We start from the raw sequence: 57671 nt of genomic DNA, 5'->3' as shown, positions 1-57671 counted from the left end.
TCTTCCCGTTCATATCGGAGAGTGACAATTCGGGAGATGGATTTGTGGATTTTGATATTCAGCGATGCCTGAATCCCTCCAGCCTCCGCGATTATCTGGGTGGAGCCTGGTGTTAAAGCTCGCACAATTCCTGCTGTACTGACAGCTGCATGATCCAGATGAGACGAGCTCCACCGTATCTTCATCCCTTGCAAGGGCTGGCCGAATTGATCCAGAACCAAGGCTCGGAATCGATTGACACGTGTCGTATACATCACAGACTCCCCTACAATTTCAATTCGTTCCGGATGGAGTTGATCCACCTGCAACGTACACTCTGCGGTAATCGTGCCACAATGGACGCTAATGGTCGCTTCTCCGGTCTCCCCTGTATGAATGGTCCCATCGGATTGAATCGCAATAATGTCCGGGTTCGAAGAGCTCCAGGTCACCGATGCGTTCTCCACCACATTACCAAAACGGTCTCTGACCGATGCTCGCAAGCCAGCAATCTCTCCGACACTGTACACAAGACGCGGCGAATGAATCTCAATCACAGCGGGTTCAGCACCGCCGCCATACTCCGTATCATACAGTACCATCAATGACCACCGTTCTACCACTACGGTTCCGCTCACCGTCTCAATGCGATCTGTACCTGCCTGATGATCATTCACCACGATATGCCAGTCGCCCTCCGGAAGACTCACTTGCTGCTGCTGACCTGTTCCGTTGTAGATCACCACGATCTGATTCCAGGTATCCTGATTGGCTCCGCCCTCCAGTGTAAATGCAACCACATTTCCTTCTGCACGCATCAAGCGAAGATGATGTCGTACCTGCTCGGCATTCATCATGCGAAAAGCCGGATGTGTGCGGCGCAGATGGATCAGGCCCCGATAATAGTCAAAAACAGGTCTGAAGCGAGATTTATTCGCCCAAGTGATCGTATTCACGGCGTCCCCGCTGCGATAACTGTTGTGATCTCCTGCTTTGGATCTCAATATCTCATCCCCTGCATGGAGGAATGGAATACCCTGTGAGGTGAGTAAAATCCCTGTCGAGAGCAAGGAACGGCGGACCATCTCATGGTCAAGCACATCATCTGCATTAACATACCTATAAGGGTCTGCCGCCTTAACCGCCGATTCCGCACTGCCTCCTTCCACAGGCTGACCATCCCTCCATACCGGAAACCCGAGATCATGTCTGAGGTACATCGTTGTGGCGATTTTGTCCCACAGATTGAGATTATCATGCGCTGTCACATAATTGACGGATTCCACAGGTGAAGACGTAAAATCATCCAGCGCTCCGGCAACACCCTGGACAATTTCGTACTCCTTACCGTCTGCTCCGGTAACAAAGCCTTTGCCGATGCCATCACTATCCCCTTTGATGGCACTGCGGAAATGATCGTTAAATACAGCAAATCCCTGACCGCGCTGTGTTCCTTTTAACGTTTTCCGCTCCAGTGGCGAATCTCCGCCTGTCCACGGCTCCCCGTAGATCAGAAAAGCCGGATCAATCTGTTCTCTCAGCTCGCGGGTCACTTCGTTCATTGTGTCTGTATCAATCAGACCCATCAGGTCGAAGCGAAACCCGTCCACATGATATTCCTCTGCCCAGTACAGGAGAGAGTCCAAAATATATTTTCGCACCATGGGCCGTTCTGTAGCCAGTTCATTGCCTACACCTGAGCCATTGCTCAATGTGCCGTCCTCACGATAACGATAATAGTAACCCGGTACAATTCGTTCAAAAGGTCCCTCATCCACGCTATACGTATGGTTGTAGACCACATCAAGCACGACACGAATGCCTTGTCGGTGCAGGGAATGAATGAGCGCCTTGAACTCCCGGATCCGAACCGCAGGATCACGAGGATCGGTGGCATAGGAACCTTCCGGCACATTGTAGTGCTGAGGATCATACCCCCAGTTGTATGGCAACTTGGCATTCGAGCTGGTATCCGTTGCTGCCAGTTCATCCACCGTCTGATAATCCGCTACAGGCAGAAGATGCACATGCGTAATGCCAAGTTCGACAAGATGATCTACACCGATGGAGTTGCCGCCTCTGTCCGTTAACCCGGAGGATGTAAATGCCAAATATTTCCCCTTATAAGGAATATCGGCATGAGGGTCGGAGGAGAAGTCACGCACATGTAATTCATATAAAACAGCATCTGCCGGACGCAGAAATACAGGCTTCACATCCTCTTCCCAATCCACTGGATCGGTTGTATCCAGGTCAATTATGGCCGTTCGCTGCCCGTTCGCGGATACAGCACGAGCGTAAGGATCGGGTGCCACGGCAATATGCTGATCATCATGCGTAATGGAATACATATAATAATGTCCAGCCCAATCCCCTTCAAGCTGTACACTCCATATTCCGTCCGGGTCACGGGTCATCGACCGCTTCTGTCCATCATCATGTTCAGTTACTTTTCCACTTGCATCATATCGTCCCTCATCATCAAAAATGAGTAGGGAAACCTGCTGTGCTGTAGGTGCCCACAGCTTGAATGTGCTTGCCGCACGAGTATATGTTAAGCCAAGATCGTTGCCTTCATATCGAAAAGCTGTCCATTCCGGCATCGTTCCCACCGCCTTTATATCCATTGATTTCGTGTTGTCCCGATGTTACGGAGCAGGACGTCATTTGTCAACCCGGGGTTGTCTGTACTCAACATATCGGTTGAACAGAGGCTTTCAATTAGCATGGTAAAAGTGATGCATATCCTGATAGCAATCGCTTTCAAGATATAGCATATGTAAACAAGCGCCATAGATTGACAGCATTTGTACCTGTCCTGATGAAAAAAGAAGAGAGCACACCAAATGGGGTGTCCCAAGTCATCAGCATGATGACAGGAACACCCCTTTGTAGCTTTATTCCATTCTAACGAATCGAGGACACGCTATTATGATTTTGTACCGGCAGCTTCTCGCGGAGCCGACATGAAACACGGATGTCAATCTGAGCCACCTTTAGACCAAGGGAAAAGGTTCACTCGTTTGAATACATAACCATCATAGATATCGCGGGGACGCTGACCTGACCGTCCTTGACCGTGCGCAGCACATCGGTGCCGGCTTGCCCCTGCTCTACAACCACATACCATATACCTGAAGGGACGGAGGTTGTACGGGTTTCTTTGGAAGCATTATAGATAATGATCATCCGTCCCCATGAATCTCCGACAGCCGTTCCTGCCAGTTCATAGGCCAACATTCCTTCTCCTTTTTCAAGCAATCGAATATGCGACTCAATCTCTCCCCGGGTGCGAAGACGAAACGCAGGATGCTCGCGCCGAAGATGAATCAGGCCACGATAATAATCATAAACAGGCTTAAATGCTTGCTTTTGCTCCCACCGAATGGCATTAATTGAATCCCCACTCTTGTGGCTGTTGGCATCGCCATACTTGCTACGCAGAAATTCATCTCCAGCCGCAATCAATGGAACCCCTTGGGAAGTCAGCACGATGCCACTAGCAAGCAGACAGCGCCGGACCGTCTCGTTCTCCAGTATGCAATCCGGGTCAACGTGTAAGTAGGGCTTCGCATGCTTTACAGCCTCTTCCACGCTGTCGCTGCCTTTCACACGACCATCCTCGCTATATGTGATAAATCCCAGCGTATCGTGCAATCCTTGTGTCCGTGCGACTTTGTCCCACAGGTTGAGATTATCATGTACAGTTACATAATTAATCGTTTCCGATGGGCTGGCCGTAAAATCGGTAATGGCTCCCCGCACGCCTGTCCATATATCATCTTCCTTTCCCTCCGCTCCTGTAGCAAATCCGGTTCCCGTTCCATCGCTATCGCCTTTGATTGTTCCACGGAAGTTATCGTTAAATACAGCAAATCCGGCTTCACGCTGTGATCCCTTTAGGGTCATTTGATCCCCAAGTGGTGATTCCAGTGCTCCCCAGGGTTCGCCGTACAAGAGGATGGACGGTGAGACCTCTGCATGCAGTTCTGCTGTGAGCTCTTTCATCGTTGCCATGTCAATCAGACCCATCAGGTCAAAACGGAACCCGTCCACATGGTACTCCTCTGCCCAGTAGCGTACGGAATCGATGATGAACTTCCTCACCATAGGGCGCTCTGTAGCCACTTCATTGCCTGTACCCGATCCATTGCTGTACGTGCCATCCGGATTCTGACGGTAGTAATACCCTGGGACAAGCTTCTCAAATGAACTGGCTGCGGTGTCAAATGTATGATTGTACACCACATCCATAATGACTCCGATTCCCTTCTCATGAAGGGCAAGCACCATCGATTTGAACTCACGAATTCTGGTCTCGGGCTCATCTGCACGTGAAGCATAGGAACCTTCTGGGACGTTGTAATGAAGTGGATCATATCCCCAGTTATAGCGTGAGTCATCGGAAGTCCTGTCATCTGGCTTGGATTCATCTACGGTCGCAAAATCAAATACCGGAAGCAGGTGTACATGAGTGATGCCCAGCTCAGCCAAATGATCGATCCCCAGCGTATTCCCGTTTGAATCGCGTAGGTCCGTCTCGGTAAAAGCCAGGTACTTTCCTTTGTGTCTCATGCCGGATGACTCATGGATCGAGAAATCGCGCACATGCAGCTCATATAAGACCGCATCTACCGGGCTCACCAGTTCTGGACGGATATCCTCATTCCATCCATTCGGATCGGTCTGTTCCAGTCTGACAATTACACCCATTTCTCCATTCATGGTCACAGCCCGTGCATAAGGATCAACCGCAACCTCCTGACGTCCGTCTTCAAAGGTAATGCGGTACATATAACGATATCCTTGCCACTCGCCTTCGAGCTTCAGGGACCAGATACCCTGATCCTGTTTGTGCATCGGTATTTCTTTTTGTATTGCCTGATTCTTCGGCTCATTGGGAGTCCCCCCTGTTGAAGGCGGATATATTAGTACATCCACCTGTTTTGCAACAGGCGTCCACACTTTGAAACTACAGGCTTGTGGTTCCATCGTTACACCCAGATCTCTACCCCGGTATGTATCCACTACATTCAATCCTTCTAGCTTCTGATGATCATCAATCATGTTGTGTATTCCCCTTTCAATGACAATAAAATAATTGTGGAACGAATGCTCCTTACTTTTTATACCCCTTCTGTCACTTAACCATAATCTTGGGGATGAAAAAGACCAAAAAAAAAACAAGCCATGCTTCACGTCATTTCACGTAAAACACAGCTTGTTCCGCTACTACTTCCCATTCAGCTCCACATAGGAAGCTTCCAGCTCCTTGATAAGCTGGTCTCCGCCGGATTTTCTCCAGTTCGCCACTTCCTGCTCCCAAGCAGCATCATCGATTTTGCCCATAATGTACTTGGTCTGTGCATCCCAGATCATCTGATCCAGCTCCTGGCCGCGCTCCGTATAGATGGCAGAGGACAGGGTCAGCGCCGGATTCGGAATGGCGTACTGCTCATTCTCACGCGCCATCTTCGTGCCCTTCATACCGATCGGTACATCGACAAACTCAGCCACGTTATATCCTTCAACGCTTAGCAGATTGTCACGATACGGCTTCACTTCGCGCTGATACCCGTCGAAGTCCTTGAACTCGGTTTTGCCATCCGAAGTCTTCGTATAGTGTACATCCTCAAGACCCCGCAGCTGGAGCGTACTCAGCGGTTCGTCCATCAGTTGATCCAGGAACGTCAGCACCTGTTTTAACTGTTCTTCGTCCGATACGGAAGCTTTGGGAATGACAAGCATGCCATAATTCCCCGGTTCCCCGGCAATTCGAATGCCATCCGGTCCCTGGAACGGGGCCACATCAATCTCGCCATCCGGCACGTTTGGTGTCAGCCGCTGCTGGAATGACTTTCCGTTCTGAGCAACACCGTTCAGCTTCATGGCTACCAGACCGGAGTCAATTTTTTTGTCCGCATCGGATGGGTCCAGAGCAGGAAAGTCACTGTTGATCAATCCTTCACTGAACAGACGCTTGAACAGCTTCATCGTGTCCACATATTCTGTGGTCAGGAATTCGGGCGTAAGTTTGCCCGCGTCGTCCAAACCCCACTTGTTCACCCCACCGATACTTACAGCGATCCGTGTGAGTGGAGAGGATACACCTTCGTTGTACTTTTTGAACAGCACCGTTCCATACGTATCTTCCTTGCCGTTACCATCAGGATCATCCTTGCGAATGGAACGCATCACTTCGTACCAGTCATCCAGCGTTTTCGGTACATCCAGCTTCAGCTTGTCAAACCAGTCCTTGCGGTACACGATGGCTGTACGCCCGATATCGCGGAAGTTGGGTACCCCGTAGATCTTGCCTTCGATCTTGATATTGTCAAAATAAGCCTCGGATTGAGCTGACAGGTTTTTATAATCCTTTAGGTAAGGTCCAATTTCCCAGAACAGCCCCGTTTTGGCTGCGTTAAATGTTGTGGGTACATAATTCACCCGCATAATGGTCGGCATCTCGCCTGAAGCTACCATGACGTTCACTTTATCATCAAAAGCAGACTGCGGAATCCACTGTACATTGACATCTGTATTGGTATATTCCTCAATCTTCTGTTCGATCCCATTCTCCTTGGCTGGTACATCACCTACCTGCATCAAAGAAATCGAAATGGGAAGCTTGCCCTCCCCTGCCGCAGGCGCTTTTTCTCCCCCACAGCCTGCAAGCAGTCCAGCGGACATTGCACCAACCACAACTAATCCGCCTAAACGGGACATCCGACCTTTTGGACTCATGAACCATCTCTCCTTTGGATAACGAAATTGTTCAGGGTACGCACAATGAATGCGCTATCATAAATGAGTCTGAAGAAAAGAACTAGCGTGTCGCCAGTTCCATCTCCACTCCTGCCAAAATAAACGGAGCAACCGATTTCGGATCATTAATCCGAATGGATTCAGTCACATAATACTCGTACGACCCGTCACGATACGGGGTACCGCCCAGACCTGCCCCTCCGTTACACTGCGTCAGGGACAATACACCTTCGCGATCCGTTTGCAGCAGATGCTGCAGCAGACCCTGATACCCCTTTTCTGCGATCACTTTGAACTTGCCACTCAGGTAACCCTTCCGTACCCCCTTAGCCAGTGCGTAAACAAACATGGACGTTCCCGAAGCCTCCAGATAGTTGCGCTCACGCCCCGGCTGATCGAGCAGATGAGGCCATAGCCCGGACTGTTGGTCCTGTACATGTACAAGCGCATTCGCTACGCGTTCGAAGATCCCCACAATCTGACCGCGCTGCTCATGATCTACAGGCAGATGATCCAGTGTATCCACCACCGCCATCACATACCAGCCCATCGCCCGGCTCCAAACATGCGGAGAACATCCAGTTTCTCCCGAGCTCCAGCGCTGTTCCTTGCTCTCATCCCAGGCATGGTACAGCAGACCGCTGCGTGGATCCCGTGTACGCTTCTCCACCAGCAGCAGCTGTAATGCCGCCTTGTCAAACCACTTCTCCTCGTCTGTAGCGGCACCATACTGTGTTAGGAACGGAGTAGCCATATACAGTCCATCCAGCCACATCTGGAACGGATAGACCTTCTTATGCCAGAATCCGCCTTCACTCGTACGGGGCTGCCCCTTAAGCTGGACCATAAGCAAATCTGCGGCTTTACGGTACTTCTCTTCACCGGTTTTGTCCAGCAACAGGAACAGTGATTTCCCCTGGTTAATCTGGTCCAGGTTATACTCCTCGACTGTATAGGAGCGAATTGAGCCATCTTTCTGAATGAAGTTGTCCATCAGTTCACGGATGTAATCGAAATATTTCTGTTCACCGGTATGGGTGTACAGCTCTTCCAGCGCTTTCAGCAGACAACCATTTTCATAATGCCAAGTCGGATACAGCTCATGATTACGATAACTTTCCATGAACTGTTCAGCCATCCGTACCGGTGTGAATTGCATTGTTTCTTTCATGGAATCCCTCCGCTTCCGGCTTTTTATTTAGCCTGTTTTTTGTAGTCTTCGGCATATTCCTCACGAATTTTGGTACCGCCCGCATTGCCCCAATTCTCAATTTCCTGTTTCCAGCCATTTTCATCGATTTTACCCATAATATATTTGGTCTGTGCATCTGCAATCATCTGATCCAGATCTGCCCCACGATCGCCATACGTAGACGAATACAAGGTTAATGCAGGGTTTGGCACAGCATGTTCCGCCAGCTCTTTGGCAAGTTCCGTACCCTTCTCACCCAGTTCAGTGTCTTTCAATTTCGGCACATTGTATCCTTCTACGTAAGGCAAGTTATCACGATATGGCTTCACTTCACGCTGGAATGCATCGAAATCACTCATCTCCACTTGGTCTTCGCCAGCCTTCTTGTAATGTTTGTCTTCAATACCACGCATCAGCAGCGTCGCCATCTCGGGGTCCATCAATTTATCCAGGAAAGATAACAGGTTTTTCAGCTCTTCCTCCGATTTCACCGTTGCTTTCGGGAAAGCCAAAATACCGGAGTTACCCGTCTGCCCCGCCACTCGGTCGCCACTCACACCAAGCAAACCGGCAATGTCTACCACCCCATCCGGGTCGTTCTTGGACAGACGCTCTTGCTGGCTCTTTCCGTTCTGGGCAACACCGATACGCATGCCGACAACGCCTGTATCATATTTCTTCTCCGCTTCTGTGGAGTCAAATACGGCAAAGTCCTGATTCAGCAGCTTCTCGCTATACAAACGCTTCAGCAGATCCAGCACCTGCATATATTCCGGTGTCATGAATTCCGGTGTAAAGCTGCCGTCATCCTCTACTTTCCACTTGTTTGGAGCACCAAAGCTTACGCCAAGGCGCGTAGTAAAGGAGTATTGATCCTCGTTATATTTTTTGAAAAGCATCAATCCAAACGTATTATCCTGACCGTCTCCATCCGGATCGGAGGTCGCCAGCGTCTTGATCGTTTCATACCATTCATCCGGTGTCGTTGGCACCTTGAGATTCAGTTTATCGAACCAGTCTTTACGGTAAATCACCGTTGCACGGGCAATATCAGAGAATACGGGTACCCCGTAGATTTTGCCTTCTACCTTGATATTGTCAAAGAAACGCTCGTTCTGAGCAGACAGATTTTTATAATCCTTCAGTAAAGGTCCAACTTCCCAGAATACATCGTTACGCATCGCACTGGTCACCGTTGGGTTATACTGTACTTTTACAATTTTGGGCATATCACTGGATGCAATCATGACATTTATTTTGTCATTGTAAGCCGAGGCCGGAATCCACTGAATATCCAGCTTGGTATTGGTATACGCCTCAATCTTTTGCTGGACCTCATTGCCTTTGCTCGGTACGTCGCCCACCTGTGCTATTGCAATGGACACGTTCTGCACGCCGCCCTCGGCAGCCTGACCTTGATCCGATCCGCATCCTGCCAGCAGACCTGTCACCAGTGCCAATGTGCTCAAGACAGCTACGGCTTTCTTTTTTGTTGCTTTCATCAAACGAAAACCTCCCCTTTTTATACAGTCATGAAGCAGTTCTGATATCCAAACGTATGCGATTTCAACCTTTTACCGATCCCAGCATCACTCCCTTGGCAAAGTGCTTTTGCAGGAACGGATAGACCAGCATGATTGGAATCGTGGAGAACACGATAACGGCCATGCGAATGGTAAGCGGCTGAATCTCGGTCTCTTCGATACTCGTGTCCCCGATCCGGCTCTGAGCCAGGATGACAATCTCTCGCAGCCACACTTGTACGGGCCACTTTTCACTATCGTTGATATAAATGACAGCGTTGAAGAAGCTGTTCCAGTGAGCCACCGCGTAAAAGAGTGAGAATGTAGCCATTGCCGGCATCGACAAAGGCAGCACAATTCGGAACAATACCCCCACATCGTTACATCCATCGATTTTGGCGGCATCCTCCAGTTCGTCCGGAATGGCCTGGAAGAAGTTTTTAAGTACGATCAGGTTGAACGCACTAATCGCGGTTGGCAGCATCAGAGACCATAACGTATCGGTCAGGTGCAATGATTTTACGACAAAGTAGGTTGGGATCATCCCACCGCTGAACAGCATCGTGAACAGTACACCCAGCAAGATGGGCTGACGTCCACGTAAGTATCTTCTGGAGAGCGGATACGCCATAAGCGACGTAAACAACAAATTAAGCAGCGTACCAATTACGGTGATATAGATCGATACGCCCAGACTGCGAATCAATGTGTCTGTAGAGAAGATGTAGCGATAAGCGGCGAGGGAAAATTCTTTCGGAAAAAGAATGAATCCTCCTTTGGCCACTTCATGCGGGCTGGTAAACGAGACGGCCAAAATATAAATGAACGGGATAACGGTCACGATTCCGATTAATAGCAGAAAGCCATGATTGAGGATATCAAAGATCCGGTTGCCCCACGTTTTATCCTGTTGCATCTTAATGCTCACTCCTGTCTGGTGAAGAACGTCTGCTGCCAAGCGTTAGTAGACGCCTTCCTCCCCGAATTTTTTGGCCATCGTGTTGGCACCTAGTACAAGCGCAAGTCCAACCACCGACTTGAACAAACCGACAGCAGCACTATAACTGTACTGTGCCTGTGTGAGACCTTTGGTGTAGACATAGGTATCGAATACCTCACCCACATCCCGGTTCGTCGGCGTCAGCATCAGGAAAATCTGTTCAAAGCCTGTATCCAGGAAGTTACCCAGACGCAGAATGAGCAAAATAATGATCGTGCTGCGGATAGCAGGCAGCGTAATATGCCATGTCTGACGCCAGCGATTGGCACCATCCATCCGTGCAGCCTCATAGAGCTGTGTATCTACACCAGAGAGTGCCGCCAGGAAAATAATCGTGCCCCAACCGACCTCTTTCCAAATGGATTGTCCAACAATCATCGTTCGAAACCAGCCGGGCTCCAGCAGGAAAGCCACTTTTTGTCCTGTCAGGTTATAAAGTAATTCGTTAATGGCGCCGCCCTCGGTTGTGAACAGCATGTAGAACACACCAACCACCACAACCCAGGAAACAAAGTGCGGAACATATACCAGCGTCTGTACAAATCGTTTGAACCGTTCACGGCGAACTTCATTCATCATAAGCGCCAATACAATGGGCAGCGGGAAGAAGAACACCATATTATAAATCGCTAGCAAAAACGTATTTCGGAACAAAGTCCAGAACTGCGGCTCCCCGAAGAAACGCTGGAAGTGCTTGAATCCTACCCAGTCACTGCCCAGAATGCCCTTGTAAGGCGTGTAATCCTGAAAAGCCATCGTAATGCCGTACATGGGTATGTATTTGAAAATAACAAAGTAGAGCACGCCCGGAATCAACATGATATAGAGCCACCGGTTTTTGATGATGTCCCTCCACAGCAGGTTTTTGTCACTGCGGGTAGCGGACCGTGTCCGAGCCGCCGTTTCGGCTTTCATAGTGTGTTCCTCCCCACATTGGAAACGATTACAAAATATCACTTCCTGAATTCATGTCTTCATTGTGGAGGATAATCGGGTAACTGGCTATCGTCTCGTTTTAGCTTCTTGTTTTCCCTTATGTATCAAGGGTTTAGGACGTTTATATCCCTGGGCTGCTCCCCTCAATGAACCCCATTTAACCTCCGATATTCCTGTCTTAACTCTGCTCCAATCACAGAAAAAAGGCTGACTCTGAAACAAAGAAAAACCTGCCTGCCATGGCAGGCAGAGCAGGTGGCTATTATCGCTGCTGCTCCCGGTATTTTCCGGGGGTGGTTCCAGTAATTTTACGAAAGGTTCGGATAAAAGCGGTGGGATTCGTGTAATTGAGTTTCTCGGCAATCTCCGATATTTTCAGGTTGGTCGTCTGCAGCCATGTTTTGGCTTTTTCCATCCGGTATTCTGCCAGGTATTCCGTAAAATTCACACCAGCCTCCTTTTTGAACACACGGCTCAGATAAACTGGATGAAAATTCAGTTCTTCTGCGCAAGCTTCCAGTGACAATTCGCGATCATAACGCTCCTCAATCAGTCGAATCATCCGGCGGGCTATATTCAGATATTGAGACTCTTCCTGTTCGCGCCAGAATCGAATGACAGGTTGGAATAAACATTTGCGGAACCAGTTCGTCATTTCATCCAATGTGGACAACTTCAACAATCGAGCCATGGAAGCTTTTTCACCCAACACCTCCGCAACATTACCACCCTGCTCCTGCACAAGCTGGTACACACGGGACAACAGCTGAACCATGATAACGGGGTACTCGCTGAAGTGCAGCTTCTTGTCTGCAAGCAATCCGAGATACCGCTTAAAGTACACATCCGTTTTCTCCTCGTCTCCTTGCTTGAGCGCAGAAGCCAGCTGGTCTTCAATCATCCTGAGCTGTGTATACAACGCGGCCTCTGTCTGACCGCGCGGCTGAATATCCTCATAATGCAAAATAATACGGCTCCCCAGACTTACCCTGCCTTGCAGAGCCTCACGACTCTCCTGGTAAGCTCTTGGTGAATCACCTATTGCAGAATAGGAGCGACTGATACCGATACTTACGGGCAGATTCAGATAGGTTACGACCCGCTCACGAATCAATTCGGCTTGAGAATGCATCCATTCTTTGAGCTGTACTTCATCCTCCAGCACGGAGGCCAGCACCGTAACCTGGGCGTCATCAATCATGACAGGGGCAAATCGAATATCCGAAGGCAGCAGCTCACCGACCATATTGTTTAACGCAAACAACAGCAGATCCCGATCCTGCTCTTCATACCTTGTCCCTTCAAGGGTATCGATCTGAAGCGTGAGCACCCCTAGCCGTGACCAGGATGTCGGAAAATCATAGAACTGTCCCTGATATCTGAAGTCATCTTCCGATATTTTGCCTGTAAGCAGTTTGGTCATAAAAAATTCCTGCAAATGAACATGCTGGCCCTTCATTTGCTCACGCATCGTTTTCTCCGAGCTGAATAAGGTGGATAATCGCTCTTCAATGTATATAAATTCATCCTGACGGCGTCCCGATGGAGCCACTGGAGAATCCAGTCCTTTTGTAAACTGCAGAAGTCTGGAAATCGGAGAATACATCTTGCGGCTGCCGTAGATAGCTACCAGTCCCGTCACACATAACATGACCAGTGTAGCCACTCCCGTAACCAATGCAATTTTCTTCGACTGAGCGGTTATCTGACCCAGCGATACAACGGACACATACAACCAGCCATTAAGTGGGGACTGCCTGTAGCTAACCGCCACCTGGCTTCCTTCCACCTCTGCACTGAAGAAGCCCTCCGAGAGTCCCGTCGTTTGTACCTTTTCATGGATTTCCTGATTCAGCGCATCATATTTCCCGTCTTGCTGTGTATCATTGAGAAAATATTTCTGCTCCCGATCAAGGACGTACATATCTCCTGAATTTGAATTTCGACTCAGAAATGTACTTAGCTCTGTATCAGCTATGTCTATAACCAGAAATCCCTTGGGTTTCACATTGGTTGGGATCATCGGAATCTTGAATACCATGCTGACCACATTGTCGGATGAAATAAGGGTAGGCGCGGGTTCTTGTGCCACTTCACCCACTCCGGCCGATACTGGCACACTTTCTTTGGTTGAACTCACATTTTGCGTCACCCAGAAGAGGCTGTTGGTATATTTCAAATAGGAGCCAATCCGGTCCCGAATACTGAAATCATCCAACTTTCCAAAGGATCTCATCGAAACGACCCAGTCTTCATCGAGATTCACGAGATAGGCCTGATCAATATTTGTAACCGATTGCAAATTATTAAATCCGGAGGTCAGATCACGAATGTCCTGGAATTCGCTGCTGTCCAGCGGTTTTTTCATCGCTTGTAACACCAAGGGAGAATTCACATATTGGATGGACGACAATTGCAGACTGCGCAGCACTTGCTCTACCCGCATTTGGGTCTGATGCAGAATCTGCAAATTACTCTCACGTACCTTCTGCTCAATGTCACGCGAAGCAATCGAATAGGAGACTGAACCAATAACAATGACCGGAAGGGCTCCAAGAATCATGGTAAAACAGAGCAAACGCAGCAGGTATTTAGGCAAAAAGCGCATCCTCCTTTGTGTTCATTTTGCGTCATTTGAACGAGAACGCTTTCGGAATTGCTTCCCGATCTCATGCAAAACGTATATATAATATCGCTTTCATTGGATTAATTTACTATTGTTATTTTAAAACCCATTGTTATTCAAGTCCACTATTTATTATTGAAGGTTGACTTTAAGGCAATTTCCAGTTTATATTGGTTGCATATTCCTCAATCAAAGGAGAGATTTTGATGTCGGTGAGCGTTCTTAACTAACCAAGTTTCATATTCAGGAGTTTGGCCTTCGATTCGCTTGTGCCTTTTGGCATACGTGTATTTCTTGATGCGCCATTACCCTGTACTTAGTTAAGAACAGCGGATATCATAAATCGCCTCCGGGATTGTACGTGTCCGGGTCTATTTCCGCGCTGTGTTCAGCGTGGATTTTTTTGTATAGACCTATAACGGGCCCTGCTTTCCCCTACGTTAAGGGCGGAGAATGACGTTTGTTCATTCTCCGCCCTTTTTGCGTTTTCCGGGAATATGTTCCATCGCTTAAACCGAAATTCCATTTTATAACCAAGGAGAGATCAAGCATGAATGAAAACACATTAAACAGTCTGGGTTATCCCCAAATTCAAAAAAACGTTGCAGCCTGTGCCCTATCCTATTTGGGCAAACGTTATGCAAGAGACATGAAGCCCATGGTGGACGCGCCTCTGATTCAAATGCGGCTGGAAGAGACCGCTGAGGCTGCTGCTTTGATTCGTTACGGCGCAAGTGTGCCCATCCCTTCACTCGACGGGATGGAGACCATCATGGATCTGCTCGGCACCGGTTATTTGTTCACGGAGCGAGATTTCAGCCATCTCGCCCAATTTCTACGCAGCTGCGCACAGCTTATGAAATACATGGAGGGCAAATCCGAAGTGGCTCCTACAGTCAGCCGATACGCTTCATCCATGATATGGATGGAGTCCCTGCTGAGCGAGATCGAACGATGTATTCATAATGGCCGCATTCAGGATCAGGCAAGCAAGGAGCTGATAAGTATTCGTAAAAAAATGACGGTGAATGAGGAGCGCATGAAGCGCAAGCTGGATTCTCTCATAAGCAAACACCGCTCCATCATGCAGGAGAATGTCATTAGCCAGCGTGGTGGAAGAACGGTGCTGCCCATCAAGAAAGAATTCCGCAAACACGTTAAAGGCAGTGTGCTGGATGAGTCAGGCAGCGGCCAAACCATATACATTGAGCCAGCGGAATTGGTAGGTTTGCAAATGGAGCTGGCTTCACTGCAAGCGGAGGAATCACGGGAAGAGATGAAAATCCTAGGCGACTTAACCTCCATGGCAGAGTCGTATCATCGTGAAATTGCGCTAAATACGGAAACGGTAGGGGTTCTGGATTTTCTGTTCGCCAAAGCGAAATATGCAGCGACCATGGACGGACAGACTGTACGCGTCAACGCCAATGGACGGATTCGGCTTCAAGGGGCACGCCATCCATTAATGGGCGCATCCATGGTTCCCCTTGATTTTGCAATTGGTCACACGTACTCCTCACTGATCATTACAGGACCAAATACAGGAGGCAAAACGGTTGCCCTCAAGACACTAGGTCTGCTCACCCTGATGATGCAATCCGGTCTGCTTGTCCCTGTCGCTGAAGAGGGCGAGATGGCCGTATATCATGAGGTTGCCGTCGATATCGGTGATGGACAGAGCCTGGAGCAAGCACTCAGCACCTTTTCTGCACATATTCGCAACATGATTGGCATCCTGGCTCAAGCCGATTCATCGACGCTTGTGCTGATTGATGAGATGGCCTCCGGTACCGATCCTGGTGAAGGAGTGGGACTCTCGATCGCTATGCTGGAGGAGCTGCACAGCCGCGGAGCTACCGTTGTCGCCACTACCCATTTTGGGGAAATCAAACATTTTGCGGCAGCCACGCCTGGATTTGAAAATGCACGAATGGAATTTGATACAGTCTCGCTCCAGCCTCTCTATCGATTGCGGATTGGAGAAGCCGGGGAAAGCTACGCCTATTCCATAGCATTGAAGCTGGGGATGCCGCAGCGCATTATTGTGCGCTCCAAGCTCATTTCAGATCAGGGTGTCTCGCAACGTATCTCTCCAAACTTTACATCAGCTGTGCCCGACGTGAATTCTTCACCATCACCAAAAAGCAGCATGGCTGAACAAAAGCATTCAAATAAAACAAGGAACACGTTGGAACCTGTCAACGAACCTGTCAACCCGTCCGTACAAACTGGCCCTAGAAACCAGTCCAATTGGACTGGAGCATCGAAACCCACTTCCCCTGCCAAAGCATTCCGAAAAGGGGATCGTGTCTATGCAGCCTATCTGAACCAGTCAGGAATTGTCTGTGATGTAGAGGACAGTCGCGGGAATATCGGAGTCATGCTGCGTGGACGCAAAGTCAAAATTCACAAGAAACGCCTGACTTTGCATATATCTGCACAGGAACTTTATCCGGGCGACGACTATGACCTCGACATTGTGCTGGAAACCAAGGAAAACCGGAAGAAGCGCAAACTGATGGGTCGCAAGCATGTGGAAGGACTGACGATTGAATTGCCTCCTGAAGAATAACCACAGGATTGATATCATGGGTGGAGCTGATATACTTTAATAAACCTATCGATCGTTCGTGGTTAAGAAATTCAACGGGGGGAAGGAAGACTCATATGTCTGTTGAGCAGGATACAAAGAAGGTGACTGCAGATGTCCTTGTATGTCCTTTATGTGGTGAAGCCAATGGCTGTTCCTATGCAGCAGGCCGCCCTCATTCAGCATGCTGGTGTAATCAGGCCGTGTTCCCCGAAGGGGTATTTGACCCCATTCCGGAAGAACAACGCAGGAAGTCTTGTATATGCGAAGCATGTCTGGATACGTATAAAAAGAAGGCACAGCAAAATAAAGAGCCTCACAGTTAACCCTGTGAGGCTCTTCCTCTGTCGATATTACGTTATATTGTAATGAAGAATGTTACTTCTTCATTTGTTGATAATGCGCTACCGCTTGCTTCAGTACAGGATGGTTCTCGTCCATGGACGTATACTGGCTGAGTGCTGCTTCAATCCCTTTTTGCTTGATCGTAGTCTGAAGTTCCACCGCTTCCGGATCTTCGGAAATATCAAACTTGCAGGCAGCCGCCATTCCCATCGCCAGATGTGTTGTCTCCGTTCCATACTCGTAAGCCTGGAGAGCCGGGCGAACCAGACGGTCATTCGGGGACAGTTTCCGCAGCGGAGAACGTCCTACACGAGTTACCTCATCCGTCAGATGCGGGTTAACGAACCGTTCCAATATTTTGGCAATGTACAGCTGATGGTCATCCGCATTGAATCCAAAACGTTTCACCAATACTGCCCCGGTTTCCTGCAAGGCACCATATACTATAGATTTGACTTTTTCATCGGCAATAGCCTTCTGAATTGTATCAAACCCGTTCACATATCCAATATAGGCGGCAATACAGTGTCCGGTATTTACGGTAAACAGCTTCCGTTCGATATACGGCTCCAGATCATCAACATACATTACACCCTCAACGGGTTTGAACGCAGGGGCCATTTGTGAACGGTCAACAACCCATTCATAGAAAGGCTCTACCTGTACATGTAACGGATCCTCATGATGCTGAATCGGCACAATACGGTCTACGGCTGAATCCGGGAAATACACGTACTGATCCGCAAGCAGACGAGTACGCTCATCAAGCAGACCATATACATGTTCTTTCAACTGAGTGCTGGCTCCAATTGCATTTTCACAGGCAATAATGTGAAGGGGCTGGAAGACATCACCTGTTTCCAGTCTGGCTGTAAGTCCTTTGGCAATTCCGGGAGCAATATGTTTCAGTATGCCTACACCCACTGCCGTTGTGATCAGTTCCGCTTCTGCAACGTTTTGAGCAACGGTATCCAGATTAGTTCCATCGATTGCACTCACACCAGTAACGGTCTCCAGGTCCTTGGCCTCGTTAGCCAACTCAACCGTGTACTCTCCACGCTGCTCTAGAGCCTTAACCAGCTCCTGGTTAACGTCCGAGAAAACGACATTGTAGCCAGCACGGGACAGGATCAAACCGATGAAACCACGTCCAATATTCCCTGCTCCGAAGTGAAGGGCCTTCATAGTTCCATTTCACTTTCCAAAATAGTAATGACTTCTTCAGCGGTTTGAGCATGACGCAGAGCTTCCATGTTCTCTTCCTCAGCACAGATGACTGCGATGCTGGTCAGGATCTCCATATGTTCTCCGCCCTGAGCGGCGATACCAATCACCATATACGCTTTTTCTTCCCCAAAATCAACACCTTGCGGGAACTGAATAACCGATATACCTGTGGACAGGATGAATGATTTGGATTCCTTCGTGCCGTGTGGAATCGCCAGTCCGTTGCCCACATACGTGGAGACAATCTCTTCACGCTCCAGCATTTTGTCAATGTATTCTGCGGTGATATGTCCCGCGTCTTTCAAAATCTGACCTGCCATACGAATCGCTTCGTATTTGTCCTGAGCCGTTGCATTCATGATGACTTTATCTTTAGTTAACACACTCATGTTTGAATACCTCCAATTTCGGTTTTGCTGCGGTAAAATCCCGCAAGTTCTTGGGACAAGTAATGAATAAGGTCATCCCGGTTGCCTTTTTCAAGTAATGCAATCATTTCTTCCTGCAACAATAGCGCACTGATCTCACTCAGTACCTCCAAGCTTTCCTTCGATAACTGTCTCGGTCCAAGCATCAAGAGCACATGGCTGACACCTGCCGGGTCTTCCGGCGTGCGCAGAAGCGGCTCTGTCAGTTGGAAAAGCGTGATTGAAGGACTGTGAATGCCATCACTGCGTGTATGAAACAGCGCGAGGGAAGTCCCGGGAATTTTCTGGCTTCCAACCTCTTCACGCTCCTCCAGCAGTCTGGCAATCTCTTCTGGATTGTTCAACACACCAGATTGATGCAAAACGCTGCACATGGCGTAGGCCGTTTTGAAAAATCCGATCCCTTGATTATCCAGTGGGAACACCTGAAACTTGCCGATAATCTGTACAATTTCAATCAGGGTAGCTTCAAGCCCAACTGGATCGGTAAATCGTCCTGTTGCCCTTGACTCTGCTTCAGGTGGGGGACTATGTTCCCGTTGAAGCGTCGTTGTCCTGATGAAGTGCCTTAAACGTTCACTTTCTTCTGCCGTCAGTAGTGGGCTCACCTTGTAGTATTGATGTTTATCCATTGGCAGATCCACGGTAGAGAGAACCAAATCATATTCCGTCTTCGGTATACGTGCGGCTTCATACCATGACACGCTGTCCACAATCCGAATTTCGGGAATTTCCTTGGACAGACGGCTCGATAACATTCGTGAAGATCCGATTCCGCTGGTACAGACGACGACAGCCCTGATTTCTCGCTTCAGCACCCGCAGCCGTTCAATGGAAGCACCGAAGTGCATCACCAAAAATCCAATCTCCTCATCCGGCACATCCGTATTGGGCCAAGCTTCTCGCACCGCTTTCTTTACATCCTCAAATAATGATTCATAATCCTTGCGGATCTGCTGAAGTAACGGATTACGGATGAGCTGCCGTCCATCCATTCGTTCCAGCACCGGCTCCATGTGAGCAATTAGACCCTCACGCAGCAGCCGATCCTCATGGAACGAATAATGGGTATTCTCCTGCATTCGATCTGTGAGAGAACGAACCATGTCGAGTAAGACTAGGTCGTCTATAGGCAGCAGACGCGAGGAATGAATCGATTGCTCGATTTCAATCAGCAGTCTGTGAAAATAAGCCTGCTCCTCGCCCACAAAATCCATTCCAAGCTGGGCAGACAAGACACCGCACAGACGGGAAGCCAAATATTCTGGCACCTTCCCCTTGTCGCCTTGCAGCGAATTTCCAACGTCTTTTTTGTCCAGCTGAGAGCCCCGACCGATACCAAAGCCCTTACGGATACGCACAACCGCTACAGACAATTGAATCAGCAGCTTCATGTATTGACGCTCCGGAATATTTTCTAACCACTCAATATCCGGCTGCCACAACGCATTTTCGACCGTAAGTACATCCTCATGTCCAATCATTTCCAATAGTTTACTGTTTACTTTGGAGACGCTCTGCTCCGCTTGCCTACCGAACAAATCGGATTCATCCAGATATTCAAGAGCGAGCGCGGAAATAGCCATGCGATGAGCCCACTCGCTTCCATTGATCTTGACCCCATATCCGCGCCTGCGAACCAGCTTCAAGCCCGCCAGATGAATGCGTGGCTCCAGATCGTCCAGATCATTGCTCGCCGTAGACACGGTTACCTTCAGATCTGAGGCCAGCGCAAGCAGCTTCACAGGTTCGGACTCATCCAGCAAAATACAAAGCATGAAGAGTTTACGCTCTTCGGGCGTAAACTCTACATATTCGTTAAGCTCAAGTTGATGGCGCAATACGACCAAATCATCGGAACCGGGATCAATTCGAACCCCGGTTCCCGATTTTTTTTCCAATCTCATGCCAAGGGGCTCAAGCCATTGTTCAATCATCTGCAACTCCCGATGCACAGTACGGGTACTTACTTTGACCGCAACAGCTATTTCGCCAGCAGTTACCTCATGCGGATGCTCCAGCAGGAACTCCACGATCTCACGCTGTCTCCTTGTAATATTACTCATCAGGAGTCGGATTTGAGGCGCTCGACCAGTGCCTCATATTCAGGACTCTTCAGGAAATTATCGATGGAAATATGCTCTGCATTTGGAGCTACGGATTTGGCCCGGTCTGTCAATGTTTTCTGAGTGATGACGATGTCGGCATCTTGCGGAATCTCACTGATCGCCGTGTTCGTTACAGCGACATCCACACCGGCTGCCTTCATTTTCTTCCGCAGAATCGATGCACCCATGGCACTCGAACCCATTCCTGCATCACAGGAGAAGACAATTTTGTTTATGTCCGTTTTTACGGCCGCAGAAGCAATATCAGCCGCACGGTCAGCTTCCCGATTGTCTTTATCAACGGTAAGGTTACCCGTTTTGCCCTGATTTTTCATATCTTTCATACGACTGGATGCAGTATCCAGATCTTCGTCATCCTTCTGTTTACCTGTTTTGAGCAACACAGATGCCACAAGGAAGGAGATGATCGCGGCTACGGCTACCCCTGCAAACATGCCAAGATATCCACCCTTAGGTGTTAACAAAGAGTAGGCAATGATACTACCCGGTGACGGTGCTGAAACCAAACCAGCTCCTGTCAGCATAAAAGTCAATGTACCCGCTACACCACCAGCCATCGCAGCCAGAATCAGTATCGGTCTCATCAGAATGTAAGGGAAATAAATCTCGTGAATCCCGCCAAAGAAATGGATAATTACAGCACCTGGAGCGGAAGATTTAGCTGATCCCCGACCAAAGAAGCAGTAGGCCAGCAAAATGCCAAGTCCAGGACCCGGATTGGATTCAAGCATGAATAATACGGATTGTCCCAGTTCTCTTGCCTGATCCGTACCAATCGGTGTCAGAATCCCATGGTTGATGGCATTGTTCAGGAATAATACTTTTCCTGGCTCAATGATCAAGTTGACCAGCGGGAGAAGACCAGCATTCATCAAGGTTTCTACCCCAGCCGATAACACCTTGCTAATCGCTTCAACGAAAGGCCCGATGCCTTTAAGGGCTAGAAGGGCCAAAATCCCACCAATAATACCAGCGGAGAAGTTGTTAACCAGCATCTCAAACCCGGATTTGATTTTGCCATCGACAGCCTTGTCAAATTTCTTAATGACCCAGGCTCCCAATGGTCCGGCAATCATGGCACCAAGAAACATGGGGATGTCACTGCCGACAATAACCCCGATGGTCATAATCGCACCGACTACACCACCACGTTGGCCGTGTACCATGGTACCGCCTGTGTAACCGATAAGTAAAGGCAGCAAATATTTGATCATTGGATCAACTAACAATGCAAAATCTGCGTTAGGGAACCATCCTTTTGGAATGAACAATGCCGTAATTAAACCCCAGGCGATAAATGCACCCATGTTCGGCATAACCATACCGCTCAGGAAACGTCCAAACTTCTGAACGCCGACCCGTATTCCTCCGCTTTTTCCGGACTTTGCGTCCACTGAACTCATACTGAAAACCTCCTCAACATATTAAACCTTAATTCCACTGAATTTTGACACGATGATCCAGACGAACGAAGGTACAAATCTGTAATAAATCTTAATTTCACAACCATATCGTAAATGAAAACGGTATCTTCTACAACGAAATGAAAACCTACTTCCGTCATGAACGTTGATGACAAGATTTAAATTTGAAGGATTGTCCCATTTTGAACCTTGTATAAGGAATGGAACCTGTTATTCCCTTTCCTGTATCATACCCACGAATTACCCCATTTTAATGACAAATAAAATTGTAAATTTATTCAATTTTAACGAGCGGTTTCTATCTCATTCAGGATTGATGATAAAACACGTAAGAGTGATATTCATTTCATTCAAATATTCTGATAACAACGACAAAAAGCGCAATTGCTCAGCCCGTTACAGGTGAGACAATTGCGCCTAAGTATTCTCCGGATTAGCAGGATTACCATCCGGATCTATAATCAATCGATTCATTCTTTTCAAGTTAAACGGCATTTGGCCTGAGGCTGAAATTCAGTCTCCAGCGGAGAATGGAACCCTAGTTTTATTCCGTATGTTTACGATAAGCATCCGCATTCATCAATGTGGACAATGCCGCTGTCAGATCGCCCTCAACACGGATTTCGATCATCCAGCCTTCCTCATATGGAGAGTTATTAACTAACTCCGGGGAATCCTGCAATGCCTCATTTACAGCAACAATTGTTCCACTTACAGGAGAAAACAAATCCGAAACGGTTTTGACGGATTCAATTGTTCCAATGCTGTCTTCCGCCTTTACATCCGATTCAAGGTCAGGCAATTCTACAAACACAATGTCACCCAGCTGATGCTGCGCGAATTCGGTAATGCCAATACGTACGGTATCCTCCCCTACGGTCTGCACCCATTCGTGCTCTTCACTGTACAGGAAATCACTTTTCAATTCGCTCATCGATATCCGCCTCGCTTTTCATTAAATGAGTGCATGCGCTTCTTTGACCTTAACCTTTTTCCCAAAACATAGCGTATGATATTTTAGAATCAAATGTCAAGATACCTTACAATTTATTTGATTTTCTTCCTTATATGCCTGTAACTCCATTGGACTCTCTCTACATATAATGGTGAATATTAGAAAAGTAAGCGTACTCTTTAAAAATATACGAACATTATATAATTATCTTGAAATATCATTCGGATTTTTTGTTGATTTCTATGATATCGTTCTTGACATCAATAGTCGATTCAGGCTTTAATGAGAGTAGTAAATATGTTTATTGGTCTATGCAATACCCGCGGATGAATGTAAAGGGAGAGATTACCCTTGACACCCGAATCAGGGTGTACTTGCGGTAACGCCGAAGGAGTAAACCACCGACAAGCGGGAGGTGAATCTCTCAGGCAAAAGGACTTTTACGGGACGCAACTCTGGAGAGCATCTATTCGCCCTGTGTGGGCGTTATGATCACCCAAGGGGAAACCTGCTGCATCATGCGGCGGGGTAACTCTCAGGTACCAAGGACAGAGCCTAAGAATACAGCGTGCTTCTGGCATGCCGGTTCTTTGGCCTGTCCTTTTCCTTTTTCCCAAAAAAACGAAAACAGGTTATAGAGCGGCGCTGCCTAAAGCGTCCTTACCTTACTTTTATAATTAAATGTTGATGACAGATTCATTTATCCACGGTTATACACTCGGCCTGTTGACGGCCCATGACGAGGTGATTGGATGTCCGATTTGCTTAGAACCCCACTCTTTCCACTCTATCAGCAGTATGAAGGCGTACGATGCATTGATTTTGGTGGCTGGGAGCTCCCGGTACAATTCAGCGGAATTCAGAAAGAGCATGAAGCGGTGCGAGAACGTGCCGGATTATTTGATGTATCCCACATGGGTGAATTCACTGTACAAGGTGAACACGCGGAAGCTTTTTTACAGCACATGACGACCAATGATGTAACAACACTTGTTCCCGGTCAGGCTCAATACACGTTAATGTGTTATCCGGATGGCGGTGTGGTCGATGATCTGTTGATCTATAAACTGAAAGACCAACATTATTTGCTGGTGGTTAATGCCTCCAACATCGACAAGGACTGGTCATGGCTGCAGCAGCACATGTCGCCAGGCGTAACGATGACTAATGATTCCGAACAAACGGCGCTGCTTGCCCTGCAAGGTCCACTTGCTGTGGATATTCTCGCAAAGGTGACAGACACTGATGTGTCTTTGATTGAGCCTTTCCGTTTTGTACCGAATGCGAAGGTATGTGGCGTTACATTGCTGTTATCCCGCACCGGATATACGGGTGAAGACGGATTTGAGCTCTATGTTCCTGCCGAACAGGCTGCTGTGGTCTGGAACGGATTGATGCAGGCGGGAGAAGGTTACGGACTCGTTCCGACCGGACTGGGTGCCCGGGATACGCTGCGCTTTGAAGCCAAGCTTCCCCTGTATGGACAGGAACTGTCTGCAACCATCTCGCCGCTGGAGGCTGGCGTTGGCATGTTTGTGAAGCTGAATGCCGGGCCGTTTATCGGACATGAAGCCTTGTTGCAGCAAAAAAATGATGGGCCTGCCCGCAAGCTGGTCGGCATCGAAGTGCTGGAGCGCGGTATTCCCCGCCCCCATTATCCGATATACGCCGAAGGCGTACAGATTGGTGAAGTAACCACAGGCACCCAATCCCCTACGCTAAAACGCAATCTGGGGCTGGCCTTGATTGACAGCAAATATGCTGCACTGGGTACACCGCTGGAGATTGAGATTCGTGGCAAGAAACTGAAAGCCGAGGTCGTGAAGACCCCTTTTCATAAACGGACACGTGCGCCAAAGACACCTACTCAAGGAGCTGATCAAGCATGAGCAAGCACCGCTACATTCCCATGACCGAGCAGGATCAGAGTGCCATGCTGGCAACCATCGGTGTGGAAACAATTGAGGATCTGTTCCATGACATTCCACAGGAGATTCGCTATCAGGGTGAACTGCCTGTTTCCTCCAAACTGGATGAATATGCACTGACACGTCATATGTCGAAGCAAGCGGGAGCCAATGCCAACTTCGAGACACACGCCAGTTTCCTGGGTGCAGGCATTTATGATCACCACGTTCCTTCCGTCATTAATCATGTCATCTCCCGTTCCGAGTTTTATACTGCCTATACACCTTATCAACCCGAGATCAGCCAGGGAGAATTACAGGCGATTTTCGAGTTTCAATCCTACATCTGTGAGTTAACAGGCATGGCTGTAGCCAATGCCAGCATGTACGATGGTGCGACTGCATTCGCGGAAGCGGGCAATCTGGCAGCAGCAGCAACCCGTCGCAAACAGCTGATTGTGTCACGTACCGTGCATCCCGAATCCCGTCAGGTATTGCAAGCTTATGCACATGGCCTCAATCTGGAGATCGTTGAGATTGGGTATCAAAATGGTGTAACAGACTGGGATGCCCTGCAAGCCGCCGTGTCCGATGACACCGCAGCCGTCATGATCCAGAGCCCGAACTTCTTCGGCGCCGTGGAAAATGTAAAACAGGCCGCAGATCTTGCGCATGCGCACAAGAGCCTGCTCGTAGTCAGCGCCAACCCGCTATCGCTGGGTCTGCTCGAAGCCCCAGGCAAGCTGGGTGCTGACATCGTCGTAGGCGACGCACAACCCCTTGGTATCGCCGCTTCACTTGGCGGCCCTACATGCGGATATTTCGCCGTATCCCAGGCTAATATGCGCCGGATTCCTGGCCGAATTGTAGGCCAGACAACGGACCGCAACGGCAAGCGTGGTTTTGTACTCACGCTGCAAGCACGTGAACAGCATATTCGTCGTGAAAAGGCGACGTCCAACATCTGTTCCAACCAGGCTTTGCTCGCGCTGAGTGCCTCTGTCTATATGTCCATCATGGGTAAACAAGGTATGATCGATGTCGCTGATTTGAATTTGCAAAAGAGCCATTATGCCCTTAACACACTTACCGCAATTCCAGGGGTCTCTCTTACGTTTACTGCACCAACGTTCAATGAGTTTGTTATCCAACTGCCTGAAGGAACAAATGTGGATGCCCTGCAACTGAAATTACTCGATGCCGGCTTCATTGGCGGGTATGAACTTGGAAGGGATTATTCCGAGCTCGCCGGACATATGCTCATTGCCGTTACCGAACGACGCAGCAAGGAAGAGATAGACGAATTCGCACGTGTATTGGAGGGATCGCTGTGACTCAGGAAACGACAACAAAGATAACTTCAGGAACAGGACAACCGGAAACAATAACCTCAGTCTCCACTTCGGGCCAGACGGAAACAGTTACAAAAATCTCTGCCCAAGCTGCCTCTTCAGCACCGGAGCAATCGTTGATTTTTGAACTCAGCAGCCCGGGTCGGGTTGCATACTCTTTGCCAGAATGTGACGTTCCCCGGCAAGCTGCCGATTCCCTGATTCCCCGGGAAATGCTTCGATCGGAAGCTGCAGCATTGCCTGAGGTTTTTGAAGTTGACGTCATTCGCCACTACACTGCTCTGTCTCGTCGTAATTTCGGGATAGATAACGGATTCTATCCTCTGGGCTCTTGTACGATGAAATATAATCCGAAGATTAATGAGGATGTCGCCCGTTACAACGGATTTGCGAAAATCCATCCATATCAGCACGAATCCAGCATTCAAGGTGCACTTGAACTGCTCTACACGTTGCAAAATGACCTTGCTGGCCTAACCGGTATGGATGCCGTTACACTGCAACCTGCCGCTGGCGCACATGGTGAATGGACCGGGCTCATGATGATCCGTGCCTACCATGAAGGTCGTGGTGAACAGCGCACCAAAGTCATCGTACCGGATTCTTCTCACGGAACCAACCCGGCAAGTGCAACCGTAGCAGGTTTCGAAACGGTAACGATCCCTTCCCGCGCAGACGGTCTGGTAGATCTGGACGCACTCCGTGCTGCTGTAGGGTCGGATACCGCAGCGTTGATGCTGACCAACCCGAACACACTCGGACTTTTTGAAAAGGACATTCAGGAGATTGCCTCCATCGTGCATGAGGCTGGTGGCTTGCTGTACTACGATGGTGCCAACTCCAATGCTATCATGGGCATCACCCGCCCTGGCGATATGGGCTTTGACGTGGTGCATCTAAACTTGCATAAAACGATGAGCACTCCGCACGGCGGAGGTGGACCTGGTGCCGGACCGGTTGGCGTGAAGAGCCGCTTGATTCCGTTTCTGCCGAAACCGATGGTCATCAAAAATGATGAGGGCATATATACGTTGGATCGCGAAGGTGATCAATCCATTGGCCGGGTCAAAGCGTATTATGGCAACTTCGGTATTCTGGTCCGTGCCTATGCCTACATTCGCACCTATGGACCTGAAGGCTTGCGCCGGGTATCCGAATGTGCGGTGCTCAACGCCAACTACATGATGGCCCGTCTCGCACCTTACTACGAGATTCCGTATCCAGGCGTGTGCAAACATGAATTCGTGATGTCTGGCCGGGGGTTGAAGCAGTATGGGGTACGTACACTGGATGTCGCCAAACGATTGCTTGATTTTGGATATCACCCACCAACCGTGTACTTCCCACTGAACGTGGAGGAGTGCATTATGATCGAGCCGACGGAAACCGAGAGCAAAGAAACACTGGATGGGTTCATCGATACGATGATTCGCATTGCCAAGGAAGCAGAAGAGACACCTGAACTGGTACTCAATGCCCCTTATGGCACACCGGTTACCCGTCTGGATGAAACAACAGCAGCCCGTAAGCCGGTACTGAACTGCGCTTGCAGTTGAAAGCTAATCGTTATAAATGACCAAAAACAGTCGCACTTATATGCGGCTGTTTTATTTTATTCTTTTTACCTGTTAGATTTATCTCATTCTCTTCGGTCCAGTGCTTTCAATTTTGATCGTATGTCTCTTCGAAGGCTCAGCGAATGATCACCGATGTTACTTCTTACTTTGCGGTAGATAACCGCAGAATAGAAAGTTCCGCTTAAAACAAAAAAAGCCGGTATCTGCTGTAACAACAGATACCGGCAAAATCGCTGCACGACTGCAGCTCTTTTATCGGAAAAAGAAACCCTTAAAATCGGGTGGAAACCCCATAAAATTACGCTTGAATGCTTTGAACCAATTCAACGACTTGTTCAGCCGTTTGCATATCCAGTGCTTTGGCAGCAAGCTCTTGCATGTCTGCACGGGACAGCTTGGTGATCTGACTACGAGCTGGCAGAATGGATGTTGCGCTCATGCTGAACTCATCCAGTCCGAGACCGAGCAGCAATGGAATTGCTGTTTCGTCTCCAGCCATCTCTCCACACATGCCAACCCATTTACCTTCACGGTGCGCTGCATCAATTACCATTTTAACCAAACGCAAGATGGCAGGGTTGTATGGTTGATACAGATAAGCCACACGCTCGTTCATACGGTCAGCAGCCATTGTGTATTGAATCAGATCGTTTGTTCCAATACTGAAGAAGTCCACTTCTTTGGCAAATTGATCCGCCAGAACCGCAGTCGAAGGAATTTCGACCATGATTCCCAGTTGGATGCTGTCTGAAACAGCAATACCTTCAGCAACCAGCTTTTCCTTCTCTTCGAGCAGGACAGCCTTCGCTTCACGGAATTCACCCAGTGTTGCGATCATTGGGAACATGACACGCAGGTTACCATGTACGCTTGCACGCAGCAATGCACGCAATTGCGTACGGAATATATCCAGACGGTCCAGACACAGACGAACTGCGCGGAAACCGAGGAATGGATTCATTTCTTTTGGCAAATCCAGATATGGAAGCTCTTTGTCTCCACCGATGTCGAGTGTACGAACGACAACAGGTTTGCCTTCCATTTTCTCCAGTACAGCCTTGTAAGCATTATACTGAATGTCCTCGGAAGGTAGCTTGTCTCTGCCCATATACAGGAACTCGGTACGGTACAAGCCTACAGCCTCGCCGCCATTTTCCAGAACACCGGCAACATCATTCGGAGTACCAATGTTGGCTGCCAGTTCCACATGAACGTTGTCCACCGTTACCGTTGGCTCATCACGCAGTTTTCTCCACTCGGCACGTTGTGCATCGTATTGCTCCTGTTTGGAACGATACTCAGCAATAACATCATCCGTTGGATTAACCAGTACATGACCGTCCAAACCGTCAACGATAATCATATCGCCTTGTTTTGCTTGAGCCAGAATGTCCTTGGTTCCAACGACAGCCGGGATTTCAAGCGAACGAGCCATGATTGCGGAGTGCGAAGTACGTCCACCAATATTGGTTGCAAAACCTTTTACATATTGACGGTTCAGTTGAGCCGTGTCGGAAGGCGTAAGATCCTCCGCAAGCACGATCACTTCTTCACTGATCTCAGCTGGACTCATGAATTCAATACCAAGCAAGTGATTCAGCACACGTTTGGTTACATCACGCATATCTGCAGCACGTTCCTGCAGGTATGCACTCTTCATGTTTTCGAACATTTCGATAAATTGCGTTGCTGTTTCGTTCAATGCGAATTCCGCATTAACCTTATCATCTGCAATTTTCGCTTTAACCGGATCAATCAGTTCCGGGTCATTCAGAATGAGCAAATGCGAAGCAAAAATCTCAGCTTTTTTCTCGCCAAGCTCTTGTAAAGTACGCTCTTTGATCGCCTCAAGCTCAGCTTGGGACTTGCCCAGAGCTGAGTCGAGTTTCGCGATCTCTGCGTCAACGTCGTTGATTTCGCGTTTTTCTACAGAGTAATTGGGATGCTCCAAGATAAACGCCTTGGCGATAGCAATACCCGCCGAAGCCGCGATCCCAGAAACATTAAGCATTAATTTCGCCCAGCCCTTCGTTAACCATAACGTCTGTCAGAGCTTGAAGAGCTTCAGCTTCGCCTTCGCCTTCAACGATGATGTTGATGGTGTCGCCTTGTTCCAGACCGAGGGAAAGTACGCCCAGGATGGATTTCAAAGTTACTTTTTTACCGTTAGCTTCTGCAAAGGATTCTGCACCTTTGAATTTGTTTGCTGTATTAACCAGGGCTGTCGCCGGACGTGCGTGGATACCATCTTCGTCTGTAATTCTGAATGTTTGTTGCATTACAATCATCTCACTTTCAATAATTTAGTTTAGGCATTGCATCTATTTACACTTGCTTGCCATTGTCGTAACACTTCTTATTTTATCTCAATGATTGGCTGATCGCCAATTTTCAGTACGCCGCTCTTCTTAAGCGTCACTGTTGAGCCTTCTGGCAGGTTGGTGAAAATGACCGGAGAGATGATCGATGGCGCGTTGGCTTTGACATACTCCAGATCCACTTCCATAATCGGCTGTCCTGCGGATACCAGATCGCCTTCCTGTACAAGCACGTTAAAGCCTTGACCTTTCAGCTTCACCGTGTTTACACCTATATGAACAAGCACTTCCTTGCCACCGTCGGACATAATACCTACGGCATGTTTGCTTGGAAATACGTTAAACACTTTACCATACACCGGCGATGTAATGGTACCATCATGTGGCAGAACAGCGAAGCCGTCACCTGTCATTTTTTCAGCAAATACCGGATCAGGAACGTTTGTGATGTCCATCAGTTCACCATTCACTGGCATAACGATGTCCTCGGCAACAATACGTTCGCCCTCTGCCCCTTGTTCCTTCTCCTCTTCAGGAGTTGGTTTGACATCAGCTGCTGGCGTTGGTGCCGGTGTCCGTCCTGCAATGATATCCTGCATCTGGGATTTAATCGTATCTGAGCGAGTACCGAAGATGGCCTGTACATTATTACCCACCTCAAGCACGCCAGATGCACCCAATTGTTTCAAACGATCTTTATTTACACTGGATTTCTCATTTACTTCAATCCGCAAACGAGTGATACATGCATCCAGATGTTTGATATTCTGCTGTCCACCGAAGGCGGCAAGAATGTTGTGAGGCAGTTCATCCGTTGAACCTGAACCTCCGCCCGAAGCTGTTTCAGGAGTTGCGTCTTCACGTCCAGGTGTTTTCAGATTGAATTTGCGAATGATGAATCGGAATCCGAAATAATAAATCACTGCAAGAATCAAACCTACGATAATAACATCCCACCAAGCCGTGCGATTCGGGATAATCCCGAAGATCAGGAAGTCAATGAATCCACCGGAGAACGTCATCCCGATTTTGACTCCAAGAATTTGCATTGTCATGAAAGACAAACCTGCAAAGATACAGTGTACTGCAAACAGGATTGGTGCTACAAACAGGAATGAGAACTCAAGCGGCTCTGTAATCCCTGTCAGGAACGAAGTCAGCGCAGCTGATCCCATGATCCCTGCAACATACTTTTTGTGTTCCGGTCTTGCTTCATGGTACATCGCAAGTGCCGCAGCTGGCAAACCGAACATCATGAACGGGAATTTACCAACTTGGAACGTTCCTGCGGTAAGGTTCACACCATCACGCAGTTGATTGAAGAAGATTTGCTGGTCGCCACGAATGACATCTCCAGCTTTGTTCACATATTCACCGAACTCAAACCAGAATGGCGAGTAGAAAATGTGATGCAGACCGAACGGAATAAGTGACCGTTCTACGACCCCGAAAATGAACGCCGATAATGTCGGACTTGTATCTACCATGAAGTGAGATACAGCATTCAGTCCATTTTGAATCGGAGGCCAGATGACCACCAGAAGCAACCCGATCAAGAGGGAAACGACTGAAGTGATAATCGGGACAAAGCGTTTACCTGCAAAGAAACCAAGGTAAGACGGCAGTTCGATTTTGAAAAATCGATTGTAACATAGTGCGGCGGTAATACCTATGATAATACCTCCGAACACGCCGGTACTCAATGTAGGGATACCCAAGATGCTGGCATAACCTGGTACTTCACCGATCATCGCTGGCGTAACACCGACAGCCGTACCCAGAGTCACGTTCATGACCAAGTAACCGATGATGGCCGCAAGACCTGCGACACCTTCACCTCCGGCCAGCCCGACGGCTACCCCGACAGCGAACAGCAATGCCAGATTATCAAATACGATTTGTCCCGCATTCATCATAATCGTCGCGATTGAGCTCACCCATGGAGTATCTAGCACGGTAGCATACTGTAGGAAATCCGGGTTCACAAGCATATTACCGATTCCTAGCAGTAGACCTGCCGCCGGCAGGATGGCTACAGGTAGCATAAGAGCTTTACCTACTCTTTGCAACACACCAAAAAGCTTTTTAAACATTGCGTCGTATCACCCTTTCTTTTAATTTTTTATGTTGTGAAGCAAGCAAGGGAAAACAAAAAAGGCACGAGTTAATAAAGGAAATTGATCCAACCTTCGGGTATAGCATACCCGGTATAAGGTAAGAACAATCACGCTCTATATAACTCATGCCTGATCGAATCAGTAACACGTCGTTTGTGTTTATTCAGTTGCTTGATTACGGAAATCATTGTAGCACCACTTTAAAAGCGATGCAAGCCTTTACACGAAATTTGTCTAATTAGAATTCCACTAGTGGAATTATTTCACTTGTTCTCTTCTTCTTTCCTTTGATTCAAGCGTTGCAAATGAATGGTCAGATAGCCTACTTCAGCAGGATATACAGGGAGATTCAACCTTTTTTCCATCACCTTGGTTAGCTTCCATGCAAGCGAGTACATTTCAGGATACTCCAACTTCAACAGGGAATCCAATTTATGAAGTTCTTCCACTTTGTCTCCCCGACGGACACGCTCCAAGGCGAATCGAAGATGGGTCAGCAACCGGGAGTAGTCCAGTGATTCCGTCTCAAACGAATAATCCAGTTGGGTGGACACCAGGCTCACCAAATCGGTAATCAGTTGGGAATGCTCCCGAACTTGAGAAATATTTTGGTTGGTCATGGCGCTGTAAATGTGAAGCGCAATAAAGCCGATCTCATCCATTCCCAAATCTACGCCCAATTTTTCCTTAATCAAACGCACCGCATAATCACCCATGCGATATTCGTCAGGATAGATTTCACGGGTTTCATATAGAAAAGGATTTTGTATGATAATGCCTTGTTCTTTCCGTTTTAATGCAAAAGAAATATGATCGGTCAATGCGATATGAATATGTTCGTTTAAAGGAACGTCCGTATGTTCTGCAATATACGTAATGACTTCATTAATGATTTCAATCAAGGCTTCATCCACTTGTGGAAGAAGCTGTTTATACTGCTCTTGCTCCTGCTGGTTTCTCAGAATGAACATCTTCTCCACAGCCATCAGTGGAATAATATCATTTGTTTTCCGATTGAAGCCGATGCCTTTACCAATCACGACAACTTCTCCATGTTCAGGATGCTGTGCAATAATTACATTATTATTTAGAGCTTTGGCTACTTGCAGGCTACTCAATGTTTGCACCTCTTTTTCACACCATCTTAGGTGTGATTCAGTCACACCCTAGTAAGAACGAAAAGACATCCGGAAGCGGGCAAACCGCGCCGGACGTCTCGCTTAAAAAGTAACAAAAATTCGTCTTAAGGTCAATAGAGCATGAGTGCTTTACGAATCGTTGTCTTACTCATCAACACCAGCTTTTTCCACAATCTTGTCGATTATAGAGGGAGTCGTTACAGGCTCACTCTGTTGAATAGCAACCGGTGCTGCTGTTTTAGGCTTGGTGAAACCTTTAATTAACTGCTCCACATCAATGCCGGAGACACTTTTGAGCATCTCGGGAGCCGTTGCCATGAGCTCTGTTACATAATTGCTTACACGGGCAGCGCCTTCACCCTTACCTGTATCCACAACGGTCAGCTTATCAATCGCGGAAATCGGCTCCGCAATTTTACCAGCAAGTTCAGGCAGCATTTTGACGATGATATCGAGCACGGCAGCTTCGCCAAACTTTTGGAATGCTTCGGCCAGCTTCTCCTTCGCTTCTGCTTCGGCAAGACCTCTCAGACGAATAACCTCTGAATCCGCTGTACCTTTGGCAAGTTCTGCATCCGCCATAGCCTGCCCTTCAAGCCGCTTCTGCTCAGCTGTTGCCTTGGCATGCGTCTCGATAGAATACTGTATCGCATCGGCTTCACGCATTCTTTTGGCTTTATCCGCTTCGGCAGCCTGCTCCACCGCGTAACGATCGGCTTCTGCTTTTTTCTTCACTTCAGCATCATATTGCTTCTCACGTACGATAATTTCTTTCTCTTGCAGGTCAATTTCACGTTCCTTACGAACGAGTTCAACCTTCATCTCTTCCTCTACCACGGTTTGTCTTGCACGCGCTTCGTGGATATGGTACGCCTGATCCGCTTCCGCCTTCGCTGTATCCTGATCCCGCTTAAACGTAGCAACTTTCAGTTCCTTCTCTTTTGCAGCTTCAGCGATATTCGTATCACGCAGCAGCTCCGCTTTTTGCCCTTGCTCTTCTGCATTGGCCTTCTGAATACGTGCATCCCGCATCGCTTCCGCTTCCGCAATTTCAGCATCCCGCTTAACGGCTGCTATTCTCGGTTTACCGAGAGCATCCAGATAACCTTGTTTGTCACGAACGTCTTTGATTGTAAAAGAGACAATTTGCAGTCCCATTTTTTTCAGATCTCTGGCTGCTACGCCTTGAACCTCTTGCGCGAAGCGATCTCGGTTACGGTATACTTCCTCCACCGTCATCGTTCCGAGGATGGCCCGCAAATGCCCCTCGAGAACCTCCTGTGCTTCACCTCTTAACGATTCCACTGGCTTACCAATAAATTGCTCCGCTGCCGTGGCCACGTCTTCTACAGCGCTTCCCACCTTGATAATAGCGACACCATCGGCAATGACCGGTACACCCTGTTCCGTGTATACTTCCGGTGTGGAAACATCCAGCTTATGGGACAACAGCGAGATAAACTCCGACTGCTGGAACACAGGCAAGATAAACGCGCCGCCACCACGAACAATTTTAATTTTTCGACCGGAGTCGTCGTCCGAAATGTTTTTGCTGCCAAGGAACGAACCTGTTACGATCATGGCTTCATCCGGCCCAACCGTTTTGTACCTCGCCCAGAAAGCCAAACCAAGAATCAAAATTACACCTACAACAATTGCAGGAACCAACAACACATCCATATCCAGATTATTCATTCCACATCTCTCCCCTTATTCCATAAGTGCTTACACTGCTAACGGTTAAACTACCTTAAACATCTTTAAGTACATCTTCATCCCATTCCGATACACGCAGCACACCTTCGGTTACATCTACAACTACAACACGCGCTCCCGCCGCAATGGGACGATGTTCGAAGCTGGATGCTGTGTGAACTGTATTACCGGCAGCAATTCGAATCATGACTTCTCCAAAACCCTTTTCCGGTACCGGAATGGTAATTTCTCCAATTTTCCCGGATAGCTCTTTCATGGAAAACGCAATGGAGACGTCACTGTTACGCATTGGCTTGATATATGCAAAGAATACCAGCATGGCTGCAGCAATACCTATAAGCAGGGATAGTATCAGTGCCGAAATCGCACTTATCGAGCTATAACGTGTCAGCATAATACCGGCCCCGCCAAAAGTCGTTATGGAACCAGCCAGCACAACAGGTTTGAAAAAATCAAGGCCAGGCATTTCAAAGGCCCCGTCCAGCAAGCCATCAATCAAGTCACCTAGCACAAGGCTGACGACTGCAAATATGGCTCCTCCAATCAGACACCCCCAATAGATTGACTCCATTCCCCGTTCCTCCTCTCTTCTGCCGCAATTCCATCCAACTGGGCATTCCTCATGTAAATAAATACGTAGCAAGGTGCCATGATGTTTCAAAATCTTTCCTCATTTGTATTCAAGACCCGATAATGGTTATTTTCGTTGCAATATGACCCACTAGCTGGAACATTCTCAGATTTGCTCTTATTCACATCAAAAAACCGCAAATCTCCGTTAAAGGAGACTTGCGGTTCCAGAACACATTGCTGTGCCTTCATGTTTTGTTTTTACAGAGAAGCCTTGTAGATGGATACAACATCTTCACGTTGCAATTTTTTGAAGTTACCAAATGGGCCGAAGAGCATAGCTTTATCAGCCATAACTTCGATTTGGCTGTCATCGATATCATAATCAGCCAGACGGTTAGGTGCACCAATGGATGTCCAGAATTTGCTTAACGCTTCGATGCCTTCTTCAGCAATCTGTTTGTCCGATTTACCTTCAGGGTTAACTTCGAACACATTGATCGCCAGACGTTTGAAACGATCCACATTTACGTCCACATTATGCTTCATCCAATGCGGGAACAGAATCGCCAATCCTCCGCCATGTGGGATATCATATACTGCGGATACCGCGTGTTCGATATTGTGAGTAGCCCAGTCACCAGCGAGACCCATGTTCAGTACGCCGTTCAATGCCATCGTTCCGCAGTACAGAATCGTTTCACGCAGTTCATAGTTCTCCAGGTCTTCAACCAGACGAGGTGCTGCATCCATAACTGTCCGCAGAATTGTCTCACAGAATCCGAGCTGAACCGGTGTGTTGGCATCCAGGTGGAAGTAATGCTCCAGTACGTGGGACATCATATCCACCATGCCATAAACCGTTTGGTCCAGAGGAACGGTATATGTATTTACCGGATCAAGGATCGAGAACGCAGGGAACGAATATGCACTGCCCCAGCCCAATTTCTCCTGTGTATCCTGATTCGTAATAACCGAACCGGAGTTCATTTCCGAACCGGTTGCAGCCATTGTGAGCACGGTACCGAGTGGAAGAGCATCCTGTGCAACGGCTTTGCGCTGAGCAAAGTCCCACATGTCGCCATCATACTTGGCACCTACGGCAATTGCCTTGGCACAATCCAGCACACTGCCGCCGCCTACAGCGAGGATCAGGTCGATGTTGTTCGTTTTGCAGAGGTCTACACCTTGGTGAACAGTCGAAAGACGCGGGTTCGGTTCCACACCAGCCAACTCCGTAACTTCAGCTCCAACTTCCTTGAGCAGTCCGATCACTTGATCGTACAAACCGCTGCGTTTGATACTGCCGCCACCATATACAAGCAGAACCCGTTTGCCGTATTTCGGTACTTCGGTTTTCAGTGCTTCCAGCTGACCTTTACCGAAAATCAATCGGGTTGGATTATAAAATTGAAAAGATCTCATATCTATGTCGCCTCCAATGGAGATTCATATTTTAGTGCAACTCCCATTATAGTACCCCAATTGTACAAAAACAAATCGATAGCCACTCACTTTATATCAACCCGTTGATTTGCAAGTGTGCACGGAACATTTCGCTGGCAGTTCCTCTGCATCGGCTACCAATGGTAAATTCAAAGCCTTTTTTTCCATTTTCGTATCCCCTTTTCTTCTCATAATAAGGAGTATCAATGACTTTTCTTCTAACATTATACATGTGTGCATTGAAAAGAAGTATTCTTCCATTTTCACAAGTCAAACAAATCAAAACACCAGCCCTTGTATGAGCTGGTGTTTCTGGTTATACCTGTTGTTATTCAGTGTATCCCATGCTGGCCACGAAACGACGGAAGGCCTGACGCCCTGACTCATCGTATTTGTAGACACCTGCATGCTCCAGAATTTCGGCGAATTTCAAACCTACTTCCTGTTGTACAAGCGTAACGGCTTGTTCCTTGTTCAGGTTGGGACCGAAACGTTCCATCAGTTCTTCTGCCCAGCCCAGATGCTTGTTCAATACATGTTCGGAAGCTTTGGCTGCCTCGGCAAGCTTGATATCCCCAGCGAGAATATCCGCGATGCTGTCCAGCTCTTCTTTCAAACGACCTGGCAGGATGGCAAGCCCCATCACTTCGATGAGTCCAATATTCTCCTTCTTCAGATGATGCATCTCGCGGTGCGGGTGGAAAATCCCTTCGGGATGTTCATCATTTGTGCGATTGTTCCGCAGTACAAGGTCCATCTCATATCCACCGTCTGCACTGCGGCGAACGATCGGAGTAACTGTGTTGTGCGGAATCTGCTCTCCGTCAACCTCACTGAATGCCACGATCTCTACAGTAGAATCACTGTAAACCTTCCAGGCTTCATAAACGGCATTGCCCGCTTCGAGCAGCTCAGCCGGATCATGTGAAGCCAGTCGCAGTACGGACATTGGCCATTTCACAAGACTAAGCGTAAGTCCCGGCGAACCTGGATGGCTAAATACCGCCTCTGGCTTCGCATTTTGAATGGCAAAGGTATGACGTCCACCCTGGAAATGGTCATGGGTCAGAATGGAGCCGCCAACGATGGGCAGATCGGCATTGGAACCGATAAAGTAATGAGGGTATTCTCCCACGAAGGCCAGCAGCCTGCGCAGCGTATCCTTAGTCAATTTCATCGGCACATGATCATGATGGAAAATAATGCAGTGCTCGTTGTAGTACACATATGGCGAGTACTGGAAGAACCAAGGTTCGCCGTTTAATTCCAATGGAATGACACGCAGGTTTTGACGAGCCGGGTGGTTGACCCGACCGGCATAGCCCACATTTTCACGACAGAGCTGGCACTTTGGATACACCGGAGGCGGAAGCAGCTTTGCCATCGCGATTTCCTTTGGGCTTTTCTCCGGCTTGGACAGGTTAATTGTAATCTCCATATCGCCATAAGCTGTATCCTGTGTCCAGTACACATTTTTGGAGATGCGGTCCATCCGAATGTAGTTGGAATGAATCGATAGCTCATAGAATTGGGAAGTAGCCGCCTCAATGCCTTCGGTCTGCTCCGTATGGCGGAATGCGCGCACCACCTCGGATGGACGGGCCATTAATTGACCCATAATTTTGGCATCGAGCAAATCACGGTACGTGTCCGTATTTTCGGGTATAAGTCCAATTTCAAATCCATAGTCAATCAGTGTATCCAGCAACGGTTGTGGTCCATCCAACACCGTCTCGTTTAATACTCCGGCATACGGCTCAGAGAACCCGAACTGCTCCAGCAGCAGATTACGACTGTAATCCCGATCCGCTTCTTCAATCAGTTTGTTCTGCAAGGAAAATGCTACCAGACGTTCAATGGCATGCAGTGCTTCCTGCTGCTCCGGGGTCCGCTCTGTGGCACCTGCTGCAATATGAGTCTGTGACATATCAATATTCGCCTCCTAGTTTTTTCCGTAGCCTTCAGGATGAGACTGGTGCCAGCTCCATGCACTTTGAATGACATCTTCAAGATTCGTCCATTTCGGGTTCCAGCCCAGTACGGATCTAGCTTTGGCAGACGATGCCACCAGTACAGCCGGATCACCCGCACGACGTGGCTCCTGAACAACCGGAATGTCCAGACCGGTCACTTTCTTAGCCGTTTCAATAACCTGTTTAACTGAGAAGCCTTGACCGTTACCCAAGTTGAACACGTTGCTGTTCTCGCCTTTACGGAGATAGTCTACGGCCCGCAGATGCGCGTCCGCCAGATCACTTACGTGGATGTAATCACGTACACAGGTTCCGTCTTCAGTCGCGTAGTCGTCACCAAACACGGCGATGTGAGGACGTTGTTTTAAAGCCGTTTGCAGCACGAGAGGAATGAGATGACTCTCTGGCTGATGATCTTCACCAATTTTGCCACTGTCATGGGCTCCGGCTGCATTGAAGTAACGCAGGGATACGTATTTGATTTCCTGTACTTTGTCGAACCAGGACATCATGCGCTCCATCATGAGCTTGGTTTCACCGTATACGTTCGTAGGCTCTGTGCGGTCGCTCTCTTCAATCGGCACTTTCTCCGGCTCGCCGTAAGTAGCAGCTGTAGAGGAGAAGACGATGCGACGTACATTCGCTGCATTCATCGCTTCCAGCAGACACAATGTGCCAAACACATTGTTGTCGTAGTATTTCACAGGATCTTTCATGCTCTCGCCAACTAATGAATTGGCTGCAAAGTGAATGACTGCATCGATGGAATTCTCAGCGAACAGCTTCGCTAGAAGTTCCTTGTCACGCAGATCTCCTTCATATAATTTCCCACCCAGCAGAGCTTCACGATGCCCTGTCTGCAAGTTATCCAGAACGACAACCTCTTCGCCACGCTCCAACAAAGCCGCTACCGTATGAGAACCAATATATCCTGCTCCACCTGTCACCAAAATCGCCATCTTACTTCGCCTCCTTCAATTCTTTAACGCCGTCGCCCACTCCGCATACATAGAACTCGCCTTTGAGGCTGGTGCGTGCTACATAGGCTGCTCCAACTTCAGTTACAAAACGCTCCACATCATCCTCATGGACAAGGGATACCGTACATCCGCCGAATCCGGCTCCGGTCATACGCGCACCAAGAGTTCCAGGAATCCGTTGTGCTTCCTCTACCATCACGTCCAGCTCTTCGCAGCTCACTTCATAGAGATAACGAAGCGATTCGTGAGAAGCATTCATCAGCTTGCCAAAGGTTTCGAGATCGTTATCACGGAGTGCAGCCACCGATGCAAGTACACGTGCATTCTCTTCCACCACGTGCTGGGCACGCTGTCTTACCTTCTCATCCTTGATATGATCCTGCAGTGTGATGAACTGTTCTGGTGTAAGTTGCGCCAGGTAGTTCAGCGCAGGCAGCTGTTCTTTCAAAATGGCAAGTGCCTGCTCGCATTGGGAGCGACGTTCATTGTAAGCCGAGTCCACCAAACCGCGGCGTTTGTTCGTGTTACCAATGACCAGCTTGTAGGCGCCGGTACGGAATGGAACTTTTTCATATTCAAGGGTGTCACACATCAGCAAGATCGCATGATCCTCTGCGCCATTGGCTACAGCAAACTGATCCATGATGCCGCAGTTAACACCGACGAATTCGTTCTCCGCCTTTTGGGACAGAAGCGCCAGCTGAACCGTATCAATATCCTTTACACCTTCGAGGGACTGGATGGCATACCCGGTGAGAACCTCCAGCGATGCGGAAGAGGAAAGTCCGGCGCCATTCGGAATTTCTCCATGGTAGAGGAAGTCATAACCTTTGGTTACTTTCACGCCTTTGCCTTGAAGTTCAACCATGACGCCGACCGGATAATCCGTCCATTCCCCTGTTTTCTCCTTGCCAATGGAGGACGTATCCAGCGTTCCTTCATAGGGCATATTGGTGGAAGCCAACTGCAACTTGTTGTCCTCACGCTCGCGGATAATCAATGTGGTACCGAATTCAAGCGCTGCCGGAAGCACGTATCCACCGTTATAGTCAATGTGCTCACCTATCAGATTCACCCGCCCAGGGGCATGGAATACACGGATGTCCGCTCCACTCTCTCCGTACTTGTCAATAAACTTTTGTTTCAATTCATTTATGTTCATTGCTGCTGCACCCCATCTCAATGTTGTTGGTTTTCTTAATGTTATTATACAAGAAGGCGGTCCACCTTGAAATGAAACCATGTGTGTTCCATATGGATAAATGTGACCTTTCGACGTATAATGAATGGAACATCAAGGAAGGAAAGGAATGTCATCATGACTGAACAACGTATGGAAGATGTAACGGGTTCACCAGCCGAACGCACCACGCCGGAGCCCTCGGGTAAAAGCGGGGCACTCAGCTACTCAGTTGCCTCCAATCCTGTCTATTATGAAAAAGGGGCATTGCATGTCCTCTTTGCAGGTGCAAGCCAAACCCTCCCCGGTCACGCCCTTGGACCAAAGCTATACGATTATTATCTGTTGCACTATGTAGAAAAAGGGTCCGGTACGTTCCGTACTGAACTGCATACCTACGAGCTATCCGCAGGAGATTGTTTCCTCATTCATCCGGGGCAGCTTGTGAGCTACCAATCCCATGCACGTCAACCCTGGCAATACCGGTGGATGGCCTTTACTGGCAGCCAAGCTGCGAAGCATGCAGAGGAAGCAGGATTCCGTCCTGAGAAATCCGTCTTTCATGCCGGACCATCTTGTGGAATTTCGGATTGGTTATCTGTCATGCAGATGGCTTTTGCCGAGCGGAAAGAAAGCTCTCATTTTACATCACTGGGTACGTTATATATGATTCTAGCCGAAGCACAAAATCACCTTTTTCAAGGCCAAACCTTAATACCAGGTGAATCTTCAATACGTCGAACGGTAAAACAGATGATTCAATATATGTCTACCCAATATGCCTACCCTGTCTCGATTGAGCAAATGTCATCAAGTCTTGGCTATAATCGTGCGTACCTGTCCCGCATATTCAAACAGGAAACCGGACTATCCCCAGTCACATACTTGCTCAAACTGCGGATCGACAAATCGCGCCAGCTGCTGCGGGAACGTCCTGATCTGTCCATTGAACAGGTATCTGCCTCTGTAGGGCTGCCAGATGCGCTGTATTTCTCCAAACAGTTCAAACGATTCCACGGTGAAGCCCCCAGCCTGTACAGGGAGAACATTTTTAAGAGGCCGCAGACGCAAGGGACACGCCAAGCACCGCCTAACAATCGATGATTCTTTATACCGAAAAGGATGCTTTCTTGCATCTTGCATACATATAGAAAAGTAATGATAAAAAAGGTACATCCCGCCATTATGGCTAAGATGCACCTTTTGAACTTTATTTATGATCCGGTTCGGGACGAAGAATCGATTCAATACGCTCTAATTCCTCTGTGGAGAATTCCAACTGACTGAGTGCAGCCACATTCTCTTCAATCTGCGAAGGACGACTGGCACCAATCAGTGCAGAAGTTACCTTGCCATCACGTAATACCCAAGCAAGTGCAAATTGAGCCAGACTCTGACCACGAGATGCTGCAATCTGGTTTAGAGCACGTACTTTGCGCAATGTCTCTGGCGAGATATTGTTCTCATTCAGGAATACAGATGGTCCCTTGGCACGTGAATCTTCCGGGATACCATTCAGGTATTTGTTCGTAAGAACCCCCTGCGCTAATGGACAGAATGCAATACTGCCCGTTCCGTTCTCATGAAGTACATCCTGCAGCCCATCCTCAATCCAGCGATCCAGCATCGAATATTTAGGTTGATGAATCAACAGAGGGGTACCCAAGCCTTTGAGAATCTCGGCCGCTTGCTTTGTCTGCTCTGCAGGATAATTGGAAATGCCGACATACAGTGCTTTGCCGGAACGAACAATATGGTCCAGCGCTATCATCGTTTCTTCCAGAGGTGTTTCGGGATCATAACGATGAGAATAAAAGATGTCTACGTAATCAAGACCCATGCGCTTCAAGCTCTGATTGAGACTGGAAACAAGGTTTTTACGAGAACCCCATTCACCATAAGGTCCAGGCCACATATAGTACCCGGCCTTGGTGGAGATGACGAGTTCATCTCGATATGGCTTCAGATCCTGTGCCAATACCTGACCGAATAACTGCTCAGCCGAACCTGCCGGCGGACCATAATTGTTGGCAAGGTCAAAATGCGTAATGCCCAGATCAAACGAACGGGTAATCATATTACGGCCGTTCTCCGCATTATTAATGCCACCAAAATTATGCCATAACCCAAGTGAAATCGCTGGCAGTTTCAAACCTGAACGTCCAACGCGGTTGTATTTCATTGTTTCGTAGCGTGCATCGCTGGCTACGTAGACCATCATGAATCCCTTCTTTCCCCAGGTTCCGCCTCTCGTACCCGGTCCGTATGCCGGAGAATGCGGTTATTCGGACAATGTTGACTTACTTAACCAAGAAGCTGGTCTACCCTATTCATTACCTCACCAATAGGATCAGTAATCAGCAAATCAGCTCGGCGGTCGTAAGCCGTAGGTGTAGCGTTAAGCAAGACTGTATGTTTTCCCTGAAAATACGTAATCAATTGTGCCGCAGGATACACGGTAAGTGAAGTTCCACCTACTAGCAACAAATCTGCTGCAGACAGAGCGTCTACCGAACGATATAATATCGTCTGATCCAGTTCCTCTTCATATAACACGACATCGGGCTTGATTACGGCACCGCACGCATGACAACGAGGAACCGTATCTTTGGCTGTAATAATGTCATCCAGCGCGTAGAACCTCTTGCAATCCATACAAGCGTTTCGATGGATTGAACCATGAAGCTCCAGGACATTGCTGCTGCCAGCTTTCTGGTGCAACCCGTCGATATTCTGCGTTATGACCGCCTGAAGTCTTCCTTCCTGCTCTAATCTGGCGAGAAGTCGGTGGCAGCCGTTGGGCACCGCATCGGGGTGAAGCATTTTGCCTCGATAAAAATCATAAAAAATATCAGCATGCTGGTCGAAGAAACGTCTGCTCAGCAGCTCTTCCGGTGGATAGGGTGAATGCTGCTCTGTCTGGTACAAGCCAGCGGCAGAGCGGAAGTCGGGAATCCCGCTTTCCGTTGAAGTTCCGGCCCCTCCGAAAAAAACAATGTTCGAACTTTCCTTAATCCAGGCAGCCAGTTGTTCTGTTGCGTTCATCCTCTCTCCTCCTTTTACGAGATCATCCCTGGAAAGAACGTTCAGAGATGATTTTTAACTCATTATAACCCTGAATGACGTCATCAGCTTCATGCAAATAGTCACTTCCCCCGACTTCTGGACAGAAACCAAACATATAGGATGCCCCTGCGTTACGTCCCATCTGCATATCCCCATTGCTGTCACCGATCACAACAGCTTCCTCAGGAAGAATATGTAACTCCCGGCAAGCTAGAACTGCAGCCTCTCCATCCGGTTTGCCCTTCGTTACCCGGTCACTGCCTACAATTGATGTAAAATACGACCGAATTCCCATCCATTCCATATGTTCCTCCGCAGCAGCTGTGTTGTCCGAAGTGACGACTGCCATGGGAATAGATGCCTCCTGGCAGCTCTGCAAAAATGCTCTTAATCCAGGCATCGGTTCGGCCATTTTTCTCTGCTTTATCTCACGCATGGCCACACTGGAAAAGCGGCGGACCGTAGTGATTGCTTCATTCCATGGCATGCCTGCTGCATACAACTGCCCAGCAAGCAGTCCGTTACTCTCGTCCACCGTGGCAATTGCCAAAGGCCCTTGAACATCATATCCGATTAGATGACCTTCACGATTGCAGACCGTACCCAGAACCCGCTCACGCTCGACCGTGAACGAGGCCCCAAGCTCTGACAGTTGTAATTCCAGCTGATTCAGTAAAGACTCCGCCCACGGCCCCCATAATTGCAAGAAATCCAGCAGCGTTCCATCCTTATCAAATAGAATACCTCGGCAGGCAACTTGCTTACCATGGATTTGAAGCATGGACATCCCGATCACCTCCAGTTACTGACTGCTATGAAATTCGTCCCATTCAACTTTGAACTGACAGCTTATTTGATTGTATCCAGCCAGCCTACAATCGTTTTAACCGTTTGGGACAATTGTTCCTCTTCACTGACCCCAGCTTCGCCGTCACCGCTCTGGTGGCCATAGTCACCGAACTGCGAATGGTTACCACCTTCAATGGTGTAATACACCGTATCTTCCGGCAAATATGCCCGACCATTCTGATACTTTGTTGAATTCACCACTTCATCATTCGTGCCTAGTATGGACAACGCTGGTATCCCCAATGATTTCACACTGCCTTTTTCATCCGGATAGGATGCGAGAAAGAAGATACCTTTAAGTGCATCCGGATGGGAAGCTGTATAACGTGCCGCCATCGATCCACCTAGAGAATGCCCTCCCATAACAAATGGTTCATCCGGATAAGCTTTAATAATATCATCGGCGAGATTCTGTTTGAGCACCGCCAGATTGACCGGCATTTTTGCAATAATGGTATGATGTCCTGCTGCCGCAAGTTCATGGGCAAGAGGTGCATAACTTTCCGGTTTAACCAATCCACCTGGATAAAAAATAACACTCACCCCAACAGATTTGTCCGGCACAAAATCAATCCAGTTGTCTTTTTCAGTTACAGTCACCTGATCTGCAGTTTCCATGGCAGTTTGAGCCATCTCTTGTGGTCCATAAGGTGTGAACAGCTTCCAGGCCACAAACCCACACCCAATGACAATGAGCGCCAGAAGAACGAGCAGGAACTTCCCAATGCCCCTCTTCTTGCGCCCTGTATTATATCGATTTCTCAACGTTCATCACCTTTCTGTACTTCCGCAGGTGCCGCGGCTTGCAGAACGGGAGCCTTCATTCCTGAGGCTCCCCTTCTCCATCATTCATCGCTATTCGGCCTTGGCCTTGCGGTAAGCATCCATATATTGTTCCGCTTTGCGGCGAACATGACTCAAGTCCCCCGTCTTCACTGCTTCCGTTGTGAGATCTGAGCCAATACCTACAGCAACGGCTCCTCCCTTAATCCAGTCACCCAGATTGGACAAGGAAACCCCGCCCGTCGGCATAAAATTCGCTTGCGGCATAGGTCCCTTCATCGTTTTGATAATGGACGGATCGTAGAGATTGCCCGGGAACAACTTTACAATATCCACGCCAAGTTCCAGTGCACGTTGTACATCGGCAATGGTCATCACCCCTGGGAGAATCGGAATCCGGTACAGATTGCAGATTTTCACCGTGTCCGGGTTCAGGGAAGGACCCACAACAAACTCGGCACCTGACATGATTGCGGCACGCGCTGTCTGGGGTTCAAGTACGGTTCCAGCTCCAATAATGGCAAATTTCTCTGGATCCTGTGTGTTCCAATGGTATACACGGCTTAATTTCTCGATGGCTTTGAGGGCACTAGGCACCGTCATGGTAATCTCGATAATCTTGATACCACCCGCGATAGCTTGCTCGGCCATGGCGATCACCTGATCCGCAGAATCTGCACGCAGAACGGCAACAACCCCACTATCGGTTATTTTTTGTAGCAGCTGAAGCTTCTTCATTTCATTCTCTCCCTTGTCAATGTGGTTGTGTATTACAAGCCTTACATTAATGAACGAAGATGAGACATATATGATATCAGCAGCGACTAGCGCTCAACATGAGCTACATTGTTCAGCTTGGCCTCGACCTGCTCCCACGTTGGGAGCGCCTCCCAATCGCCAACAGCCTGTATAACCATGGAACCGGTCAAATTCCCGAGACGGGTCGCTTCCTGCGGAGAATATCCTTTAATAAGGCCAGACAAAAAGCCCGCACAGAATCCATCACCTGCCCCGACTGTATCCAGGACATGATCTGCCTTGAAGTACGGAACTTCCGTTAGGGTACCATTCACCAATACGTAGGTCAAATCAGGGCCGCCCTTCACGATACAGACTGCATTCATGGCGGACAAACGCTCAAGTACTTTTTGATCATCTTCTTCGTTATACAGAAGCTTCATCTCATCCAGACCCGGCAAGAAATAATCTGCCTGCTCAGCGAGACGAAGCAGAACTGGACGTGCTTCTTCTGCTGACCACAGTTTAAGACGCAAATTCGGATCAAAACTCACTTTCACACCAGCCTGCTTGGCTATATGTATAGCAGCTTCAACCGTAGCAAGACCCGACGCGCTTATTGCTGCGGTGATGCCTGTCACGTGAAGGATTTGCGCACCCGCAATATAATCCGAGTCCAGATCTTCAGGAGTAATGGCGCTTGCAGCGGATAGCTTCCTATAATAGTGTACCGAGGCTTTCCCGGAAGCGTTCTCACGAATCATCAAACCGGTGGGCTCTTTGTCGCTCATCCTTGCTCGGGATACATCTACACCTTCACCACGAATAGCCTTCATGATCATGTTACCCATCGGATCATTGCCCAGGCGGCCAAACCAGCCGCTGGTATGCCCAAGCCGGGATACACCAATCGCCAGATTACTTTCCGCTCCGCCAAATGACTTATCTAATGTCGCCGCATATTCGAGACCTCGTGAATCCTTAGCCGTCAGCAAACCCATGCTTTCGCCAAACGTAACAATTTCAGGGCTTCGGCGGGTATTCGTCGACATGAACTCTCCCCTCCTTAAATTTACAATTTCTCATCTTCTTTCACCATTGTCAGCCTCTATGCAACCGTTGTCAATCCCGGAGCGTTCATTTTGTTGTCACAGTTTTGAGAAAGGATAGCGCTTTCTATTGTGAAATATATCACAATAGATGATGCATATCCATATTACCCTTATTACAGAACCAGATTGCAATTGCCAAGGGTTATCAAGGGGGTTACACCATGAACAAACCGACCATAATTCACGAAGATCAGGATTCTTTTTTTTACAACCTGCGCTTTATGCTCATTGTCTGTGTACTTGCGGGCAATGCTCTTGAACCGCTCATTACACGATTTGTAGGAGCAGAGGCTCTGTTTCTGTGGATATATACGTTTCACATGCCGCTGTTTGTATGGGTAACCGGCTACTTTGCCAGACATTCACTTCAAGGTGCATCTGGCCGTAATGTGCTTAAGCAGATTGCATTACAGTACCTTCTGTTTCAGTCCCTGTATGCAATAACGGATTTCACCATATTCCACACACCGCATATGCGTTTGTCTTTCTTTGCACCTTATTTATTGCTCTGGTTTCTGGCAAGTCATTTCTGCTGGCGGCTGCTGCTTCGTCTTACACTCTCCTGGAAACCGATATACAGACTGCTCGGTGCCGTGATGCTGGGGGTATGTGCCGGATATTTACCCATTGACGGTTTCTGGCTGAGCTTCAGCCGCACGTTTGTATTTCTTCCTTTCTTTGTTATTGGGTATGACTACGGAGCGTCCATCCGCTCCCGTTTGCGATCCGGCTGGGGCCGCAAAATTGCAGCTGCGCTGTCTGCTGCTCTTCTTGGTTGGATCGGACTGGGAGGACTCAGCATTGCACCAGGCTGGTTACTGGGTAGCATGACTTACGCAGAGCTTGGACACCATGAGTGGTTTGCCGGAATTTACCGACTCGGAATCTATGCCCTTGAGATCGGATCGGGAGCATTATTTCTCGCCTGGGTCCCTTCATTAACATCCAGATTGACCGATCTGGGACGGCGCACACTTTATGTGTTCCTTTTACATGGATTTCTCGTTCGTCTGGCCATCTGGTCCGGGGTTTACAATTATATGGAAACCAGTTTGTACATTCCGGTGATTGTCTCCATTGCGCTAATGTTCGCTATAACGCTGGCTCATCCAGCCGTCCGTCATGCCTTTCGGCCTCTCATAGAGCCCGATATTTCCCGCTTTCACCTCAATCGTCAGGCGGGATTGAAACGCTCAGCATCCTGGTTCAGATGAGCTGAAATCCTGCTCCTCTCCATCAGAATCAACTTGTTTCATACTGGAAATGTTGTGGTAAGTAGGAATACGCGCTACAACAATCTACTTATGATATAAGGAGTGATTTGTAATGGCACGCCCACAGACGTCTGAACACAAAATGAGTCGCGAGGAAGCGGGTAGATTAGGTGGCAAGGCCACCTCCAAAAATCATGATCGCAGCTTCTACCAAATGATAGGTAAAAAAGGTGGAGAAGCGACTTCAGATGCGCACGATTCTCAGTTCTATAAGGAAATTGGACGCAAAGGTGGAGAAGCAACTTCCGAAACACATAATAAAGAATTCTACCGGGAGATTGGACGCAAAGGCGGAAGCAGTTAGCCTATCCCCATGGGCAGCGGTGAAAGAACACCCGAGAGAGTGCATCAAATCAAGAAAGCTTCATTCCACTAATGGATTGAAGCTTCTTTCTATTCATTGTAGAAATATAACGACGGTTGTGATAGACTCTATAGAAAAACCGGGTTGTTCACGGGTTTAAAGCAGCAAAGAGTTTCATAAACTAGTGGAAGCTCGAAGCCAGTATCACTGGTCTATTTTTAAGAGTACGGATGAAATTAAACGACAGATGCACTGCCATTTATATTTCCATTCATGTTGCTCAATATTATAAATTTGGGGGGAAATACACCATGTCAGCCAAGAAGATGCGTTCCGATATGATCAAAAAAGGTTTTGACCGTGCACCGCACCGCAGTTTGCTCCGCGCAGCGGGCGTTAAAGAAGAGGACTTTGGCAAACCATTTATTGCCGTATGTAACTCTTATATTGATATCGTGCCCGGCCATGTTCACCTACAGGAATTCGGTAAAATTGTTAAGGATGCTATTCGTGAAGCCGGTGGCGTTCCATTCGAATTCAACACCATCGGAGTTGACGACGGAATTGCCATGGGACACATTGGTATGCGTTACTCGCTGCCAAGCCGTGACATTATTGCGGATTCCGTGGAAACGGTTGTATCTGCACACTGGTTCGACGGCATGGTATGTATCCCGAACTGTGACAAAATCACACCAGGTATGATGATGGGTGCGCTTCGCTGTAATATCCCAACCGTGTTCGTCAGCGGTGGACCTATGAAGGCAGGTCGTGACAGCAATGGTAAAGCTCTGTCCCTGACCTCCGTATTTGAAGGCGTAGGTGCTTATCAAGCAGGTAAAATCGATGACAAGAGCCTTCTTGAGCTTGAACAATTCGGTTGTCCGACATGTGGATCATGTTCCGGTATGTTCACAGCGAACTCCATGAACTGTCTGGCTGAAGCGATGGGGCTGGCTATGCCAGGCAACGGAACCATCCTGGCTGTTGCTCCTGAGCGTCGTGAGTTTGTTAAACAATCTGCTAAGCAACTGATGGAACTCATCAAAATGGATCTGAAACCACGTGATATCGTTACTGTAGAAGCTATCGACAACGCTTTTGCACTGGATATGGCTATGGGCGGATCTACGAATACGGTCCTTCATACACTGGCACTGGCTCATGAAGCAGGTATCGAATACCCAATCGAGCGCATCAACGAAGTTGCTAACCGCGTTCCTCATCTGGCGAAACTTGCACCGGCTTCCGATCTTCACATTGAAGACGTGCACAATGCGGGTGGTGTAAGTGCAGTTCTGAACGAATTGCTTAAGAAACCAGGTGCGATTCACGGTGACTGCATTACGGTAACCGGTAAAACGATCCGTGAGAACGTTGAAGGACAAGAAATCCAGGATACGAATGTCATCCACCATCTGGACAACCCGCATTCCGAAAAAGGCGGCTTGGCTGTATTGTTTGGTAACCTTGCACCACAAGGAGCTATCATCAAAGTCGGTGCTGTTGACGCATCGGTTGGCGGATATCACAAAGGTCCTGCTATCTGCTTTGATTCCCAGGAACAAGCGCTTGAAGGCATTGCGAATGGCAAAGTAAAAGAAGGACACGTTGTCGTTATCCGTTATGAAGGACCAAAAGGTGGTCCAGGTATGCCTGAGATGCTTGCGCCTACTTCCCAGATCGTAGGTATGGGCCTTGGTGCCAAAGTCGGTCTGATCACCGATGGACGCTTCTCTGGCGCATCTCGCGGAATCAGTATCGGACACATCTCTCCGGAAGCCGCTGAAGGCGGTCCAATCGCTTTTGTCGAAGAAGGAGACATCATTGAACTGGATCTGAATAACCGTATCATCGAATTGCATATCAGTGACGAAGAATTCGAACGTCGTCGTGCAGGTTGGAAAGGCTTTGAACCAAAAGTAAAAACCGGTTACCTCGCTCGTTACTCCAAACTGGTAACGAATGCAAGCAACGGTGGCGTACTGAGTATCTAATTCAAGTGTAAGGATATCCGATGATTTTCCTTATCGGGAACATAAATAAAGGGTTGCTCTTCAGCCGACTTCGGCGGAGAGCAACCCTTTTCTTTATTCGTTTCGCTTTTAGTTGTGTTCAGGTACAAGATCCTGTTCAGGAACCAACAATTCCTCAGAGGACTGTTCCGCCGTAGCAGCCACCAGCGCGTGCTGTCCATACCGATCCAGCAGCACATCAAGCGGCATGGCAATCATTTTGGGAACCAATTGTTCGGAGCGCTGCTTCAAACGTTTCGTTCCAGCCGGATGAATGACACTTAGCAGAAGTTTCAGATACACTTTGGATGCAGAACTGAACGGCCCAGGAGCCAGTTCCCGAACCGTAAACCCAAATTTCTCCGGCCCCCGGTTAATCATGCTTACACCGTATAGAGCCTTGGCTGAACGGAGTTCAGGTTCAAGTGTTACCTGTCGGGCCAAATCAGGAAGCTGCTGCTCCATAGCCCGAATCATACGAATGGCCAAATGCATGCTTGAGCGTGAAGTCATACCCAAATCGAATAATTTTTTATTATCAAAATGAAGTTCAATTACCGGATCTCCGTTCCGAATCACATGACCGTCGTTCATTTCAACTAATGCTCCATGGTATACACGGGAGCGATAGTGCAGCAAAGGGTCTTCCGGCGAAGCTGTTCGCAGATGGTATACCCAATGAAACAACTTCTCCCAGCCTAGCCATAGCGCAACAACCATCCGTTTCCAAAAGGATAAATGCGTTTGTGGCTGACTTGTACTTTTAGGTTCGCTCACCGTAACGCCTCCCATCAACGTATCGATGCGTACACTATGCAATCGCTGCCTGTCGGCCTCCTGCAATACGACTTCGAGCGCCTGGAGCATCTGCTCCGGCGCGTGTGCATCAGCGCCGAGGGTAGTCCCTCGATCATGCAGCAGCATGACTTCTCCGCCCCTTAGCTCCTTCAACATTCGTTCCGTCAATTTCTCAACGCCCACACTGCTTCTCCAATCCTCAAACATAGATGACCAGAGGATAATTCGGCGATCTTTTTTACTGAAAAAATCAAACAGGTTCATAATCCCCCACGGTGGACGATAATAACATGTTCTTACCCCCGTTACCTCCTGAATAATCTGCCCTGTTCGTTGAATCTGATCTCGAACCGTACGCGGACGCATTAACCAATTGGTTTTGTGAATATAATTATGAATTCCGAGAAGATGACCTTCCTCATGAATGCGCTGAATCAGTTCGGGATGACGGGCAGCATGCTCCCCGACTACAAAAAACGTTGCCTTCGCCTCATACTGACGCAATAAATCAAGCAATCTAGGTGTGTATTCCGGATCCGGCCCATCATCAAAAGTTAAGGAAAACTCCTTCTCACTTCTCCCGCGCCTGAACACACGAAAACCGAAAAGTCTGCTAACTAAACTCGGAATAAAGGCGTAAAACGATGAAATGTACAATAACCACAGTAATATGCTCTGAAGTAAATTTGTCATGCTACAAACTCCCCGCTTCTCATGCTGAATTACCGTGCCATAATATAGCACTAACCAAAATAAATCGCCTTTAATTTTATCATAATTCAGCCTTTTCTTGAATCCTCTTTTCCCAAAAAGATAGCTATCGTGTACAATAAATGCATCCTAATTTTTACCTTAACGACTACAAAGGAGCCCTGCCCATGCTGCCGCTTTACAAAAAGTACGGGCGCACCGTCTTTGACATTGCGCTGCTCGTATTAACCGTGTACTTTATCATGTACGGTTTCAGTCGATTATATCAATTGGCTGCGCCAGTTTTTCTTTCATTTATAGTGTATTGGATGATCGAACCTCTGGCAAGATTTCTGCATCGCAAAGGATTGCCCAAAACGCTGGGCGCTGCCATTTCGGTTTTATTGTTTCTTGCGGTTATTGTTGCTGCCTTTTTTGGATTGGGATTAATTATCGTATCCCAAATTTCTAATTTGCAGGATAATTTCCCTTATTATATCGAGATGATTCAGCGTGAATTCACCAATCTGGTTTATTTCATTCAGGACAAGTCCGATGCTTTACCTGACGGAATAACCGAGAAGGTTAATGACTATTTTGCTACACTGACCGGATTCCTGTCCAAATGGGTAACCAGTGGTGCACAAATCGTCATCGGTTTTCTCAGTTCGTTTTCTTCCTTTATTACGAACTTCGGAATTGCCATTATTCTCGCGTTCTTTCTCAGTATCGAGATTGAATCCTGGCGTAAATTTGCCCGGGCCAAAACGCCAAAAACGTTGAAGCTGGCTCTTGAATTTATGCGAAATCATGTATTCAAGACGATCCGTTCGTATTTGAAGGCCCAGATGATGATGATGCTGATTACTTTTGTATTGATTTATGCAGGCTTGTTGATTCTGGGAACTGCCAATGCCTTCACCATCGCAGCCATCTGTGCCGTTTTTGACCTTGTACCTTTGTTGGGTGTTCCTGTCATATTCATTCCGTGGATTGTGTATCTGTTCATTGTGGGGAATAGCAGCCTTGCGATTGGCTTAATAGTAGTTCTTGCTGTAACCATGCTGACACGCCAACTGCTGGAGCCGAAAATATCGGGTAATTCAATCGGGGTCTCTTCCGCTTACTTGATGCTTTCCTTTATGCTGATCTCGCTCTCTGTCTTTGGTCTGGCCGGTGTGGTGTTGTCTCCGGTGCTGCTGATTCTGCTCAAAGAATTGCTACAACAAGGATATCTCCAGCAATGGATTCACTTGCCGAAGGATGAATTCGAATCATCCCCGTTAGTGATGGACACACCGGTCAGCGCCACCGCTGGAATGAACGCTGAGCCTTCGGTACAGGAACCTGCTTCTTCCGGGGATCATGAGGATTCAGCCAGATAGTCCATCACTTTCCTGAATATCGCCGTTGCTTGATGACCACTGCTTGGAGCCACATTTTGGACAAGGACAGCTACAGCATATTGGGGTTTCTCGGTAGGTCCATATCCAATGAACCATTGATGGTTACGTTTCTCTCCGTGCTGCTGTACTTGTGCTGTACCTGACTTCCCTGCCACTTGCCACCGCGCATGTTGCAGGGATTTTCCCGTTCCGTCACTGACTACCTTCTTCATCCAGGACAACAGCTGATGCGCCGTAGCTGGAGAGATCCGTCCTGCTGAAGAAGGTGAATCATGCATCGGCATGTCCAACATCGTATCACCGTCCGCATACCGGATACGCTGAACGAGGCGCGGTGCAGTCACCTTGCCCTCATGCAAGAGCGTAACGATCAGATTGGCTGCTTGCAGCGGGGTCACCAGGACGTCGCGCTGACCGATAGCAGTCTGTACTTTCGCTCCCTCATCTTGAGGGGAGACGGATGGCAGCCTCACTCTTCCTGCATCCTCGTGATCAAAATGATGCAGCACGGGCATTCCGGCGACCCGTTTTCCCTCCCAGCCAATCGGACGTGCCAATCCCAAAGCATCCGCCGTACGCTCCAACTGCTCCATACTCAGCCGACGGGCGGTTTCAGCAAATACAATATTACAGGACTCGGCAAACCCTTGCTCCAGATTCAGTGTGCCATGCCCATGTTCCTTCCAGCAGGACAGGCCATATTTTCCCCATTCTCCACCACAATGAAAAGTCTCTCCTTTGGATACAGCGTGATATTCAAGCGCGGCCGCGGCTGTAACGATTTTGAATATGGAACCCGGTACAGCCCCCTGCACGGCACGATTCGCCCAAGCTGTTTGTTGGGGATCTACATGCTGTGGATTATAGAACGGCGCGGAAACCATGGCACGCACATCTGCATTGGCTGCATCCAGCACAACGATAGCCCCTTCCTTCATTCGGGATTTCTTCACAATCTGCTCTATCCCTTGCTGTAAATCGATATTGATTGTCGTCTCCGCACGTAAAGGATAATGTGTATTGGAGGGTGCGATGACGCGTGGCTGGATACTGGGGATAACCTCTCCTGAGCCTGTAACCATACGCGAAACGAGGGTGGGGCCTATTCCCATTAATAAAGGTTCCAATGTTTTTTCCAGCCCTGCTGCTCCAGATTTCATGGCAAAAGGCTGCTTCACCTCATTTTTGTGACGCGGATGCCCATGGATAGATCCAGGCTGTTCTGCAAGATAACCTAACCATTGCATGCCCGTAGCGCCTTGTCCATAACGCTTCATTATGGGATACACACTCGCTCCGTCTACCTTCAATTCACGCAGTCGAGTAAGCTGAGAATCGGTCAACGTGCTCGGCTGGTCTGTACCGCCTGTCCAGAAATGGGGTGCATTTCCTTGATTCCATTCCTTTTGTAGTGACTTCACATCTGTATGTAGCAATGCTGCCAGTTCCTTAATTGCGGAATGCGCTGTAGAAGATGGGTATGAATGATTGGATTGATCCGTATGCGGGAAAAGTACCACCCCCCACTCCAGCTTGCCTGTTAATGGCACCCCCTTGTAATCCGTTAACTGCCCTCGCCCCGTGTCCAGCATAACACCTCGTTCACGCTGCAAAACAGACATTTCGCGAACGGTGCGTTGAAACCCTGGCATCGTGCGATTCACCTGAACCATCTGAACCCAGGCCAAACGAAACATAAGCAAACCAAACACACTTGTCAGAAGAATACATGTAATATAAATGCGCCGTTTCAGTTGTACATGCATTGGGCCACCCCCGTTCAACGTTTTGGCATAGTATGCGTTATTCATATTGGAATTATCCGGTAAACACCAAGAAAACCTGCCCCCTAGAAGGGACAGGTTTCTCGATAGTTCCATTAATGGTTGGGTTAGACTGTGAAGCGAGACAATGTATCTTTCAATTCTGTTGACACATTCTCCAGTTTTGCAGACAAATTCACCAGCTGGTTACTGATATTTTGCTGTTCACTGCTCAAGGAAGCAACTTCCTGTGACGTCGCAGAAGATTGTTCAGCTACGGCGCTGACATTACTCATCGCTTCGGACAACGTACCTTGAGATTGATTCAAATCTCCAATTGACCCAGTGACCATGCTCAGACTCTCAACAAACGCACCCATTTGCTGCTGTACTGAAGCAAATATGACGTTGGTATCTTTTACGGCATCCATCTGTTCCTTGAATAGCGGATAAGCTGCAGACAATTGATCTACGGTCTCATTCATTTCGGTCATAATCTTGTCCGTAATGTCGCCGACCATATCAATGGATTGTCTGGATTGTTCAGCCAACTGGCGGACCTCATTCGCTACCACCATGAATCCACGTCCAGCTGTGCCGGCCCGAGCGGCTTCAATGGTTGCATTCAAGGAGAGAATGTTCGTTTGTTTCGTAATATTTTGCATGACGTCAAGCACCTTCAGAACAGAAGAAGTACTCTCTTTCAATGAATCTACCTTGTTTACCAACGCACCGATCATTTCTTCTGTCTTCTGCGTTTTGGTCATCAACTGATTCAGATGCTGTGTACCTGTCTGACTGGATTTCTCTACATGACGGGCTGAATCACCCATTTGTTCATTCGCGGCGACCACACTCTCCATCTGACGGGAGATATTGTCGGTCAATTCGTTTCCACGCTCCGCTTCTGTTGCCAGACTGCTTGCTCCACCCGCAATTTCTTCAGTGGCTACGGCAATCTCGGAAGCAGAAACTGCTGTTTTCTTGGATGCACTGCTCAGCTCAGAAGCGGTATCCAATACTTCCTGTGCAGAACGGTTGGTTTGCTCCACCAGCTTTGTAATTTGCTCCATCATCAGATTGAATGCGGCCGATAATTGACCAATTTCATCCTGGGAGGTATACGGTGTACGCACCTTTAGGTTACCTTCTGACCCTTCCTGCATCAGATCTTTCAATTTGCCCAATGGACGGGCAATCATGCGAACCATCCAAATACCGATTAGTACCGCAATAGCGGCATCAATCAATGCCATCCACAAGGTAAGCGTCAGAATGCCCTTGGCATCTTTCACCAAGATCGAAGTTGGAACCATCCCGATCAGTTTCCAATCGGATGTGTCCATCGTGCTGTATGACGCCAGCATATTCGTTGAATTTCCATCAACGGTATAATCCGTATTTGTGCTGCCCGATTTCTCTTTCAAGTCTTTTACAAAAGCCAAATCTGTATCTTTCCCTGTGTCATCAGCTATCGTT

The 57671-nt window shown here is 48.2% G+C and carries 41 protein-coding genes, 1 pseudogene and 2 riboswitches (2 of these 44 cut by a window edge); of the genes and pseudogenes, 10 read left to right on the top strand and 32 right to left on the bottom strand.

Going from position 1 to position 57671, the window contains the following annotated elements; all coding sequences use genetic code 11:
* The 8 genes from pulA (P364_RS0126850) to P364_RS0126815 form a co-directional block, all read right to left on the bottom strand.
* Positions 1–2582, bottom strand: the 5' portion of a protein-coding gene (pulA, locus tag P364_RS0126850; RefSeq protein ID WP_024633121.1) for a type I pullulanase. Its footprint begins 295 nt before the window's first position; only the first 2582 of its 2877 coding nucleotides appear in the window; the start codon lies at positions 2580–2582; its stop codon lies beyond the left edge, outside the window.
* Positions 2583–2994: 412 nt separating this feature from the next.
* A complete protein-coding gene (gene pulA, locus P364_RS0126845; RefSeq protein WP_024633120.1) occupies positions 2995–5046 on the bottom strand; it encodes a type I pullulanase in 2052 nt (683 codons plus the stop codon).
* Between the two features lie 165 nt (positions 5047–5211).
* Positions 5212–6723, bottom strand: coding sequence for an extracellular solute-binding protein (locus P364_RS0126840; RefSeq protein ID WP_024633119.1), 1512 nt, complete (start codon positions 6721–6723; stop codon positions 5212–5214).
* A gap of 82 nt (positions 6724–6805) precedes the next feature.
* Positions 6806–7915, bottom strand: a complete 1110-nt coding sequence (locus P364_RS0126835; RefSeq protein ID WP_024633118.1) for a glycoside hydrolase family 88/105 protein — start codon at positions 7913–7915, stop codon at positions 6806–6808.
* Positions 7916–7938: 23 nt separating this feature from the next.
* Positions 7939–9438 carry an extracellular solute-binding protein gene (locus P364_RS0126830; RefSeq protein ID WP_024633117.1) on the bottom strand — a complete coding sequence of 500 codons (1500 nt, stop codon included), beginning with the start codon at positions 9436–9438 and terminating at the stop codon, positions 7939–7941.
* Between the two features lie 64 nt (positions 9439–9502).
* Positions 9503–10375, bottom strand: a complete 873-nt coding sequence (locus P364_RS0126825; RefSeq protein ID WP_024633116.1) for a carbohydrate ABC transporter permease — start codon at positions 10373–10375, stop codon at positions 9503–9505.
* Positions 10376–10420: 45 nt separating this feature from the next.
* Entirely contained in the window at positions 10421–11374 is a 954-nt protein-coding gene (locus P364_RS0126820) for an ABC transporter permease (protein ID WP_024633115.1), read from the bottom strand.
* A gap of 283 nt (positions 11375–11657) precedes the next feature.
* Positions 11658–13994: a helix-turn-helix domain-containing protein gene (locus tag P364_RS0126815; protein WP_024633114.1), complete on the bottom strand. Its 2337-nt coding sequence runs from the start codon at positions 13992–13994 to the stop codon at positions 11658–11660.
* A 577-nt stretch (positions 13995–14571) separates the two neighbouring features.
* Here P364_RS0126815 and P364_RS0126810 point away from each other — a divergent pair.
* The gene (locus P364_RS0126810) at positions 14572–16593 is read left to right on the top strand and encodes an endonuclease MutS2 (RefSeq protein ID WP_024633113.1); all 2022 of its coding nucleotides are present in this window, start codon (positions 14572–14574) and stop codon (positions 16591–16593) included.
* A 95-nt stretch (positions 16594–16688) separates the two neighbouring features.
* Positions 16689–16937 (top strand): cysteine-rich CWC family protein, encoded by a 249-nt coding sequence (locus tag P364_RS0126805; protein WP_052016789.1) that lies wholly within the window; start codon positions 16689–16691, stop codon positions 16935–16937.
* 52 nt (positions 16938–16989) lie between these two features.
* On the opposite strand, the gene P364_RS0126800 is transcribed toward P364_RS0126805, so the two are convergent.
* From P364_RS0126800 to gcvH, 5 genes are all read right to left on the bottom strand, one after another.
* Positions 16990–18141, bottom strand: coding sequence for a mannitol-1-phosphate 5-dehydrogenase (locus P364_RS0126800; RefSeq protein WP_024633111.1), 1152 nt, complete (start codon positions 18139–18141; stop codon positions 16990–16992).
* Positions 18138–18572 (bottom strand): PTS sugar transporter subunit IIA, encoded by a 435-nt coding sequence (locus P364_RS0126795; protein ID WP_024633110.1) that lies wholly within the window; start codon positions 18570–18572, stop codon positions 18138–18140. Before P364_RS0126795 ends, P364_RS0126800 begins: the two co-directional genes overlap by 4 nt.
* Positions 18569–20677, bottom strand: a complete 2109-nt coding sequence (locus tag P364_RS0126790) for a BglG family transcription antiterminator (protein ID WP_024633109.1) — start codon at positions 20675–20677, stop codon at positions 18569–18571. Before P364_RS0126790 ends, P364_RS0126795 begins: the two co-directional genes overlap by 4 nt.
* Positions 20677–22143: a PTS mannitol transporter subunit IICB gene (locus P364_RS0126785; protein WP_024633108.1), complete on the bottom strand. Its 1467-nt coding sequence runs from the start codon at positions 22141–22143 to the stop codon at positions 20677–20679. The genes P364_RS0126790 and P364_RS0126785 overlap by 1 nt, the downstream gene beginning before the upstream one ends.
* A gap of 565 nt (positions 22144–22708) precedes the next feature.
* Positions 22709–23098 (bottom strand): glycine cleavage system protein GcvH, encoded by a 390-nt coding sequence (gcvH, locus tag P364_RS0126780; protein ID WP_024633107.1) that lies wholly within the window; start codon positions 23096–23098, stop codon positions 22709–22711.
* Positions 23099–23445: 347 nt separating this feature from the next.
* Positions 23446–23569: riboswitch (glycine riboswitch) on the top strand.
* Positions 23570–23572: 3 nt separating this feature from the next.
* A riboswitch (glycine riboswitch) is annotated at positions 23573–23673 on the top strand.
* A 198-nt stretch (positions 23674–23871) separates the two neighbouring features.
* Here gcvH and gcvT point away from each other — a divergent pair.
* The 3 genes from gcvT to gcvPB all read left to right on the top strand — a co-directional run bounded on the left by gcvT (position 23872) and on the right by gcvPB (position 27934).
* On the top strand, positions 23872–25008 hold the full coding sequence (gcvT, locus tag P364_RS0126775; protein WP_024633106.1) for a glycine cleavage system aminomethyltransferase GcvT: 1137 nt from the start codon (positions 23872–23874) through the stop codon (positions 25006–25008).
* Positions 25005–26360: an aminomethyl-transferring glycine dehydrogenase subunit GcvPA gene (gene gcvPA / locus P364_RS0126770; protein WP_024633105.1), complete on the top strand. Its 1356-nt coding sequence runs from the start codon at positions 25005–25007 to the stop codon at positions 26358–26360. Before gcvT ends, gcvPA begins: the two co-directional genes overlap by 4 nt.
* 95 nt (positions 26361–26455) lie before the next feature.
* Positions 26456–27934, top strand: coding sequence for an aminomethyl-transferring glycine dehydrogenase subunit GcvPB (gene gcvPB / locus P364_RS0126765; RefSeq protein ID WP_029881324.1), 1479 nt, complete (start codon positions 26456–26458; stop codon positions 27932–27934).
* A 319-nt stretch (positions 27935–28253) separates the two neighbouring features.
* On the opposite strand, the gene ptsP is transcribed toward gcvPB, so the two are convergent.
* The 10 genes from ptsP to P364_RS0126710 all read right to left on the bottom strand — a co-directional run bounded on the left by ptsP (position 28254) and on the right by P364_RS0126710 (position 41376).
* Positions 28254–29966 carry a phosphoenolpyruvate--protein phosphotransferase gene (gene ptsP, locus P364_RS0126760; RefSeq protein ID WP_024633103.1) on the bottom strand — a complete coding sequence of 571 codons (1713 nt, stop codon included), beginning with the start codon at positions 29964–29966 and terminating at the stop codon, positions 28254–28256.
* A complete protein-coding gene (locus tag P364_RS0126755) occupies positions 29959–30234 on the bottom strand; it encodes an HPr family phosphocarrier protein (protein WP_024633102.1) in 276 nt (91 codons plus the stop codon). Before P364_RS0126755 ends, ptsP begins: the two co-directional genes overlap by 8 nt.
* Before the next feature lie 77 nt (positions 30235–30311).
* Positions 30312–32366, bottom strand: coding sequence for a glucose-specific PTS transporter subunit IIBC (gene ptsG / locus P364_RS0126750; RefSeq protein WP_024633101.1), 2055 nt, complete (start codon positions 32364–32366; stop codon positions 30312–30314).
* Between the two features lie 287 nt (positions 32367–32653).
* Positions 32654–33508, bottom strand: coding sequence for a glucose PTS transporter transcription antiterminator GlcT (glcT, locus tag P364_RS0126745; RefSeq protein WP_024633100.1), 855 nt, complete (start codon positions 33506–33508; stop codon positions 32654–32656).
* A 165-nt stretch (positions 33509–33673) separates the two neighbouring features.
* Entirely contained in the window at positions 33674–35224 is a 1551-nt protein-coding gene (locus tag P364_RS0126740) for a flotillin family protein (RefSeq protein WP_024633099.1), read from the bottom strand.
* Between the two features lie 55 nt (positions 35225–35279).
* On the bottom strand, positions 35280–35816 hold the full coding sequence (locus P364_RS0126735; protein WP_024633098.1) for a membrane protease regulatory membrane protein: 537 nt from the start codon (positions 35814–35816) through the stop codon (positions 35280–35282).
* 260 nt (positions 35817–36076) lie between these two features.
* Positions 36077–37240, bottom strand: a complete 1164-nt coding sequence (locus tag P364_RS0126730) for an iron-containing alcohol dehydrogenase (RefSeq protein ID WP_024633097.1) — start codon at positions 37238–37240, stop codon at positions 36077–36079.
* Between the two features lie 349 nt (positions 37241–37589).
* Positions 37590–39188: a UDP-glucose--hexose-1-phosphate uridylyltransferase gene (locus P364_RS0126720; protein WP_024633096.1), complete on the bottom strand. Its 1599-nt coding sequence runs from the start codon at positions 39186–39188 to the stop codon at positions 37590–37592.
* Positions 39189–39203: 15 nt separating this feature from the next.
* Entirely contained in the window at positions 39204–40193 is a 990-nt protein-coding gene (galE, locus tag P364_RS0126715) for a UDP-glucose 4-epimerase GalE (protein ID WP_024633095.1), read from the bottom strand.
* A 1-nt stretch (position 40194) separates the two neighbouring features.
* Complete coding sequence (locus P364_RS0126710) at positions 40195–41376, bottom strand: galactokinase (protein ID WP_024633094.1); 1182 nt, start codon at positions 41374–41376, stop codon at positions 40195–40197.
* A 156-nt stretch (positions 41377–41532) separates the two neighbouring features.
* Here P364_RS0126710 and P364_RS0126705 point away from each other — a divergent pair, with 156 nt between their 5' ends.
* The gene (locus tag P364_RS0126705) at positions 41533–42498 is read left to right on the top strand and encodes an AraC family transcriptional regulator (protein ID WP_024633093.1); all 966 of its coding nucleotides are present in this window, start codon (positions 41533–41535) and stop codon (positions 42496–42498) included.
* 106 nt (positions 42499–42604) lie between these two features.
* On the opposite strand, the gene mgrA is transcribed toward P364_RS0126705, so the two are convergent.
* From mgrA to P364_RS0126675, 6 genes are all read right to left on the bottom strand, one after another.
* A complete protein-coding gene (gene mgrA / locus P364_RS0126700) occupies positions 42605–43612 on the bottom strand; it encodes an L-glyceraldehyde 3-phosphate reductase (protein ID WP_024633092.1) in 1008 nt (335 codons plus the stop codon).
* Between the two features lie 86 nt (positions 43613–43698).
* Positions 43699–44439: an NAD-dependent protein deacylase gene (locus P364_RS0126695; RefSeq protein ID WP_024633091.1), complete on the bottom strand. Its 741-nt coding sequence runs from the start codon at positions 44437–44439 to the stop codon at positions 43699–43701.
* Between the two features lie 22 nt (positions 44440–44461).
* Entirely contained in the window at positions 44462–45247 is a 786-nt protein-coding gene (locus P364_RS0126690; RefSeq protein WP_024633090.1) for an HAD family hydrolase, read from the bottom strand.
* Positions 45248–45309: 62 nt separating this feature from the next.
* A complete protein-coding gene (locus tag P364_RS0126685) occupies positions 45310–46074 on the bottom strand; it encodes an alpha/beta fold hydrolase (protein WP_024633089.1) in 765 nt (254 codons plus the stop codon).
* 90 nt (positions 46075–46164) lie between these two features.
* Positions 46165–46830 carry a bifunctional 2-keto-4-hydroxyglutarate aldolase/2-keto-3-deoxy-6-phosphogluconate aldolase gene (locus P364_RS0126680; protein WP_024633088.1) on the bottom strand — a complete coding sequence of 222 codons (666 nt, stop codon included), beginning with the start codon at positions 46828–46830 and terminating at the stop codon, positions 46165–46167.
* Positions 46831–46916: 86 nt separating this feature from the next.
* A complete protein-coding gene (locus P364_RS0126675; protein WP_024633087.1) occupies positions 46917–47882 on the bottom strand; it encodes a sugar kinase in 966 nt (321 codons plus the stop codon).
* A 221-nt stretch (positions 47883–48103) separates the two neighbouring features.
* On the opposite strand from P364_RS0126675, the gene P364_RS0126670 reads away from it, so the two are divergent.
* The 3 genes and pseudogenes from P364_RS0126670 (at position 48104) to ilvD (ending at position 51517) form a co-directional block, all read left to right on the top strand.
* Positions 48104–49156 carry an acyltransferase family protein gene (locus P364_RS0126670; RefSeq protein ID WP_024633086.1) on the top strand — a complete coding sequence of 351 codons (1053 nt, stop codon included), beginning with the start codon at positions 48104–48106 and terminating at the stop codon, positions 49154–49156.
* A gap of 112 nt (positions 49157–49268) precedes the next feature.
* Positions 49269–49517 (top strand): annotated as a pseudogene (locus tag P364_RS0126665) (KGG domain-containing protein); the annotation flags it as partial.
* Positions 49518–49831: 314 nt separating this feature from the next.
* On the top strand, positions 49832–51517 hold the full coding sequence (ilvD, locus tag P364_RS0126660) for a dihydroxy-acid dehydratase (protein ID WP_024633084.1): 1686 nt from the start codon (positions 49832–49834) through the stop codon (positions 51515–51517).
* A gap of 108 nt (positions 51518–51625) precedes the next feature.
* Here ilvD and P364_RS0126655 read toward each other — a convergent pair whose 3' ends face one another.
* Positions 51626–53026: a polysaccharide deacetylase family protein gene (locus tag P364_RS0126655; RefSeq protein ID WP_024633083.1), complete on the bottom strand. Its 1401-nt coding sequence runs from the start codon at positions 53024–53026 to the stop codon at positions 51626–51628.
* A 185-nt stretch (positions 53027–53211) separates the two neighbouring features.
* Here P364_RS0126655 and P364_RS0126650 point away from each other — a divergent pair, with 185 nt between their 5' ends.
* Entirely contained in the window at positions 53212–54408 is a 1197-nt protein-coding gene (locus tag P364_RS0126650; RefSeq protein ID WP_024633082.1) for an AI-2E family transporter, read from the top strand.
* Here the strand turns inward: P364_RS0126650 and P364_RS0126645 are convergent.
* Positions 54387–56240: a peptidoglycan D,D-transpeptidase FtsI family protein gene (locus P364_RS0126645; RefSeq protein ID WP_024633081.1), complete on the bottom strand. Its 1854-nt coding sequence runs from the start codon at positions 56238–56240 to the stop codon at positions 54387–54389. The genes P364_RS0126650 and P364_RS0126645 overlap by 22 nt on opposite strands.
* 80 nt (positions 56241–56320) lie before the next feature.
* Positions 56321–57671 carry the 3' portion of a methyl-accepting chemotaxis protein gene (locus P364_RS0126640; RefSeq protein WP_024633080.1) on the bottom strand. Its footprint extends 917 nt past the window's final position, so only the last 1351 of its 2268 coding nucleotides appear in the window; its start codon lies off the right edge, out of view; the stop codon is at positions 56321–56323.

Source organism: Paenibacillus sp. MAEPY2 (genome assembly GCF_000499205.1).
Lineage (GTDB): Bacteria > Bacillota > Bacilli > Paenibacillales > Paenibacillaceae > Paenibacillus > Paenibacillus vandeheii.
Note: the sequence above shows the minus strand (reverse complement) of the source record. Positions and strands in the feature narration are given on the sequence as shown.

Excerpts from the sequence above, each read along its gene's own strand:
- P364_RS0126645 (WP_024633081.1), bottom strand. The coding sequence starts at position 56,240 with ATGAATAACGCATACTATGCCAAAACGTTGAACGGGGGTGGCCCAATG.
- gcvH (WP_024633107.1), bottom strand. The coding sequence starts at position 23,098 with ATGAGCGAATTGAAAAGTGATTTCCTGTACAGTGAAGAGCACGAATGG.
- P364_RS0126730 (WP_024633097.1), bottom strand. The coding sequence starts at position 37,240 with ATGAGATCTTTTCAATTTTATAATCCAACCCGATTGATTTTCGGTAAA.
- P364_RS0126740 (WP_024633099.1), bottom strand. The coding sequence starts at position 35,224 with ATGAATAATCTGGATATGGATGTGTTGTTGGTTCCTGCAATTGTTGTA.
- P364_RS0126835 (WP_024633118.1), bottom strand. The coding sequence starts at position 7,915 with ATGAAAGAAACAATGCAATTCACACCGGTACGGATGGCTGAACAGTTC.
- galE (WP_024633095.1), bottom strand. The coding sequence starts at position 40,193 with ATGGCGATTTTGGTGACAGGTGGAGCAGGATATATTGGTTCTCATACG.
- P364_RS0126800 (WP_024633111.1), bottom strand. The coding sequence starts at position 18,141 with ATGAAGGCCCTTCACTTCGGAGCAGGGAATATTGGACGTGGTTTCATC.
- P364_RS0126720 (WP_024633096.1), bottom strand. The coding sequence starts at position 39,188 with ATGTCACAGACTCATATTGCAGCAGGTGCCACAGAGCGGACCCCGGAG.
- P364_RS0126785 (WP_024633108.1), bottom strand. The coding sequence starts at position 22,143 with ATGAGTTCAGTGGACGCAAAGTCCGGAAAAAGCGGAGGAATACGGGTC.
- gcvT (WP_024633106.1), top strand. The coding sequence starts at position 23,872 with ATGTCCGATTTGCTTAGAACCCCACTCTTTCCACTCTATCAGCAGTAT.
- P364_RS0126830 (WP_024633117.1), bottom strand. The coding sequence starts at position 9,438 with ATGAAAGCAACAAAAAAGAAAGCCGTAGCTGTCTTGAGCACATTGGCA.
- pulA (WP_024633120.1), bottom strand. The coding sequence starts at position 5,046 with ATGATTGATGATCATCAGAAGCTAGAAGGATTGAATGTAGTGGATACA.
- P364_RS0126705 (WP_024633093.1), top strand. The coding sequence starts at position 41,533 with ATGACTGAACAACGTATGGAAGATGTAACGGGTTCACCAGCCGAACGC.
- P364_RS0126690 (WP_024633090.1), bottom strand. The coding sequence starts at position 45,247 with ATGTCCATGCTTCAAATCCATGGTAAGCAAGTTGCCTGCCGAGGTATT.
- P364_RS0126825 (WP_024633116.1), bottom strand. The coding sequence starts at position 10,375 with ATGCAACAGGATAAAACGTGGGGCAACCGGATCTTTGATATCCTCAAT.
- P364_RS0126650 (WP_024633082.1), top strand. The coding sequence starts at position 53,212 with ATGCTGCCGCTTTACAAAAAGTACGGGCGCACCGTCTTTGACATTGCG.
- ptsG (WP_024633101.1), bottom strand. The coding sequence starts at position 32,366 with ATGTTTAAAAAGCTTTTTGGTGTGTTGCAAAGAGTAGGTAAAGCTCTT.
- P364_RS0126805 (WP_052016789.1), top strand. The coding sequence starts at position 16,689 with ATGTCTGTTGAGCAGGATACAAAGAAGGTGACTGCAGATGTCCTTGTA.
- P364_RS0126755 (WP_024633102.1), bottom strand. The coding sequence starts at position 30,234 with ATGCAACAAACATTCAGAATTACAGACGAAGATGGTATCCACGCACGT.
- P364_RS0126695 (WP_024633091.1), bottom strand. The coding sequence starts at position 44,439 with ATGAACGCAACAGAACAACTGGCTGCCTGGATTAAGGAAAGTTCGAAC.
- P364_RS0126675 (WP_024633087.1), bottom strand. The coding sequence starts at position 47,882 with ATGTCGACGAATACCCGCCGAAGCCCTGAAATTGTTACGTTTGGCGAA.
- P364_RS0126820 (WP_024633115.1), bottom strand. The coding sequence starts at position 11,374 with ATGAAAGCCGAAACGGCGGCTCGGACACGGTCCGCTACCCGCAGTGAC.
- P364_RS0126655 (WP_024633083.1), bottom strand. The coding sequence starts at position 53,026 with ATGACAAATTTACTTCAGAGCATATTACTGTGGTTATTGTACATTTCA.
- mgrA (WP_024633092.1), bottom strand. The coding sequence starts at position 43,612 with ATGGTCTACGTAGCCAGCGATGCACGCTACGAAACAATGAAATACAAC.
- P364_RS0126790 (WP_024633109.1), bottom strand. The coding sequence starts at position 20,677 with ATGAGTAATATTACAAGGAGACAGCGTGAGATCGTGGAGTTCCTGCTG.
- gcvPA (WP_024633105.1), top strand. The coding sequence starts at position 25,005 with ATGAGCAAGCACCGCTACATTCCCATGACCGAGCAGGATCAGAGTGCC.
- ptsP (WP_024633103.1), bottom strand. The coding sequence starts at position 29,966 with ATGCTTAATGTTTCTGGGATCGCGGCTTCGGCGGGTATTGCTATCGCC.
- P364_RS0126810 (WP_024633113.1), top strand. The coding sequence starts at position 14,572 with ATGAATGAAAACACATTAAACAGTCTGGGTTATCCCCAAATTCAAAAA.
- P364_RS0126795 (WP_024633110.1), bottom strand. The coding sequence starts at position 18,572 with ATGAGTGTGTTAACTAAAGATAAAGTCATCATGAATGCAACGGCTCAG.
- ilvD (WP_024633084.1), top strand. The coding sequence starts at position 49,832 with ATGTCAGCCAAGAAGATGCGTTCCGATATGATCAAAAAAGGTTTTGAC.
- P364_RS0126680 (WP_024633088.1), bottom strand. The coding sequence starts at position 46,830 with ATGAAGAAGCTTCAGCTGCTACAAAAAATAACCGATAGTGGGGTTGTT.
- P364_RS0126840 (WP_024633119.1), bottom strand. The coding sequence starts at position 6,723 with ATGAGTCCAAAAGGTCGGATGTCCCGTTTAGGCGGATTAGTTGTGGTT.
- P364_RS0126670 (WP_024633086.1), top strand. The coding sequence starts at position 48,104 with ATGAACAAACCGACCATAATTCACGAAGATCAGGATTCTTTTTTTTAC.
- P364_RS0126735 (WP_024633098.1), bottom strand. The coding sequence starts at position 35,816 with ATGGAGTCAATCTATTGGGGGTGTCTGATTGGAGGAGCCATATTTGCA.
- P364_RS0126710 (WP_024633094.1), bottom strand. The coding sequence starts at position 41,376 with ATGAACATAAATGAATTGAAACAAAAGTTTATTGACAAGTACGGAGAG.